Here is a 57,671-nt window from a genome sequence, read left to right as displayed (position 1 = left end):
AGTGAACAGGTGATTGTTAAGTCCCTGAGCTGGTCAGCCGCAGGTCATAAATTGCGTGAAGAGCACGGTAACGGCGTGGTTACGGAGTACAGTTATGAGCCGGAAACTCAACGTCTGATAGGTATCACCACCCAGCGTGCCGAAGGGAGTCAATCAGGAGCCAGAGTATTGCAGGATCTACGCTATAAGTATGATCCGGTGGGGAATGTTATCAGTATCCATAATGATGCCGAAGCTACCCGCTTTTGGCGTAATCAGAAAGTGGAGCCGGAGAATCGCTATGTTTATGATTCTCTGTATCAGCTTATTAGTGCGACAGGGCGTGAAATGGCCAATATCGGCCGACAAAGCAACCAACTTCCCTCACCCGTTATACCTGTTCCTGCCGATGACAGCACTTATACCAATTACCTTCGTACCTATACTTATGACCGTGGCGGTAATTTGGTTCAAATCCGACACAGTTCACCCGCGACTCAAAATAGTTACACCACAGATATCACCGTTTCAAGCCGCAGTAACCGGGCGGTATTGAGTACATTAACGACAGATTCAACCCAAGTGGATGCGCTATTTGATGCCGGCGGTCATCAGAAGATGTTAATGCCAGGGCAAAATCTGGATTGGAATATTCGGGGTGAATTGCAACGAGTCACACCGGTGAGCCGCGAAAATAGCAGTGACAGTGAATGGTATCGCTATAGCAGTGATGGCATGCGGCTGCTAAAAGTGAGTGAACAGCAGACGGGCAACAGTACTCAAGTACAACGGGTGACTTATCTGCCGGGATTAGAGCTACGGACAACTGGGGTTGCAGATAAAACAACCGAAGATTTGCAGGTGATTACGGTAGGTGAAGCGGGTCGCGCACAGGTAAGGGTATTGCACTGGGAAAGTGGTAAGCCGACAGATATTGACAACAATCAGGTGCGCTACAGCTACGATAATCTGCTTGGCTCCAGCCAGCTTGAACTGGATAGCGAAGGGCAGATTCTCAGTCAGGAAGAGTATTATCCGTATGGCGGCACGGCGATATGGGCGGCGAGAAATCAGACAGAAACCAGCTACAAATTTGTTCGTTACTCCGGTAAAGAGCGGGATGCCACTGGATTGTATTATTACGGCTACCGTTATTATCAACCTTGGGTGGGTCGATGGTTGAGTGCTGATCCGGCGGGAACCGTGGATGGGCTGAATTTGTACCGAATGGTGAGGAATAACCCCATCACATTGACTGACCATGACGGATTAGCACCGTCTCCGAACCGAAATCGAAATACATTTTGGTTTGCCTCGTTTCTGTTTCGTAAACCTGATGAGGGAATGTCTGCGTCAATGAGGCGGGGGCAAAAAATTGGCAGAGCCATTGCCGGCGGGATTGCGATTGGCGGTCTTGCGGCTGCCATTGCCGCTACGGCTGGCGCGGCCATTCCCGTCATTCTAGGGGTTGCGGCCGTAGGCGCAGGGATTGGCGCGTTGATGGGATATAACGTCGGTAGCTTGCTGGAAAAAGGCGGGGCATTACTTGCTCGACTCGTACAGGGGAAATCGACGTTAGTACAGTCGGCGGCTGGCGCGGCTGCCGGAGCGAGTTCAGCCGCGGCTTATGGCGCACGGGCACAAGGTGTCGGTGTTGCATCAGCCGCCGGGGCGGTAACAGGGGCGGTGGGATCATGGATAAATAATGCTGATCGGGGGATTGGCGGCGCTATTGGGGCCGGGAGTGCGGTAGGCACCATTGATACCATGTTGGGGACTTCCGCCACTCTTACCCATGAAATCGGGGCAGCGGCGGGTGGGGCGGCGGGTGGGATGATCACCGGTACGCAAGGGAGTACTCGGGCAGGTATCCATGCCGGTATTGGCACCTATTATGGCTCCTGGATTGGTTTTGGTTTAGATGTCGCCAGTAACCCCGCCGGACATTTAGCGAATTACGCAGTGGGTTATGCCGCTGGTTTGGGGGCTGAAATGGCTGTCAACAGAATAATGGGTGGTGGATTTTTGAGTAGGATCTTAGGCCGAGTTATCAGCCCGCATGTCGCCGGTTTAGCCAGACAATTAGTACATTTCAGTGTCGCCAGACCTGTCTTTGAACCGATATTTAGTGTTCTCGGCGGGCTTGTCGGTGGTATTGGAACTGGCCTGCACAGAGTGATGGGAAGAGAGAGTTGGATTTCCAGAGGGCTAAGTGCTGCCGGTAGTGGTATAGATCATGTCGCTGGCATGATTGGTAATCAGATCAGAGGCAGGGTCTTGACCACAACCGGGATCGCTAATGCGATAGACTATGGCACCAGTGCTGTGGGAGCCGCACGGCGAGTTTTTTCTTTGTAATTAATATTTTGCAATAAGCATTACCGGAAATCTTCGCCCAACATTGGGCGGAGATTTCCGGGTGGAATGCGGTTACTTTAATATCAAAAACAATTTAATTTTTTAATGTGTTTATGATACTCATAGCTTGCTCTTTATCTTTTACCCCCATTCTGAATGAAGGATTTAATGAAGTTTGAATAGTTGCCGTGACAAGATGAGTACCTTTGAATGATATTGCCATTTGGGTGCCGATGTTTTTATTGATTAAAGAATCAAAATGAGGAAAGCATTGTTTATCGTTTTTTATCGCTATTTCTATCTGGTCATTACCGCCTTCATCTGGCCCTAAATAATCGATTTTATCTGCACAAACGTGAGTTAAGATAAAGTTTCCACCGGATGAAAATGCAAATTTCAATCCCTCTTCTGCTTGTGTTTGTCTGTTTTGGGTATTTTTACCGGAGCACCCGATTATTACAGAGAGCAGTAACATAATAACAAACAAATTTTTCATGATTTCAACCTCAATTTAAGGTGGAATTTCTTTGTCCACGTAATGATCTCGATATACCCGTCATCTTTCAAGTTGCTTCTTTGTTGGCTGCACTCACTCACCCCGGTCACATAGTTCTCTATGCTCCCGGGGATTCGCTCCCTTGCCGCCGCGATGCATCTTGAAATCTATAGGGTATATGCGTTGGTTTTATTGACATATTTATATTTACTATAATCCAAAACCAGATTAGGAGTAATTATTGCAATAATACCGATAATAATGCGAATTAGATAATTTAAGTTTTTCTTCTATGTTAATGCAGGAAATCCGCTGAAATCTGTTCATTAGATGAGTTTGACAAAAATATCGTTGTTGAATAATTCCTGTCTGGTTAGGGTGCGTTACGTATTCAGTACAATAAAGCTTACCTAATTAGCTTACAACGCGGGTTTATGCAGGTATTTTGCGCCGATGTTTAATATTTACAAGCGGATCAGAAAATAGAACTTGTTTTAAACACGTCTTAGACGCCATATAATAACTCCTTATTTTCCATGCAAATTCAGTTAACAGGATTATTTTATGAGCACTAAAGTTATACCTATCCCATCATTTGGTCGTGATATGGCTCTCAACGAGTCAACTGTTCTGATTGATCAAGAGCACATCAACACGCTAATAGAAAAGATCGATATTTCGCAACCTGCGGCGGTGATCAGCTATGGTGCTCAGCCTATGGGAGGGATTGCCCGTTTTGCTGATACGTTATTGGAGAATGTAAAAACCAAAGAGGCTGATGAGGTAGGCCAGAAACTCTCGGATTTGGTCATGTTTATTCGTGAACATGATGCGCTGTCCCCAGAAGAGAAAAGTAGTCGCTTTCTGAGAAAATTACCGTTGTTCGGCGGGATTTTTAAGAAAGCTGAACGCACTATGATTGATCAAAAGACGCTAACACAACAGGTCGATACCATCGCCACTCATCTGGATAGCGCAATGCTTAACTTGCTGCGTGATATCACGGTGTTAGATCAACTCTACGATCGCAATCTGGGTTTCTATAAAGAGATATCGCTCTATGTTGAAGCGGGCAAACAGAAGTTACAACAGATTAAAACGGTGGAGTTGCCCTCATTACAGAGAAGGGCTGAAACGTCTCAAGATATGATGGATGCGCAGAGTGTTAAAGATCTGCTGGAAAATATTAATCGCTTTGAACGCCGTCTTCATGATCTGGAACTGTCAAAAACCATTGCTATACAGACAGCCCCGCAGATCCGGATTGTACAAAATAATAACCAGCAACTGGCGGAAAAGATCCAGAGCAGCATCCTTTCTACATTGCCAATCTGGAAAAGTCAGATGGTACTCAATCTGTCACTGAAAGCTCAGAGTAGAGCGGCTAAATTGCAAAAAGAGGTGGCTGATACGACCAACGAATTATTACGCAAAAATGCTGAAATCCTGCAACAGAGCAGCATTGCAACGGCTACTGAAGTGGAACGTTCTATCGTTGACATTGAAACCTTGCGTGATGTGCAGAGCCGTTTAGTCAATACGATTGAGGATACAATGCGCATTGCGTCAGAAGCGCGTATTAAGCGGACTGAGATTGAGAAAGAACTCTCCTCAATGGAAGATAATTTACGTCAGCGTTTAACTGCGGCGGCTAATGCACAATATTAGTCATCTTATCAGGTGCTTTCCTGACAGTAATAGATATTAAGAAGAGTAAAATACCCTATGCCTACACCTCAATCATCGTCTGACCGTGATGCGGCACAGCAGCAGGAACAGGAAGCCATGTCCCTGTTCGGTAGCATCAAGCGGTCTCTGTCACGTGTACTGTTTCATATCAAAGTCTTTATCCTCGCTTTTATACTGGCTTGTATTGTCCTGTATACTCCTTGGTCTTTTTTGGCCTTGCCTGCGGGTAATGGTCATATTTCCACCATAGTGGTGTTATCAGTCTATATCGGATTGTTGGCTCTCTATCCGTCACGTCCATATAGGCCGGCGACTTTGGCCGGTTGGTTGGTGGTGGTGTTGAGTCCGCTGGCGGGGCTGTGGGCTGTTGCCCTGTTGTTTGGCGGGTTAGCGGCTTTATTCATCACGATTATCAGACAACGTAAACTAGAGGTAAGCAAGTTCCCGTTATTACTGATAATAGCGAGTACTATTGCCGCATTGTTTAAAATTGATGCCCATGCGATTCCTGTTTGGTTTGGTGTCGCATTTTTTGTTGTCGTGCTGGTAACGGTGTTGATTGAGTCTTGGAATAATTTTCGACGGCAGAAAGCGCTGCGACAGCAACAACAGATGGTTGCTCGTCAACAGGCAGAGGAGCAGCGTCGGCAAGATGAGACACAGGCAGAGTTTGCTGAATACTATGAGCAATTGGCTCATATCAAGCGTTATAAGTCTGGTATGGCGTATGAGATGCAGGAACTGGTTAGTCTGATTGAGGAGAAAACGCAGGCGATTATTGGCTGTATGCAGGCTGATGCCAGGGATGTCACTCCCGGTAAGTTATTTCTCAACCGTTATTTACCAATGATTGTCAAGGCATTGGAACGTTGTGTTTTGTTAGAAGAGCAAAATGCTGATAGCGCACAATTCGAAGAGGTGAGATCTCTGACTTACCAAGGGATACAAGAAATGAGTGTGGTATTTAGCGAAATGCACCAGCATCTATTAGATAATGATATCGACGATCTATTAGTCGATCTAAAAGTAATGAATCAGTTGATCCGTTCCCAAGGGTTTGGCGCTAAGCATGATCAAAAAGGCTGAAAAAATTGATGGGAATTATTGCATGAGCTTGTAACTAACTTGAATTCTGGATAAAAAATTAAATTAAGCGCCTGTTCCAAGATCAGAACTTTCGACCAAGAAAAAAATGATCTAAATCAGGAACAGGCATGCACGAATTAGTCTAACTTTTCTGTGATATCAGACATTTGTTACATTCTCAGATGAATTGCTCTGCCAATAAGAGTACCGCGATGATAATCATTACAGCGCCGGATACCCGGCTGACAATATGCGCGGCCTGTGGGCGGGTTTTTAGGATTGCCCGGGAACCGTATCCGACTATCAGATAAATTACACCACAACTTAAAATGTGAAGCAGACCCAGTGCCATAATTTGTACCGGGATCGGCCAGCCGGCTGTCGGATCGGTGAACTGCGGCAACAGTGCCAGGAATAGCAGGGAGACTTTCGGGTTCAGGCCACTGACACAGAGTCCCTTTATCGCCCATTGGGACCTGGAACCTACCTCCCGCTCATCGCTTGTTGTAGGTGCGGAAGGATGACGGATCATGTTAATGCCGAGCCACAGCAGGTAACCCGCTCCGGCTACTGTTAACACTGTCAGAGCGACTGGCGTACCAGCAACTAGTGCTCCCACACCGGCTGCCACAACAATTGTCGCAATGAGGTGCCCGCATAGTAGTCCTGTGACCGCAGGAAGTACCACACGGCCGTGCATACCCGCAGAGATGGCGTAAGCCCAGTCTGCTCCTGGGGTGATGATAAGCAGAACGGAGACAACCCAGAATGCAGCAAACAGACTTAACTCCATAGTTTTATTCCCCGATCAGATTGCAGGGTTACAGCTTCTACAGTCACAAGTTGTAGTGTCTTCCAGTCTGAAAGATTCCTGCAACATGAGTAAATATGCATATTATTTCCACCTTATTATTCTCATTTCCGGATTACCATTTTGATGAAAAATATAAGTACATCCGGGCTGTTTACATCAGTGGAAAGAATATCCTTCTATCGTTAAAATGTGCTTCCAACTTTGGTTATTTTGATACGGATAAAAGAGAGATCCTTCCAAATGGACAAGATTGATCGCAAGATTCTTGCTGAACTACAGGCGGACGGTCGTCTTTCCGTGACCGACCTTGCTGAACGGGTAGGACTTAGCCTTTCACCATGTCATCGCCGGGTGCGGTCACTGGAACAATCAGGGATTATCAGAGGCTATCGTGCCCATCTTGATCCCAGCAGCCTTGGTTTTAACTTTTCTGCGATTGTGTTTGTAACCTTGCGTGAAGGGGACAGGTTGGCAATCAGGTCATTTGAAGACGCTGTTACAGAAATACCGCAAATTATCTTGGCGCAAAGACTTTTCGGTGATCCTGACTATCTCATGCACGTCGTTACTCATGATCTGCCCGCTTTTCAGAAGCTCTATGACGAACGGTTGTCTAGCATGCCCGGCGTTCAGCGCTTAATATCTACCCTCGTCATGAAAACCGTTATCCAAGATCGTCCTCTTCCGTTGACATAGGCATTTAAAGGTTATCAATGAAAGAAACGTGCCTGATTTGTTCGGACGATTAATTTGATAAACCTTCGTATAAATATTCGCTAACTGACAGGGAGGTCTATAATATTTTTAAAGCTTTTTTGTGACGAAATATTCTTTTTTTATATTTTGAGTGTTGATTAGGAGGAAATACGGAATTGCTTATCAGAGAGATATACCCAGCTCTCTTATACCCTATGGATTTCAAGTTGCATCGCGACGGCAAGGGAACGAATCCCCGGGAGCATAGAGAACTATGTGACCGGGGTGAGTGAGTGCAGCCAACAAAGAGGCAGCTTGAAAGATGACGGGTATATATTCTTTTTGCTGTGTTTAGACATGGGAATTATATCGCTGTTTTTCAGGAGGCATTCTAAATAACCGCACCAAAATAGTAGAGCATTTAAGAGAATTGCCTGCCGACTTAACTGTTTTGATCTACCGTAAAATGTAAAAACTTATCTAGAAAAACCTGATACCAATAATAGAGATATCAGGTAGAGCATTAGGGTTGGTATGAAAGTCGTGACTCGTACTTATTCAACGCGAAAACTCACTTGGGATTTTGACTCTAACGGTAAGAAAATAAAACGTATGACTGCAAAATTTGAACGATTACAACAGCTCGCCTGACACGTCGATTTTTCGGCTCTTATTCCCCCTTTGCTGGCGCTTCCTGCCGATAAGGCGCTTGCCATCACCGAGGTTTTTCCACATGCTGATGTTGCTTTGCTACGCACCATCTACAGCAAACATATTACGGAACATCACGATTGGATAAAACAAGTAGAGGAAGTCTGTGGCCCGCCTCCCTGGATTGTTCGTAGCGCAGGTTTGGAAGATGGTGCGGTTTTCGTTAATGCGGGTGGTTATGCGAGTGTGATTTGCCGTCGTACCGCAGATTTTGCCGACACTGTTGCTGAGGTTACTTTTAGTGGATTTGCATCTCAAGCTATCGCACAACAACGGCTAATCAATCCTGATTATCAACCACAGCCAATCACCTGTTTCGTTCAACGGTTGATTGAAGGTACTCTACCCAGAGTGGAACCTTTACAGGCTCCCTATCTGACAGCCGATGTATGTCATAGTTTGTACAAAATTATCAGGCAGTTGCATCAACATTTTTCTGAAAGTGCGTTGGATACTGAGTGGGTATTGGAAACAGATCATGGTCTGGTATCGGCCACCGGACTGACCTTGGCCGCTTCTGATGGCGTTCGGGGAGAACTGGCGTTTGGTTTTGGCTTTGCGGCGGCGCAATCGCCTGGTTCAAGGGTAAACTCAGTCGCCTATCATTGGCCGACATTAACCGCTCCCTTGTGGTATGGCACACAATTACGTCAGGTACATGTAGATAAACTTTGGTTAGTGCAGGTGCGCCCGGCACCCGGTTACACGCTTGAACGCCGTGTTCAACGGTTAACCGCCGAAGTACGAACCGAGCTGGCGCGTTGTATGCGAGCAGTACCGGTGACAGCACTACTGCCTCCTTCGGCTCCTTCTTTAGGCAGCTTCCTTTCTGCATCGACATTGGATGACGCCTGGTCTCGTTACCTGCGTTTCTCCCCATCTGTACAAGCGGCGCTTACCGCTGTCTTCGTTGAATCTGGGGTGGCTAGTGAACACGCTGGCATCATGTTCCGCCAACAAAATCTGCCGGTTTTCCTTGCACAACTAACGGATATACCCGCTGTTCCTTGGGTAGTCATTGATAGTATGGGGGAATTGGCCTACTTTAGTGCACAAAAGCCGTTTATCGAACTGAAAATGGAAACCGCCGAATCGGTTAATTTGCCTGCCTCAGTACAACGTGTGTTTGACGACAGTGAATCCCTGTCAATAACCGAGCTTACATCTCAACGTGTTACCGATGTTCTGCAAAGTGTGTTGATTGGCTTACCGGTGTTAGCGGAAAAAATCTACACCACACTTAAACAGCGCACGATTTTTCCAACCGACACCTGGCTGCAAAATGGTAATGCTGTTCGGAGCCCTAGTTTAACTGGTTGGCTCTTCGTACAAGCAGGAGAGAGAGCGACTGAGTTTTTACCCTCTGATTGGCCGACAACGGATGCAACGGCAGATTATCTCTGTGCTATCACCGTCAAAAATAATCCGCAATCTGCGTTACCGCGCTTATGCAAAGCTATTCCAACACTGGCAGGCAGGCTCATCCGGCTCAATGATCTGCGCTTAATTATGCAGGTCATTAAAACCGAGGCATGGATTGAAAAATTGCCGGCCATCCAACTGGCGTCATTAGTCGATGCTGCGATAGCTGCGGATGCTGGCTCGTTTCCGAACTGGAGTTGGTTCTGAACTACCTGCATCCTTACGCAAACTGATAAATATCGCGGATGGCTTTGGTGATGCACGCTCTTGTCTGTTGAGGTTAACAAGGAACATTCTGGAGATTTCACTACCGTTTGTGGTACACAAAGCCAGTTTCCTCTTCAATGAGAAAGAGTTGATCGTTGAATTTGCCGAACTACCAAATGCGTCAGAAGAGGATATTGGCCGTTTACATGTATTCGAAGCGTTGGCATTGCGTATCGTCGAATGGCAGCCTATATGGCGAGTATCACCTAATCGAGTCTGTCAGTTAGGCACTTGGACACTTTTCTTGCGTATACAGCGTACTGATGGCGCACGTTGGCAAGCTGAGGCTCTTCATCAATTGGTGCTCTGGTTACGGGCGCTGTTTGATACAGCTTATGACTTCTCGTATGTTCCTAACGATGAAGTTTCGCATGTGTATGAAATGATTGGTCATTCTCCTTGGCCTGAGCTGCTTCGCGCTTATGCCGCTTATCGTGCAGCGGTTGATTTCTCTATTCAACGTATCACCGTCTATTCATTGCCTTTTGCCACGATGCTAGCAGCGCTCTGCTTGAACCAGTCTGTGCGTGATGAGGTAATTGGAGCGTGCATTGCCGGTTTTGAAGGTGCCTGGAAAGCCTTTTATTGTATAGTTGAAAAGTTGGAGAGAGCAGATACTGACCAAAACCAGTGGGAGATCCTTCACACCACCGCAGGGCAACTGGGATTGCTGCTTTCAGCGATGTGGCCGGAACAGACACTAATGCGGATGGTACAAGTGCCGCTATCACCGGTTGCCGCTGAGCGAATAGGTGTAAGTCTGTTGCATCGTCGTGACTTGACTCTCACATTGCAACGGCTAATTGCAGAGCCAAAAAATGCAGTTTTGCGCGATTTAGTGTTACACCATGTTCCTGAAATTGCAGTGAATGCAAACTCTGCCGCTACAATCGCAGATAAAGTTGCGGTCTGGCAAAGTAAGTTTAAGCGTTGTAAGGAATACTTACTTGCCTATCATGCCAATTTACTCTCTGACAGCCAATGCCAACAATTTGTCAAACAGCTTGGGCTGGTGCCTTATGGCATAACTGAGGAAATTGAAACCTATATTCAACGTGCTCTGACTTACACCGCAGCAGAGGTGAAAGGTCGTTTTAAACTAGCGGAAGTTGATCCTGTTGCTATTATTCGTGCCATAAGTACGGAGGTTTGCGTATGACTGTTCAAGGAGAAATTATGTCAATATCAGAGAATTACATTCGGCGATTGATTATCAAAGTTGCTTGCGACACCACAGGTGATAGCGCGGAAGAGTTAATCGAGCGTGGACGACTAGAGATCCCTGCCCGTGATGCGATTGAATTTGTGGTACGACTAGAAGCGCTATTCGATTGTACCTTGGGGTGGTTGCGATATGAGCCTTTATCAATAGAGATCGATGAATTTTCGGCAATCGTGAGTGATGCGCTTAACGCGCGTACATCTACTGCATCAACCTTATCTCGTCCCCAAGAAGACCTTGTTTAAAATTTTGTACAGTTGTTATTTCACGGGCGGCGAATTTTCAGGCCGCCTGTTTAGCGCTTTGTGGATAAGCGCTGCTATCTTTGTTTGTTTTTTACACTCGTATATATCTTTACCCTCTGAATCATAAGTGATTTTATCGCCATCTCTCACTATGGATATGATGCCTTGGGCGTTATCTCATGTCTCTCCGAGGCGCTAGTCAAGCCTGTGCATATAACCCATAGACAGTTTTCGTAACGTTAGCGTCACGGCTTTCATGTCATCCCGTACACGGAAGTTTACTTTTTAGTAATATTATTAGAATGATTAATTATTTGAATGGTCAATATTTATTATGTATGATTATTATCAGTTTTTCTAAAGTGTTTTATTGAATTTATAAGGATTAGCTAATTTGAGATAAAGAGCTGAATAAATTGATAATGCGTTTTTATATATAAAAAATTTACTTTAGTGCGAAAGTTTGTTGTGCGTTATTGTTAATGTAAATTTATGTATAGGCGTTATTGCTCTGTCTTTCTGTAAAGCAGAAGCAAAGTACATCCCGTCAATGTCGCATGGCTGACTTCCTTCTCATGAGCTACTATTTAGGATAAATACTATGTTTGAAAGCTTTATGAACGAAGTGCCGAAAGTACACGTTAATATTAAACGGAGCTTCCATACTGGTAGTGCACAGAAAAAGGTTGAGTGGCCGCTAAGATTGCTATTCTTGAGTGATTCTAGTTATGGGCAGACAACTCATCTCCTGTCTGCTAATGGCAGCCAAGAAAATATCACTCTGACTTTCCACGATCTGACATCCAACCTGTTAGACAACGCCACGTTCTGTAAAGAACGAGAAACTATTCTAAAAGTGCCGACGCCGAGCAATGACCTGCATAAGGCGGTGAAGGCCAATCTGTTATATACAACATTAAAGACCCGACCAAAGATAAACATAACCACCTGAAACAGGTTGAGTTGCCCTACGAAAAAATTACTTAAATTGACTTCATTCCGATTTTTGGAACGTGTTGTGTTACGGCGCGATTCGGCAGAGGAAGAATTAACTGTCCGCTGCGTTTTGCCGAGCGTCTGCAAGGGCGGGTGCTCGGCAAAGCGTCCCATAAAATAGCAACCATACCTTATGCGCATCGGTCACGGCGAGGGGCGGTAGCGTACTAAACCTGCCATCAGCTATAAGAAAACAATAAGAAAATAAAACGTATGGAACACTCTCGCTGCTGGAGAGGGAAGACAACGATACGTTCATCAGTTTAAAAATTACATTGCCAAGATATTCAAGAGCTGAAAGGCAAATTGAAAATCCCTTCAATTATTAGATTAATTTCAACTATTCGCTCAGTTTCAATCATCAAAGTTGTACGTACTTCAAGATATGTCAGTTTCTAGTCTGTTGTTACAATTTTAAAAAGGAGATTTGCTTTGAAAATATCGGTTGTTGGCGCAGGTGTTATGGGGTTAGACACCGCGATGGTGTGCGCCGCTTTTGGTCACGATGTCGTCATTTTAGATATTGATCCAACAGTACTTGAGAATATTCCTTCCCGGATAAAAAAGGAGTTTAGGCTCTATCAAATGCTTGAACCTTCACTGAAATCCGTGAATAGCAATGAGCTGATTGAACGAGTAAAAGTGGTCAGTGATTATCAAGAAATTGAAGGGAGTGATTGGGTCATTGAAAATGTGAAAGAAGATCTGGCCGCGAAACAAAATGTATATGAACGGCTGTCTTCTATCATTAATGAGAAGACCTACATCGCTGCAAATACTAGCTGTATTTCAATTACTAAGATTGGCTCATGTTTACCTTACCCGGAGCAAGTTATCGGCCTGCATTTCATGAATCCCGTCGCGCTTAAGAAATGTGTAGAAGTTATTAAAGGTTTCCATACCAGCGACAAAACGCTAGAAGCTTCCCAAGCTTTGTTGCAAAGTATTAATAAGAGCGCGGTGGTAGTGGAAGACTACCCCGGGTTCGTTTCAAACCGATTATCTCACCTGTTTATGAATGAAGCTGCTTTTCTGGTGCAGGATGGCGTTGCAACGCCAAAGGATATAGACAAGATTTTTAAAGATGGATATGGCCATGCGATGGGGCCTTTGGAAACCGCTGATCTGATTGGGCTGGATACTGTGGTGAATTCATTACGTGTCCTTTATGACAGCTATCAGGATCCAAAATATCGATGCTGTCCACTGCTTAAGAAAATGGTCGATGCCGGGCATTTGGGCAAAAAAAGCGGTATGGGTTTCTTTAAATATAAATAATCAGGGAAGTGTGAAAATGAATATTGACACACAAGTTGAAGTAACAAATAAACCAGTTAAATGTGTGATTTGGGACTTGGATAATACGATTTGGGAAGGCGTTTTATCTGAGCAGGATGAGGTGAAACTCAAAGAAAATATTCCCCAGATTATTAAAAAATTGGATAGCATGGGCATTTTGCAGTCTATCGCTAGTAGAAATGATGCCAGTGATGCGATGGCTAAACTTCGAGAATTTGAACTGGATGAATATTTTATTTATCCGCAAATCAATTGGGGGCCGAAGTCTTTATCGATAGAAAAAATTCAAAAGAGTCTGAATATTTCAACAGATACTTTTATTTTTGTTGATGACCAAATAATGGAAAGGGATGAGGTTAATTCAAGACACCCCGAGGTTGTTGGTATTGACGCTTTAGAATATAAGACACTTTTAGATTTACCGCGAATTGCAAATATGGAAATATCCGATGATGCAAAACTGAGAAGGCGTCGTTATCAAGATGATATTCTCAGGAAGAATGAGGAGGAGCAATTTATCGGCACTCCTGACGATTTCCTCAGTCAATTAGAGATGAAATTCTATATTTCCAAAGCCGAAGAGGAAGATTTGCTGCGAGCGGAAGAGTTAACCCAACGCACTAATCAACTCAATTCTACCGGCATTACTTATAGTCGCGATGAATTATCAGAGCTTATGGCCTCTGATGATCATGACCTGTTTGTCTTTGAGTTGATCGATAAATATGGCTCTTACGGAAAAATAGGTCTTGCTTTGGTTCAATATAAAGGCGACACGGATTATATAAAGCTTTTGCTGATGTCATGTAGAACCCTGTCCAGAGGTGTCGGCAGTATCGCTCTGACTTATATTATGCAGCAAGCTAAAGAAAAATCGCATAATTTGCATGCTGAGTTTAAGCGGACACCGCGTAATAGGCAAATGTATGTCACCTATCAATTTGCTGGTTTTAAAAAATGTCAGGAACTTTCAGATGATACAATAATTTTCTCTCACGATCTGAGTCAAGTTCCTGATTTTCCGCGTTATGTCAAAATTGAAATTAATTAAAGGATAAGTGTGTGAAAGATTCATGTGTTGTATCAACAGAAATTCGTCATTTTATTGAAAATAATATTACCAATTTAGATGATGAAATAGAGTTAAAGGACGATACGAATATTTTTGAAAGCGGCTTGGTTAATTCTTTATTTTCTATGAGACTTCTATGCTTTATCGAAGATAAATTTTCGATCTCAATTCCAGATGAATATATTGAAAGAGAGAATTTTATTTCGATTGAAAAAATGCAACAACTTGTCCAAAAAATAAAAGGTTAGATTTTATTTATGAATAATAAAATGGACCGGCTGGTTAAATTAGCGAAAGAGTTTTCAAATGAAGTACTTCGGCCTAACGCCGGTGTGTTCGACCAACAAGGTGGAGTACCAAGAGAAGTTATTACTCAAATAGCCGATTTAGGATTTCTGGGATCTATTCTACCGCGAGAATATGGCGGTGGTGGCATTGATCCATTGTCATACGGTTATTTAACGGAAGAGATCGGTAAAGGCTGCAATTCTGCCAGGGCGTTGCTTACGGTTCACACCAGTTTGGTGGGTGAAACGTTAGTGAGACTTGCCAACGCGGAACAAAAAGAAAAATATCTGCCGGCAATGTGTAGAGGCGAGAAAATTGCCTGTTTTGCACTGTCTGAGCCTAACGCAGGGACAGATGCCGGCTCAATTCAAACAACCTATGAAGAGACAGATTCAGGTTATCGCATCAACGGTAGTAAAAAGTGGATCACCTACTCGGGAATCGCGGATTTGTTTCTGGTCTTTGCCAAGAATGGCGACAAAATCAGCGCCTTTATCGTGGAAAAAGAAGCGGCTGGATTGAGCCGGACACTCATGACAGGGCTGTTGGCTAGTCGTGGTGCTTATCTATCCGAGTTGAGCTTTGATAACGTAGAGATCCCTAAAGATAGCCTGATAGGACGAGAAGGCGCCGGGTTAAGTTTTGTGGCGAATACTGCGCTCTTTTATGGCCGATACAGTATCGCTTGGGCAGGGGTGGCAATTGCTCATGCGGCTCTGGAGGAAATGGTTACCTATTCCCGTAAAAGAGAACAGTTCGGTAAAAAAATTGCTCAACACCAATTAATTCAAGGCTTGATTACCGATTCAACAACGGTTTTTTATGCGGCAAAAGCCCTGTGCGAGAAGATTGGTGAATTAAGAAACCAAGGTAGCCATGATGCAATAATGGAAACCAATATTGCTAAATATCAGAGTTCCTTAGCTGCTATTCAGGTTGCAAACAATGCTGTACAGGTTTTAGGGGGTAATGGCCTGTGTAATCACTATCCTGTGGAGCGGTTATATCGAGAAGCTAAAGTGCTGGAAATTATCGAAGGCACCAGCCAAATCCAGCAAGTTTTGATTGCACAACATGCATTAAGACAATTTTATCGTAAACAGTCTGTTCTTTAGATCTCGACATATCAATTGCAAGAATAAACCATCATGCCAAATTTATTTGGCGATAATGTCTTGAGTATCTTGGCAGTTTATTTATTCGAAAAATAAATATTATTTCTGAGATGCTCAATCATGACTATTAGGATCTGCTCTATTGGCTCCAGCGTTGAAAAATAACGAAGCTCCGTATGAGCATTGATATCCTGCTATTACTCGCCTGTGTAACAACGAAAACAAAGGTTAATTATGGAAAATAGTTTTACTGGACTTGAGGTTGCTGTAGTCGGCATGGCCGGGCAATTTCCTGGCGCTGATAACGTAAGTGAATTCTGGGAAATGTTGCGAGGCGGTGTAGATGGTATCAGCTCATTTATTGAAGACGAACTTAAAGCCAATGGAATTTCAAAAGAAGAGTATTCGAGAGAAAACTATATTTCGGCAAAGGGAATAATTAATCATCCATTTAAATTTGCCGCAGATTACTTTGGTATTAACCATTCTGATGCCGTAAGGATGGACCCGCAGATCCGTTTAATGATAGAAAACTGCTGGCAAGCTTTAAATCATGCCAATATCGACTCTAAAACATACCAAGGAAAGGTGGGGGTTTTTGCCGGAGCAAGTAGCCAATGGTCCTGGTTTAAAGAGCTTAATACACAATTTAGTTCAGCGGCTGAGCAGTTCCATGTTGCTACTTTAAATGATCCTTCATTTTGTACGCGGATCTCCTATTTACTGAACTTAAGAGGGCCATCGGTCACCATTCAAACTGCATGCTCGACATCCTTGGTGGCGATACATATGGCATGTCAGGCGTTACAAGCCGGCGAGTGTGACGTTGCATTAGCTGGCGGGGTGAGTGTTACCCATCCTCATAAAAGTGGTTATCTATATCAAGAAGGGATGATTAACAGTCCTGATGGCAAAACTCGCGTATTCGATGAGAATGCATGCGGTACCGTATTCAGTAACGGGGTTGGCGTTGTTGCGTTAAAGCGCCTTGAGGATGCTATCCAGAGTGGCGATAGAGTCTTTGCCATCGTTAAAGGCAGTGCGGTAAACAATGATGGCAGTGACAAAATCAGCTTTACCGCGCCCAGCGAATTGGGACAAAAGAGTGTGATTCAGGACGCGCTTGAGTATTCGGAAGTAGACGCGGAACAAATTAGTTATATCGAAGCGCATGGAACCGGTACTTTACTTGGCGATCCTATTGAATTATCCGCGTTAAAAAGCATTTTTCAGGGGAATGGATCATGTGCGTTAGGCTCGGTAAAGTCTAATGTTGGTCACTGCGACGCAGCCGCCGGAGTTTTGGCTTTTATCAAGGTAGCGCTTTGCGCCTATTTCAGAACATTAGTGCCTACGTTGCACTTTAAAAAAGCTAATCCAAAACTGGATTTGGACAACACGCCTTTTTATATAAACACCGAAACCAAACCGTGGGACGTCAGTAATGGTGACGTGCGATTGGCAGGGGTGAGCGCATTTGGCGTGGGGGGAACCAATGCGCACATCATTTTGCAGGAATATGAAGACGGGGCGCAGCCTTCGTTGGCGGATCTACAATATCAATCATTGCCGAATCGCCTTGAGTTTAAACCCGTCGCGAATGTCCAAAAAGAAAAGGTTCAGCCTGCGAAGGTTGCAGACGTGCGTCAAGCGCGAGCGCATTCACTCGATGAGGCCGGTTTACAAACCGCGCTACTTGAGATGCTGAAAACGCATTTTGCAAAAGAGGCGATTACGCTTAAAGACAACTTTTTTGATGCTGGCGCGAGTTCACTCGATATTGCGCATTTACATGACAAGGTAAACACTGAGTATGGATTGAACCTAAAAATCAGTGATTACTACCGTTATAGCAACTGTGAAAAATTAGCTCAGCATATTTGCTCATTAGGTAATAGCCAAACGTTACCAAAGAGCCAACGCACACCTCAGAGTACATCGCCAATATCCGTTTCAAACGACGATACCAAGCACAATTACCCACAACACGCGGTTGCTGTTGTGGGAATGAGTGGACGTTTTCCGGGCAGTGAGAACATTCAAGAATATTGGCAAAATCTGCTAGAAGGTCATGAAGGTATCAGCTTTTTCTCAGATGAGGAGTTACTCGAAGCCGGTGTTCCTGCGGCTGTTTTGCAGTTGGATAATTACATCAAAGCAAAAGGCGTAATATCGAGCTCGTTTGATTTTGATCCAGAGGCATTTGCGTATACGGCTCGTGAATCTCAGTATATGGATCCACAATTCAGATTGTTACATGAAGCGACATGGCAGGTACTCGATGATGCCGGATATGGCAATCAAAAATACAGACCGATAACTGGGCTCTTTGCCTCCTGTGGCTCGAATCATGAGTGGTTAGAGCGATTAAAAAAAGAGGTGACGGATTCAACGGAACAGTTTGGCGTTGCGCTTTTGAATGACCGAGAGTTTTTGACGACTCGCGTCGCTTACAAACTGAATTTAACCGGACCGGCTGTAACGGTTCAAAGCGCCTGTTCCAGCTCCGCGTTGGCTATCACCTTAGCCTGTCAGAGCTTATATACTCATCAATGTGATCTGGCATTGGCTGGTGGTGTATCGATTACCACACCCGTTAAAAGCGGTTACGTCTATGCACGCGGTATGGTCAACAGTTCTGATGGTCACTGCCGCCCATTTACCAAAGAAGCGAGCGGCACGGTATTTAGTGATGGCTTGGGGATGGTGGCACTCAAAAGGCTAGAGGATGCACTGAGAGATAATGACAACATCTATGGTGTGATCGCGGGTTTTGGCGTCAACAATGATGGTCATGACAAAACGGGATACACCGCCCCTAATGCGAATGGACAAGCAAATTGTATTCGCCAGTCCTTAAATATGGCCGGTGTTAAACTGGATGATATTGAATTTCTGGAAGCGCATGGCACCGCAACTTTAGTTGGCGACGAAATCGAAATTGAGGGCATCAAAGAATCTCTTGGAGCAAGCGACAAAAATTGTGTACTGGGAAGTGTTAAATCCAACATCGGTCATACCAATACGGCGGCAGGCGTAGCAAGTTTTATTAAAACGATATTAGCGCTTAAACACCAAACATTGCCGATGTCATGCCATGTTACGGAAGCGATCCCTGATTCATTGTCTAACACTCGATTTACTTTGATCGATAAATCAAGGCATTGGAAGAGTGATAATGAGATTAGAACCGCGGGAGTCAGCTCCTTTGGTATTGGTGGAACCAATGTGCACTTGACGGTTAAATCGATAGCGCAGCCAGTAAAGAGGGATAATGAGCGTCCAGAACTCGTTGTGCTGTCAAGCAAGAGCCAGCAAGGTTTAGCTAAAATCGCGAGCAAACTGCATGACTCTATCCAGCATGCAGAGCAAGAACCCAATCTGACCGATTTAGCTTACACGTTGCAATTAGGGCGAGGCGAGTTTGATGTCCGTTCGTCAGCGGTTGTAGATAGCATTGAAGCACTGATCAGCACTTTGTCTCGTTTGGCAAATGGCAAGCCGGAGGGGCGTGAGATTTCAGACAATGCACCCGGTCTTGTCTTTATGTTCCCGGGGCAGGGGGCGCAATATGTCGAGATGGCGAAAGGTTTGTACCACGAGTTAGACACCTTCAAAAATATAGTGGATACATGCCATCAACTACTACATGAACAATTTGATATCGATCTGCTGTCGCTCCTGTACAGCGATGGAGAGGATGCAGAAGAGCGTAGTATTGAACTGCAAAATACCCGCATCACCCAACCGGTTATCTTTGTTGTCTCTTATGCACTGGCGAAGTGCTTGGAAAGTTTCGGTATCCGGGCCAATGCAATGATTGGTCACAGTGTGGGAGAGTATGTCGCCGCGACATTAGCCGAAGTGATGACCTTGGAAGAGGCACTTAAATTGGTTGCTTCACGTGGTCTCATTATGCAGGAGTGTGAACCGGGAGCCATGCTCAGTGTCGCTTCGAGTAGAGAAAAAGTTGAGCTATTTCTGACGGACTCCGTGACACTGGCGACGATTAACTCGCCTAATTCATGTGTTATCGCGGGCCCTTTGGAAGAGGTTAAAGCGGTACAAGAGCGATTGTCGCGAGAGAATTACCGTTGTCGATTATTGAAGACATCGCATGCATTTCATACGGCGATGATGTTGCCCGGCGTCGATAAGTTTCGCGCGGAACTGAATAAAGTGGATTTTAAAGCGCCAAAAGCGGCGTTCTTATCAAACGTTACAGGCCAGTGGGTGCTGCCCGAAGAGGCGTGTTCGGCCGATTATTGGATCAAGCATTTATGCCAAGCGGTTGAATTTCAACAAGGTATTGAAACTTGCCTGCAAAAGCCGGAGCTAAATGTATTTTTGGAAGTAGGGCCGGGACGCACGCTTTCAACTTTTGTGAAGCAGATAGCGGATAGTCACGCGAATATTTCAGTGTTTAATCTGTTACGTCATCCACTTGAGGAAGAGAGTGACCGAGCCTGTCTGCTCAAAGTATTGGGAGAGCTTTGGTCTTTGGGATGTTCTATCGATTGGACTGTCTTATACCAAAATGTATCTCCGGGACGTATTAGTCTTCCTGGCTATCAATTCATCAGAGAGCCAAGTTTAACTGAATATCATATTTCCTCTACCACGACCGGTCGGACGTCTGAAACCAAAGTAACTAAAAAAGAACTTACACAGTGGTTGTATACCGAACAGTGGCAACCCATCGAGTTACCGACCGAAAGTACCGAACAGGCAAATAATATCGTCTGTTTTGTGCCGAGTTTAGCGTGGTGTAATGTATTTACTAAGCGCTTTAATCAAGAGGGGCAAAAACTTAAATTTATTGTTCCGTCGCCGGAGTATTATGTCGACGGCCAAGTAATAGGCGTTACACCGGGAGATAAAAATAGTTTTAATAAATTAATGGCTGAGCTAGCCCATTCTTGTTTCTCGCCGGACTCAATTATTTTTGCCTGGCCGCTCTCCGGTACCAAGGACATAATGACATCTTGGTTTGCGGTCATCTTATTCCTGCAATCGTGGGGGAAATCGGGGCATTTATCTGAGTTTCGTTTATTATTGGCGACTACAGCACTATCGGAACACAGTCTGCTCAATGGCTTAATTAAGGTTATCGCTCAAGAAGTCACTAAATGTCATCCTCGAATTATTGAATTAGATACGGATGAATCTATTGAGGCGGCATGCGATATTCTTGCTCAAGAATTAACAGCAAGCGATATGCGTTTTATTGTCAAAAGATCTCAGCAAGCGCGATTTGAAAAGCGTTACCAACAGCTTGAGAATAATGAACAGATTGCCAACGTTATTGCCAAAAAACAGCCTTTCAAAAAACAAGGTGTTTATCTGATTACCGGTGGATTGGGTGATCTAGGCTTGTTATTCGCGGAACACTTAGTGACGCAATATGGCGCCAAGGTGATTTTATCGGGGCGTAGGGATTTACCTCGAAAAGCGCAGTGGGGTGATATTGAAGTAAAAGCTCATCCTCAGTCAAAACTTATTGATCGAATACATCAATTATCTCTGATGAGTGAGGGGGATATTGATTACTACGCGGCAGATGTGTGTGATCGACAGGAGATGGAAACGCTGATTGGACACATTGAAGCACAATATGGTCAGTTAAATGGGGTGATCTGTGCGGCAGGTGTTACGCGAGGAGACTCTTTCCAAGGCATTAACCATATTACTATGGAGAATTGTCAGCCCCAGTTTGACACAAAAGTTTATTCTTACCAATTGCTTGCAGAACTATTAGAACACAAACAAATTGATTTCTGTATTTTATGCTCTTCCATTGCGGCTATTTTGGGGGGCTTAAGCTTCTCGGCTTACAGTTCAGTGAGTTCTTTTGCTGATGCATTTGCGAAACAACAAAATCAGTTGGGTAAACCTTGGATTAGTATCAACTGGGATGGCTGGGTATTTGAGCGTAAAGATGCTAATGACGCCATAGGTTCTTCATTAGAACAGCTATTAATTGAGCCGGATGAAGGTCTTTATATTTTAGAGCGTGTTTTACAGTCACCTCTTGAGGCACAGTTAATTGTTTCTACCGGGGATCTGAATAAGCGATTTGAACAATGGGTCGGCACCCATATTAGACCTTTTACTAATCAATCCCATTCAGCACATTCAAGGCAGACATTCTCAAAGCAGATATTTTCAAAACAACAGATCGTCGACACTATTATGGATATTTGGCAAGACTTCTTAAAAATCCATTCGATTAATAGTGGTGATAACTTCTTTGAATTAGGAGCAAATTCACTGGATCTGGTTCAGGTCAATAAGCGTATTACTGAAGCGCTTTATATTGATTTGTCCGTGGTGGATATGTTCAGTTATCCGACATCGGAATTACTTGCGGGTTTTATTATTGAGCAAAACGCCATGATGGTGGGGGAAATATCATTAGATTCGGTTGAAAATAGTAAGGCAGCAGAATTTGATACTCCATTGAATAGTCAACCGAGCCAAGATCTCGATGCTGATATCAGTAAAAAAATCGCCATTGTTGGTATTGCCGCGACATTCCCGGAAGCCGAAAACATTTACGACTTTTGGCAGAACCTCACTTACGGCAAAGAATCCATATCGATATTCAGCAAAGAAGAGCTGATTGAAGAGGGGATAGATCAGGCGCTATTAGATAATCCCAATTACATCAGAGCAAAAGGGGTATTTCCTAACGCGGGTGAGTTTGATGCTAACTTTTTTGGCTATACACCTTACGAAGCAAGGCAAATGGACCCGCAAGTTCGAGCCTTTCATACGTGTTGCTGGCAGGCGCTGCAAGACGCAGGCGTTAAGCCCAAAGAAAGCAGATACAAAATTGGCCTTTATGCGGCAGCGTCAGGCAATTTGCAGTGGTTAGCTCAGGCGATGGCGACGGCCGAGGGAAGTGCGGGCCAATATAGTGCAATGACCGTGGCGGATAAGGATTATATGGCGACCATTGTCTCCTATAAATTGAATTTGACAGGTCCTAGTATGGTGTTGTCAACCGCCTGCTCGTCGTCTCTGGTTGCGGTCAATGAGGCAATCAAATCTCTGAGAGCTGGGGAATGTGATGTCGCGCTTGCTGGTGGCGTTTCCATTACTTTACCGACAAAAGCCGGCTATCTATCCGAAGAGGGGATGATCCATGCAAAAGATGGGAAGTGTCGTCCGTTTGATATCCAAGCCAGTGGTACGGTTTTTGGTGATGGCGTTGGCGTTGTGGTATTAAAGCCACTTCAACAAGCCCTGAAAGACAATGACAATATCTATGCGACCATCATAGGCACGGCTATTAATAATGATGGCGGCAGAAAGGTTGGATACACCGCGCCAAGTTATCAGGGGCAAATTGACGTGATTCAAGCCGCGCTTAAAGATGCGAATGTCTCGGCAGACACGTTAAGCTTTGTTGAAGCGCATGGTACGGGCACTCATCTGGGGGACCCCATTGAATTCAAAGCGCTTAAACAAGCCTTTGCTACTGATAAGAAAAACTTTTGCAAATTAGGCAGTGTAAAATCTAATATCGGACACTTGAACTCGGCAGCGGGTATTGCCGGACTGATAAAAGCAACAATGGCGCTTAAATATAAAGAGCTGCCGCCGACAATCAATTTTGCCAGAATCAACCCGGAAATTGATATTGTCAACAGCCCATTCATTATCAGCAATCAATACAGCCGACTTGATGATTCTCAGGGACTGCTAAGAGCGGGTGTTAGCTCGTTTGGTATCGGTGGTACGAACGCGCACGTGGTGCTTGAACAAGCGTCAAGTGTCAATCGACAAACACTGACCAAAGAGCAGCCAGTTGTTCTGCCCATCGTATTATCGGCCCCTGATGAAAAGTCGTTAGACAGCTATAAGAAGCAGTTGAAGCGAGCAATACAAAGCAACGTAGTTGATAGTCACATTAATGAGATGGCATTGAGTCTAATGCAAAGAGACGTTATGCCTTATCTGTTTGTTGCTTATAGCCGAGATCGTGAAGGTTTATTGCAGCGACTGTCGTCATCATCTTCTGATTATCTCTACAACGGCATGACGTCAGAGAGAAAAGTGGTCTATCTGTTCCCGGGACAAGGCATGCAATATGCAGCGATGGGACTCTCGCTCTATCACACCAATGATCTGTTCAAAACATGGTGTGATAGAGGATTTGAAATCGCCAGTGAGTATTGTGCAATTGATTTAAAACAGCTTTTCCTCTCAGGGGAAGATGATGAGAAATTGTATAATACCGAGTTTGCTCAGCCGTTAATGTTTATTATTGAGTATTCACTGGTGCAGGTTCTCGCATCTTATGGCGTTAAACCGGCTGCGATGTTGGGTCATAGCTTAGGTGAATATGTTGCGGCAGCGGTTGCTGAAATATTCTCGTTCGCAGATGCTATTAGGATGGTTTGTGCCAGAGGCCGTTTGATGCAGTCCACTGAAGCCGCCGCTATGCTATCTGTTATGTGTTCGGCAACAGAGGCTCAAACCATGTTGTTTGGCCGCTTGGAAATCGCGCTCGATAATAGCAGCGAACTTTGTGTGCTTTCCGGCTCAGATGAGGAAATCACCGCATTTGAGCAACTTTGCGAATCCAGATCAATCAAGACCAAGCGTCTTAAAGTTAGCCGTGCTTTCCATTCCCGTTATATGGAGCCAATTTTGGCTGATTATGAGCGAGTTATCGGTGACGTGAAACTCTCACAACCCAAGCTTCCTATCATCTCTAATGTGACCGGAGAATTGAGTACTGAAAATCTGATGGTGGAACCGCACTATTGGGTTCGTCAAATTCGTGAACCGGTACGCTTTACTCAAGGGTTAGAGGAATTATTGGCAAGCGGTGATGCTATTTTCGTTGAGGTGGGGCCTGGAAATGGTTTGTCGTCCCTGATTAAACATCACCAGAATTTCAATACAAAACATGTCTGTATTTCTCTTATGAGTCATGGCAAAGAAGAGGAAACTTGTCTTATGGAAAGTCTGGGCATGTTGTCGCTGTTGAACGTCAATGTCGATTGGCCGCATGAATTGAACAAGACGGTTATATCCCCGGTAAACCTTCCTCCCATGCCGATTCGAGGTAAAGAATATCCTAAAGATGTGAAAAGACTACAAGCCATTTTCTCAGGTAAAGTTGGCTCTGACATAACTCAAGTGTCTACACAAAGTGTGGGGAGAGACCAAGTTTCTGACGCGACAAAGACAAAGAGCGTAGAAGAAGAACTCAAGGTTATTTGGAAAAATGTACTGGGTGTCAGTGATGTAAACGGGGAAGATGATTTCATCACATTGGGTGGTACTTCACTATCCGCAGTACAAGTCATCGCGAAAGCGAAGTCGGCACAAATGCCCGTTGATATGAATATGCTGCTATCGCGAAAGAGCCTGAATGAGATTATCCGTTTGATCGATACGCCTAATTCATCTCATTCGAGTGGTTGGCAATACAATACACAGTTCAAGCCTGAGTTTTATGGCAGTGACGTGAGCTGTATGTATTCGGCAGTGAGAGAAAAATTAAAACATGATTATGGTTTGAATTGTCCAGACAGCTTAATGCGAGCATCAGATGGAAGCTTGCTGTTTGGTTTTGCCGTACAGCCCTCAGACTCGCAAGGCAATATCCTGAGTGACTATCAGAATTATGGCGCACTATTGGATTGGCCTCAGTTACAGGAAAGTTTCTCGTTTTCCTATCACAAACAGTTTTTCGACGATTTGGAATCTTACACCGCGTATTGCATAGCGGAACTGGAGAAAGGAAAACTGGTTATTGTCACCGGTTCAGATTACCACTTACCGTTTTCCCCTTCTTATGGGCTGAGTCATAGTGAATATTTACTCCGGCCTCTATTTGATAATTTGGAAATCGATGAGGAAGAGGTTATTCCACATGCATTTGTTTTGGTTGGGCGCACGTCAGAAGGTTATCAAATCTATGACGGGAGCTTTAATTACTTTGGTGAAATAAGTGATCATGAGTTCGCGCAAACTGTTATCGGTTTCAAAGGACTTGAGTTTATGAAATCCCATGAGGTGTATCACAAATCTCGTCCTTATCTTGCTATATCGGTTGTTCAAACGGGAGAGTTCTTACCTACTGACCATCTATTACGCAAGACGCTAGATAAAACCCTGTCGGGATTGCAGACTCACACGGCTATTACGAACGGAAACACCCAAACACACCATTATGTTGGTATCGGTGCTGTTAATAAATTGATGGAAAGCCCCGAGTTGTTATTGGCGATGACAGCCAGTGAATTGGAACAGTTTGTAAAACGCTGGTTATCACAGTTGGAGCTTCTCCATCGTTTCCTTGCTATGGCAATCCCTGATCATGGGCAAGTGTGGGCGACCGATGTGGTGGGTATGACCGAAACTCTTCGGAAACTCATTGCCGTTGATAATCAAAATCTCAGTGTCAACGACGTCACCAGCACAATGACGTTATTTAAACAGTTGCTTGAGGGCGTGATTGGCAAACTAATGTAATACTTGCTGTCAGAGCTCTTGTAATAAGAGCTCTGACGCGATATTAATTTAAGTTGGAAAATTTCACTTGCACTCTTATATAGTAATATTAAATTTAAAAATATTAATTTCTTATTGGAGATATTATTGAAAAATACCGATTTCATGGCAAATGATTCTGTTCCCCTTGCATATTTAAAATTATCAATTCCAGTTTTTTTTGGCATGTCAATCCAAGGGCTTTATGGAATAATTGACGCTATCTTTATTACTAAATATATTGGCAAAGATGCTATGGCCGGCTTTTCAATATTTTTCCCGGTCCTTTTATTAGTCGGTGCGGTCGGGGTTATGTTAGGAGCTGGGGCTGCCGTTTTAGTCGCGAGATTTCTGGGAGCGAATAAGCCTGATTTGGCGAATCGAGTTGCGACACAAGCTATATTCATGGCTGGAGTATGTGCTATCTGTTTTGGCATATTATTTCTAACATGGGCACGAGAGGTTTTATTATTTCTTGGCGCTACGGAAAGCATAATTAATTATGCTTTGGATTATGCAATGCCATTGGCTTTATGTGCGCCTATTATCATGATAGCGACTATTTTGGGTGATCTATTACGAGCAGAAGGTAAAACCAATGCCATGTTCTCAATAATGCTCTGTGCATCCATTCTTAATATTGCGTTTGATTTTATTTTTATTGTTGTATGCGACATGGGAATGTTTGGCGCTGCGATTGCGACGGTACTGGCAAATACTATAGCGCTAATATGTGCAGCAGTGCTCTTTTATAGTAATCATACTCGCCTTACTCTCTCACCGACTTACTTCGGTATAGACGTGAAAGAGTGCCAGGATATAGTGTTTATCGGATTGCCAACACTGATTGGAAATTTGTCATATGGGATACTTATTTTCACTATCAATTATCTTATTAAAGCGAGTGAAGTTGAAAACGCGGGAGATATGATTAGTGCTTTTGGTTTGGTTTTCAGGGTATTAAGTTTTATTGTCTTGCCGTTGATTGCGATGATGTCAGCGCTGCAAACTTTATCAAGTTATAACTTTGGTGCGGAAAAATATAATCGGTGTATAAAGTCATTAAAGGTGGCGTTGTTATATACTTCATTTTATTCAATATCAATGACCTTGCTGGTTATTACATTGCCGGAACATCTATATGGCTTATTCACTAATGATAAAAGTTTGTTATTAGCGGTTTTGAATATCTCCTTTTTTATTTTTTTAGGCTTGTTTTTCCTTGGTGGGTTGCTGGTGTTTATCGGTTTTCTGCAAAGCGTAAAAAAAGAGAAATATTCGATGTTATTGGTCTTTCTGAAACTTTTCTTGCAGGTTGCTTTAACTTTTTCGTTATCTTTTTTGTTTGGTGTTGGATGTTTTCCTCTTATTCTATTTTCAATCGACTTACTGGTATTTATTTTGGCGGTTGTGCTTTCGCTAATCGCACTAGGCAATTTAGTGTCTAAACCAGATAGTGTTCAAGTTTGCCAGGTTATTTAATAGATTGTGAAAATTTTATTAATTTCTTGGTTAGCAATGTCCGGTGCGAAGTGAAATGGAACCTTAAATGTGAACGGGGCGGTTATGAAGTGTTTTATTATGGTTTTCCTTCTTCTATTTTCCTGTATTAGTTCGGCAGATGAGAATTTGAAAAGTCAAATTTTGCAATATATGGAGTTTGGCAAGATACCGAGCTTAGTTATAGTGACGGTCGACAAGAATAAAAAATCAAACGTAATATTGCTAACAAATGAAAATAAAAATAGTACTCAAAATCTGGATAAAGAGACTATTTTCGAGCTGGCATCAGTCAGTAAATCTTTTACCGGTTTAATTGCGGCCAAAATGATAGAAGAAGGCAAAATCTTGCCCCAAACCAAAGTTTCATCAATATTGCCATCGATAAAAACGAATTACGACGGTGAAAACGTTGATGTGACATTTTTACAATTACTCAACCATACATCGGGCCTGCCTTTTAAAACCATTGATATGCTCTACTCCCGGCCTCAAAAAGGGCTTTCGCAAGTTATCGATGATATTAAGTTAATTAATCTCCAAACCATGCCGGGGCAGCAATATGCATATGCCACACTCAATTATGATATTGCAGCCAGAATGATGGAGAAAGTTTCGGGGCAGTCTTATCAACAGCTACTGCAAACCTATATTTTGGCGCCGCTACAGATGAATGCGACTTCCACTCTTCCAGATGTGGCGAAAAAAGCAATAGGCCATCAAATCAGTTTCTTGCAAGCCAGGCCATACGATGCACCGTTTGTCTTAGCCAATGTACCGGCGGGATATATACAAACTAATGCTTCCGACATGCTTAACTGGTTGAGATTTTTAGCAAGCAATACGGATTCAACTCTCTTTAGTGCCAAAAAACTTGTATTTTCAGGGAAGTTTGGTGTTGATACCAACGAAAGTGAAAAAGCGATATATACCTTAGGATGGTATAAACAGGGGAATCGGGTATTTCATACAGGAATGAACCCAACGTTCTCTAGTTACGTTGCCGTTGATCTGGATTCTGGCACTGCGGTTGCTGTGATGGCAAATGTTAACAGCAACATTACTTTTGAACTTGGCAAGCAAATCATGCAACAGCTTGCTCAAGGAGGCGACTTTACCGGGTTAAATACCGTTAAAGATCTTGAGTTATTTGATACTTTTGATAGCACTTTTCTCGTTGTCAGTGTATTTGTGATTTTGGCTTGCCTCTTTTTAATATATTTAAACTTAAAAGGAAAAAATATAAGTTGGCTTGCAAACTTTGGCGTTGTGAAAACGACAATTTTATCTGCTTTATTCATTATTGCTCTCTTGGTCGTGTTGACCTTCCCAAATTTGTTGCTTGGATTGTCTTGGGCGACATTTATGATTTGGATGCCTAATAGCTTTTGGGTTTTGTATTGTTCTCTTGTGCTTCTTTTGCTCCTTTGTCTCTCTTTGTTCTCTCAGGTTTTATATCGTCGTCGCTCAGCGCATTGAGTTTGATAGAGGTTTGATTTTTTTAAAATGTTCAGAATTTAAATTTATACGGATTTAATTATGTCTATTAGTAGCAAATCATATGAAATGACAGGGATTCAAAAAGGCGTTTGGGTAACTGAGTTGAAACACCAAGGGACCAGCATGTTTAATATTGGTGGTACCTGTAGTGTTGAAACGGTGTTGGATTTCACAAGGTTAACTAATGCGATACAGAGAGTTATTAAAGAAACCCAAAGTCTAAATTTCACTTTAAATGATGAGATTCCACCGAAACTGGTTTTAGATAGCCGAACGGAAAATAATATCGATTTTATTGATTTTCGTAATAGAGAAAATCCACAAAGAGAATTTGAACAATGGCGCGAAGCGTCTATGTCTCGGAAAATGGATTTAGGGACATGCTTATATTATTTTTGTTTGTATAAAGTGTCTGATTCAAAATGTGGATTTTTAATCAAAATACATCACTTAGTTTGTGATGGCGTGACGATGCAAAATATTATCGCCAGGGTTTGTGAGTGTTATAATAATCCATTGAATGATGTTGTGTATTGTGAACTTAGCGATGATCAAAGTTACTTTTTAGCATTAGAAGAAAAATATTCATCTAGTCGTCAATATGATAAGGATAAGTTATTTTGGCGTAATTTCCTGGCTGGCAAGGGAGAAAACAGCAACTTTATTTTGGGCAATAGAACTCTTTCAACCAAAGCCATACGAAAAATTTATGATATTCCTCATCAGGTATCAAAGAAAATAAAGCATGTCTGCACAACATTAGGATGTACGGAAAACGTATTTTACTATGCTGTTATTGCTCTTTTGCTATCCCGGCTTTCAGGGAGTAAACAAGTCTCTTTTGGTGTACCACTTCATGGTAGGAAAAAGACCAACCTTGTGCGGAATTCAATGACGGTATCTACTGTTCCGACACAAATAGCAGTGGATGAATACACCGATTTCTCCAGTTTAATTAAATTAGCTTTAGAGAATAATAATCGGATATACCGACACCAAAAATATGATTACACCGAGTTGGTTAAAGAGACGAGAGCCGGGGCATCGGTTAATGATTTATTTGATGTTAGCTACAACTATGCTAACACTAAATATGAATTGGTTCTCGGTGAATACCCATTGATTGTCGAGGATATATTCCCCGGTGAACAGCAATATTCAATTCAATTCCTTTTTAAAGAGTTATTGAATGAGGGGACGACAAAAATATATTGTGACTACAAGGTAGAAGAATATACGCAGCAGCAGATTGACTCAGTAATCAATTTATTAATTGAGATTCTAGATCAAGTCAGTATCGATCCGCATTGTCAATTGCTGGTGGTTGCGCCATTAAGAAAGAATAATTTGCAACTGATTGAAACCGGGCCCAACAATGCCGCACCAACCGCCGAAACAGTTATATCGTTATTTGAACAGAGTGTGGAGAGCAATAAAGATCGGCTGGCAATCATTGAAGAAAATAGATCATTGACTTTCCGGGAGCTTCGGATCTTAGTTAGCACAATCAGTGCCAATCTCTTAAGTCACGGAGTCTCTGGAGGATTTAGAGTTGCTATTTTACTGCCTAAAAGTGCAGAGCAGATAGCAACTTTACTGGCTATTATGGCCGTCGGTGCGACATATATTCCGCTTGAAAAAGATTTGCCGAAGGAAAGAATAAAATATATTTTGACCGATAGTGAATGTGCATTAGTTATCACAAATCATGATTGGGCATCGTTACTGCCGGCAGGCGTGGCTTATTGTGATAGTGCGGCTTTATCTGCAACTTTACTACAAGATGATTCGTCGCAATTACAAGTAAGGTGTGAACCGACTAGTGAGGCATATTTAATATATACTTCTGGTTCCACCGGCCTGCCGAAAGGGACAATTATTCGTCAATCAGAGCTTGTGAATTATTGCCGGTGGGCGGCACAAGTTTATTACCCCGAAAAATCTGATGTCGCGGCATATTATACACCGCTGACTTTTGACTTAACGGTGACTTCACTGTTCCCGGCGCTGATTTCCGGCTCGGCTATTAAGGTATATACAGAAACATCAAACTTTATCCTGAGCGATATTATTCACGATGGCGTGGCGACCGTCGTGAAATGTACACCGTCACATTTACGCGCTATCCAACATGAAATTATCGGCCCTCATTGTGCGATTAAACGTTTTATCGTTGGCGGCGAAAATTTAAAAGTCAGTGTTGCAAATCACACATACCTTCAATTTGGTGGTAAAGCCGATATTTTCAATGAATATGGACCAACAGAAACCGTGGTTGGTTGTATGATTCACCAGTTTGATCCCGCCAAAGATAGAGACGTTTCCGTGCCGATTGGTGAACCTATCGACAATACGCAGATATATATTGTGGATGGCTATGGACGCCACTGTATTCCGTACATGAAAGGTGAAATGGTCATTGCTGGCAATGGCGTGTCTGCCGGTTATTGGAATCGCTCGGAGTTGACTCAGAACAGATTTATTACTGATCGATTTTATCCAAGACAACGAGCCTATTTATCCGGTGATCTCGCCTATCGCAACGAATATGGGCAAGTCACTTATTTAGGCCGTATCGACAAACAGGTCAAGATCAGAGGACACCGAATTGAGATCGAAGAGATCGAGACAAAGCTACTTGAATACAAGGACGTTCAGGATGTCGCCATAGTGATCGACGAAGCTAATTCTGATGCCTCAATCTTAAAAGCGTTTGTTGTTTTGTCGGAGGGATCGGCTGTTAGTGGAGAAGAATTAAAACAGTATTTATCGAGTCATTTACTCCACTATATGGTTCCACAATTGATTAAATGTATTCGTGAAATTCCTTTAACCTTTAACGGTAAAGTTGATAGCGCCAAATTGCTTGAGCTTGAAGATGATAAAATAGGTACTAATGACAATCAGAAAATGAGTGCCTTAGAAATATCGGTGCTCGAAGAGTTTAGACGGGTATTGGGTTGTACAGAGCTATCTATACACAGTGACTTTTATCAATCTGGCGGTGATTCGATAAAAGCTATCCAGTTGGTTACATTGCTCCAGAAAAAAGGCATTAGCGTAGTCGCGAAGGAAGTGCTCCAGTTACCGACGCCAAAATTATTGTGTCGCCATATTGACAGTCGGGCGATATTTATGGAGCAAGAAGAAGCCGTCAAGATATCGACTTTCTCGCCCACGCCAATTATGAAATGGTTTAGCGGCCTGTTGTTAGGAAAGAAAGAGATATACCACCAAATGCTCTCCTTATCTTTCCCATCATGTTTAACTCAAACCGAGTTGGATAAGATCTTGGATGCGTTGGTATCATTCCATCCAATCCTGAATAGCTATGTAAAAGATAAACACTTTACTTTACAAGTACGGGAGGAGATGAGGCATGTTAAAACACGCAGAGTGAACGTGACGGGGTTTGAGCAACGGGAATATGTGGCGAGAACGCATCTGGAGGCGTCAAGCTGGCCTGAATCTGAGTTATTTCAGGCAATTATCCTTGATGATGGTAACGAGACCGAATTACTGCTTATTGCCCATCATTTGATTATTGATGGTGTGTCCTGGCATATTTTGATAACAGACTTGAATACACTGGTTGAGCAGCATTTAAATCATCAGCCGCTTAAATTACGCCAACAAAATAATAATTACGCCAGATGGATTGATTTTACTGAACATTATGCAAAAACAGTCAGCGAGAATGAGATCGATTTTTGGCAACAACAAATAAGTGGCTCTTCTTTATTCACTTATCAAGACTTATATAATCGTAAATTAACGCTTAGTTTGTTAACCAGTGAAATAGAGGGTGTTAGTTTTGAAAGTTTTACCAAATTATGTGGAATGTTGAAAATCAAACCTAATGAGTTATTTTTCTCGTTATTTACCTACTCATTATTTAAGACTTTCAATAAAAATAATTTTACCGTTGAGCTTGAAGGTATCGGAAGAAGTTCACAGCAGAGTGAGGTGGATTTAAGCCATAATATCGGCTGGTTCACATCAATCTATCCACTACTATGCCACTGTGAAGATAATATATCTTCACATATAAAAAAGACCAAAATAGCCATGCGTCGGGTTAATGATAATGGTATGGTCTATCAATCCATTCGCCATTGCTCGACAGAAAAACATTTAAGTCGTATTCACAACGTACCGAAGTTCAATTATTTAGGTGATTTTTCCGGATCGGTTCATCAGGGCGCTGTGAACATCAAGTCAATTTACCCTCATGCGATTTCCAGTGTGGATAATATCTATACGGAAGCTTTTGATTTCAATATTTATTGGGAGCAAGGGTGTAAAGTGAGTGTGAGTTACATTGAGCAGTTGATAGATATTCCTAAAATTGAAAGTATCATTAATGTCATGGAGAGTAAGCTCAAGGAACTTATCGATTTAAATAATTATGATTTCAAGGACTTTTATATACCCAGTGATTTTCCTACTATTTCATTATCAAGTATTGAACTTGAACAATTAATCTCTGAATTATCTATGCTTTCAATTTAAATTTGGGTTATTAACTTATGACAGATTCATTTGATATTGCCATCGTTGGCATGGCATGCCAATTTCCAGATGCTAAAAACCCAGAGGAGTTTTGGCAAAATTTAATATCAGGAAAAGAAAGCATTAAAAGATTCACGCAAGATGAACTCCTTGCTAATGGTTATAAAGCAGAAGATATCAATAATCCCAACTTTGTCGCAGCTAAAGCGACGCTTGAAGATTATAAATCCTTTGATAATCATCTTTTCGGATATTTAAAAGACGAAGTTGATAAAATGGACCCGCAGTGTCGATTGTTACACGAATGCTGTTGGCATGCATTGGAGGACGCTGCTTATATAGGCCAAAATAGCGATGAAAGAATAGGTTTATTTGCCGGGGCGGCTTCAAATATTCCTTGGATATCAAGTTTATTAAAGAGCAAGCTCACTCCCTCTGAAACATTCGATGTAGTGAATTGGAATTTACCTGAGTCCATCATCACAAGAACCGGATATCGGCTAGGGTTGAATGGACCCGTAATGGCTATCCATACCGCTTGTTCAACGTCGCTGGTTGCTATTCATACCGCGTGTCAGTCAATTTTAAGCGGAGATTGTGACTTAGCCTTGGCTGGCGGGGTTTCTTTAACGTTACCTCAAGAGTCTGGCTACCTGTATCAGCAAGGCATGGTACGTTCTGCTGATGGTCACTGCCGGCCTTTCGACATCAACTCCAATGGTACTGTGGGCGGTAGTGGGGGCGGCATTTTGTTGCTTAAACCTTTGGATAGAGCCATTGAAGATAATGACCATGTTCATGCGGTGATTAAAGGCTCCGCGATAAACAATGATGGTCAGCGCAAAGTTGGATTTACCGCTCCGAGTGTTCAAGGACAGGCGGAAGTGATAGCCAGCGCTCAAATGTTGGCTGGCGTTGAACCGGAAGATATTAGCTATATCGAGTGTCATGGCACTGCTACTGAGATAGGTGATCCGATTGAGGTATCAGCGCTATCTAAAGTGTTCGGCGACTCGAATCATCTATGCATGCTTGGTGCGGTGAAAAGTAATATCGGGCATCTGGATGAAGCGGCTGGTGTTGCCGGTGTCATAAAGACGGTGATGTCTTTAAAAAATAAGAAACTCGCACCAACCCTTCACTATAAGGCGCCTAACGACAAACTACATATTGAAGAAACGCCGTTCAAAGTCGTAGATAGACCAATGGAGTGGGCAGTTTCAGGAAATAAGAAACGTATTGCCGGCGTCAGTTCATTTGGTATTGGCGGGACAAATGCCCATATCATTTTAGCGGAAGCAGATGAACCGACCGTTCTGAGAACAGAAGCCGAGATATTACCGAATGTGTTCTTGCTCTCGGGCGAAACGCCTGAGTCACTCACCAATAATCAACATAATTTAGCTGACTTGCTCCAGACTAAGCAGGACATCAGGTTATCTGACGTTGCATACGTATTGCAGGAGGGCCGAGTACATCATAAATATCGAAAATCAATTGTTGCTTCCTCATGCGGCGACTTAATTAAAGCCCTGCGAAAACCAAGTTCCCAACCGACAAAAGTTTCTGGGACAGAGCATAAGATAATATTTTTGCTGCCCGGTCAGGGAGCGCAATATACCAATATGGCGCGTGCCTTGTATGACACTCATACTGAATTCCGGGATATTGTTGACCATTGTCTTGCGATAGCGTCTCACCATCTAGGTGAATCTCTGAAAGAAAAGTGGTTTACCGATGGTGTTTCAAATGAATTACAGCAAACGAAGTATGCTCAACCTGCTATTTTTATTGTTGAATATGCGCTCGCGCATTGCCTGATGGAACTTGGCGTTCAACCCTCAAGCTTGCTCGGTTACAGCTTTGGTGAATTGGTCGCTGCGACGATTGCAGAAGTGTTTTCCTTGGAAGATGCCATTAGCTTTGTGATTGCGCGTGGCAAACTGATGCAAGATTTGCCGGTGGGGGCTATGCTGAGTATCCCGCTGCCCGTTGCAGAGGTTAACGCCATATGCCCGGCAGGGATAGCTGTGGCAATCGATAATAAAGATTCGTGTGTTGTATCGGGATTGGCAGCAAATATCGAAGAATTCGCAGCGATCCTCAAGAAAAAGCGTATCCTGACCACGCCAATCAAATCTAAACATGCGGCACACTCGCCAGCGATGAAACAAATTAATGGCGCACTCCAGGCTGTGATAGCTCAGTTTAATCTCAGTGCGCCAAAGATCCCGCTCATTTCTTCCGTGACGGGACTGCCGTTAACTGCCTCGCAGGCAATGTCAGCGGAATATTGGGCAGCACAGGCTGAACGTACAGTCTGCTTTGTCAAGGGATTTGAGCACCTGATTGAAAAACACAAAGCCTCTATTTTTATTGAAGTGGGTGTTGGCCGTGATCTGATCAATCTCACACGGCGATATCTCTCTCAAGATGATTCTAAGGAGGAACGTTCTAATGTGCTTATCCAGTTACTGCCAGAAGAGATCAAAGCGCCAGATCTTCCTTATTCATATTGGGGGGCGTTGGGTAAACTGTGGCAACAAGGCGTTCAGATTGACTGGCATAAGGTGCGATTTACCGATAATTGCAGGCGTATCCCATTGCCCGGATATGCCTTCGATAGAAGCGTTTTTTGGCCCAAGGAAGCAAATTTCCTGAATATTTTCTCTAACGCATCAAGCGCAATAGAAGCAGAGAAAAAAGTTGAAAGGAAAGGGCGGATGTCTGACTGGTTTTATCAACATGGCTGGAAACAACAGCCGTTGAGCACATCAAATGTGCAATCAAGTGATGAAACAACGCTCTTGCTACGACTCGGACAGCCATCGGCGCCAACATGCTGTATGGAGAGTAGCTTACAACGTTACTACAAGAAATTAATAAAGATTCATGTGGGCAACGAGAAGGTGTTTGATCTGGATGGCGAAAACCAAATTAGACTCGATAACCAAGAAGACTTTAATCAATTCTTTAAGTTGCTCGAACAGAGTCATGTTTCTGTATCGAACATTGTTATTGATTGCATTGACTCAGCGCTGGCTGTCGATGAATTGCTGTCACAGATTCTTCATCTCTTAAAGTCATATCGTGCGCAAACAGCCGACAGTACTCTTAAAAATATCACTTTGCTGGTGAAATATGCCGTCGTGGTATGCAATGAAAAGAGCATTGATCCATCATCAGCGGCGGTTATGGCAATCAGCACCGTGATCCGGCAAGAGTTTCCAGATTTATCTTGTCGTGCGATAGATGTTGGCGATATGGCAACAGATTGCGGGGCGACCAAGTTACTTGCTGAAATTGCCTATGGTGGAAGCGAGACTGTCGCATATCGCAATAACAGAAGGTGGTGTGAGGATTTCGTTCCTTACGTGTCTTTAGCCGATCGAAATCACGTCAGTCTGAAAAAGGAAGGGACTTATTTATTGATTGGTGGCGCGGGCTTTATTGGTAAAACGTTTTCAAATTACCTCGCTAAAGAATATCAAGCTAATTTAATTATTACGTCGCGCTCTAGTGCTTATTTGGATAATTCTTGGCAACAAATAGATAAACAGGCTTCTTCGTTGCAGTTGATCCAAGCTGATGCGAAAGAGTTAGATGCCATGTCTGAACTTGTTCAAAACGTTATTAAATATCATGGCAAGATAGATGGCGTATTCTACCTGGCGGGAATTACAGGAGAGGCGTCACTAAGGTCTATTATTGAAACTGATAAGGCTTATATTCAGGCACACCTTGAAGCTAAGCAAAAAGGAATTGAAGTCTTAGAGCAAGCATTAGCGGAAGTTGATTATGATTTCTGTGTTGTTATTTCATCACTTGCTCCAATCTTAGGAGGACTTGGTTTCTATGCTTACGCTGCCGCTAGTGCTTATTTAGATGCGTTTGTCATTCAGCACAACCAATATAACCAGAATAATTGGACATTGATCAATTGGGATGGTTGGGAAGTCGCGGTAAAGAGTGACATTAATGAAAAAATTGGCACCAGTTTGTCGCACTTATTGGTAACGAAAGAAGAAGGTATCTTATTACTGGCTGATGTACTCAATTATCAAGAAAAAGACGCTTTAATTATCTCTACCGCTGATATCAATGCCCGCATTGCGCAATGGTCTAAACCAAATCAGCTTGAAGAGCAAGGGCATGATAATAGCAATAAAGAGTATTCAGGCAGGCCAGATCTTGAATGTGATTTTATTACCGCTGGTAACGAAATTGAAACTCAGTTGATTGGAATATGGGAAGCGTTTTTACGTATCAAGCCGTTAGGCATAGAGGATGATTTCTTCGATTTAGGCGGCAACTCTCTTAAAGCGATCACTTTACTATCGCAGATACACAAGAGCTGTAATATTGATGTGCCATTGACCTATTTCTTCAAACATCCAACGGTCAAAGAAATTGCCGAATTTGCCGGAAGTCAATCCGAAACATCGGGATATCAGGCGATTCAACCTGTTGCTGAACAGGATTCATATCCATTATCTCCCGGTCAGAGACGTATCTATTTGCAACAAATGTTCGATAAAGGATCTGTTGCTTATAATGAAACTGCGGTTTTTAATATTGTCGGCCACTTGGATATAGCAAAATTCAGTGAAACGCTACAGAAGTTAATCCAACGACATGAATCTCTTAGAACTTCGATAATATTAGTTAATGGCGAGCCGAGACAAAAATGTCACAAAGAACCCACTGTTGAACTCAAGCATATTAAATTCAATACAGCAGGATTAAATCCGCTGCAAGTTAAAGAGCAGATAAAGCAGTTAATAAAACCATTCAACTTACATAAAGACGCGTTAATTAGGCTAATTCTTATTGAATTAAAAGAATATGAATATCTATTCTTCTTGGATATTCACCACATTATATCTGACGGTTTATCTCAGGATATTTTTGTGAGAGATTTTCTGGATATCTATCAGGGGGTAGAATTAGCTCCTCTTAATATACAGTACAAAGATTACACTATTTGGCAAAGTGAAATAGCAAATAGTTGTAGGGTATTAGCACAAAAGGATTTTTGGTTAGAAAAGCTGAAAAACATACCAGAAATTAAACTCCCATGTGATTTTGATCGGGAACATATCACAGATGATTGTGGGGAGAGACTTTACTTTTATTTAGAAAATGAAACTACAGAACGATTGGTTAATATGTTCAGTAGAGATGGTGCGACCAATTTCATGATCTTCATATCTACCTACTACTTGCTATTAGCTGATTTAACAAAGCAGACGAAATTTTGTATTGGGACGCCCATATTGGGTAGGCCGCAAAGTGAGTTGCAAGATGTCATAGGTATGTTTGTCAACCTTCTTCCAATTCCATTTGATTTTGATGAAACGACAACTTTTAGAGATTTAGTTAACTCTGTTGCTGATGTTGTTGTCTCATCATTTGATAATGCTAATATTCAATTTGAAGAAATCGTTAAAGCAATAAATGTAAAACCAAAGAAAAATAGGATGCCGATATTCGATACTGTATTTTCATATATGAATATTGGCATGGCTGATTTTGAAATGCCTAATTTGAAGTTAAGCCGATATGAAATAGAACAAGAGAGTTCCAGATTTGACCTGGCGTTCTTTGTTAAAGAGATCGGCGGTGGATATGAATTTAGCTTTGAATATAAGAGTGCGTTATTTACAAGTGAAAAGATTAAGTTTTTCATAGAGAGATATATTAACTTGATAGATGATATCTTAAGTCACCCTGATGTTGCTATTTCTGAATACTTTAAACATGCAAAAGTGAATTTGGATATTCCTAAAGATGAAAGTCTTTTAGAATTTAACTTTTAGTGGATTGATAAATGGAGTGAAACCGAAACCCGCTCCATTTTATTGACATTTTTAAAAATATGAAAAATTTTATAGATATTAACGATAGCAAAAATGCAGATGTTCGGCTCTATTCGATTCATCATGCTGGTGGTTCGCATATGCTTTATCGACCTTGGGCGCATTTATTGCCGGGCTGGATAAAGTGTATCGCTCTTGAACTACCGGGAAGAGGCATGGGTTTTGGTGAGCCATTCTTAAAATCTATGGAGCAGGTTATCGAGTTATTTTTGAATCAAATTCAAACGGATAAGCCATTTGCCATTTTCGGCCATAGTATGGGGGGCCTTATAGCGTATGAATTAACGCTAAGGTTACAGAATTTAGGTACGCCCCCTGTTTGGTTAGGTATTTCAGCTTTCAAACCGCCACACTTAAAGAATAAAGAGAATTTATCTCGTGCGTCATTAAGTGATAGTGAGTTAATCGAATATCTTGAGAAATTAGGCGGCTCGAAGGATTTTTGTGAAGATCATGCTGTTATGAAAATGATGTTAGATATTGTGAGGAGTGATTTTAGAATAATAGAATCCTGGCGTATGAGCGATGCGAAAATTAGTGACAAAACTACAGTGCATGGTTTTTCTGGTCTATATGATGCGGTAGCAACGCCTCAAATGATCTCTTCCTGGGAAGATTACATTAATGGTAAATTTCTTCATAGTACTTTTGATGGCGATCATTTTTACCTTAATAGTTTCCCAAGTAGCTTGATAAATAAAATAGCAAGCGATCTGAGTTTCAATCGGTGATTTATATGAAATATGTGATTATTTGGACATTGGTTTTTAGTGATAAATGGAATGCTTTAAATCGTTCTCAAAGAGAGCAATTGCAGAATGAATCGCTGCCTGAAATTCTGCTGAAGTACCATGATTTTATTAGTCTTAGAACCGTAGACTCGGAAGGGTTTTCTGCTGATTTTCAAGATATTGTCATTATTGAGACAGAAAGCTTGGAACATTATTACTGTATGCTCCAGGATATGCGAAATACAACCGTAATATCAGATGGGTATTTGAAAATTTCCAATATATTAATGGGCATAGAAAATGCCCATGAAGTATATAAGTCACATAAAATATAATGGAATGGACGGATTAGAAAATGCCTGTGAATTATAACATTGTCGCTTTAAGTCCAATGCAAGAAGGGATGCTTTATCATTCCATTGAAGAGGGCAGTAAAGATATTTATGTGACAAACTTTACCTTAACCATTGCGGGTCTGATTGATGAAAAGAAATTAGAAATTGCGTGGAACAGAGTGGTATCGGAACATCAAGCATTACGAACGGTTTACCGCTGGAAAGGATTAAGCCATCCAGTTCAGATTATTTTTGACAATAAACCGCTTCACATAGATTTCAGAACATTTGAAAATAATAGTTATAGGGCAGATCAAGAAAATATTAATGAGATAGTTTCTCAAAAAACTGAAATTGACTTAGAACGTTGCCCAATCAAAATTAACTTATATAAAGTAAGCGAAGATAATTATATTCTCCATGTTCAATATCATCACATTTGCATGGATGGTTGGAGTCTGGGTCTATTAATAACCCAACTTTGGGATTATTATGATCATCCTCAATTAAAATGTGTTGGTAACATTTTTGATTATCAAGATTATATTGTTCATTTAAATAAAGTGAAGCAATGTAATGAAGCAAGAGAGTTCTGGCAGGGTGCCATATCTCAGGACGCGGCAATGAGTTTACCAAGTAAACAAAACTTGCTCTCAAAAGGCGTCGGTAAAATTGAATGCACATTAGATAAAAATCTAATAAACGCAGTCGAGTTATATTGTAAAAATAATGGATTTACGCTGGCTATTGCAATATACGCAGCTTGGTCAATTGTTTTAGCTAAGTGTAATGATTCTGAATCCATTTGCTTTGGTACCACAGTATCCGGTAGAGATAATTTAATTGCTGGCATTGAAAATAGCATTGGTTTATATATTCAAACACCGCCTTTGTTAATTGATAATTTATCCAGTCAAATGACGCTTTTAAGCATCATGAAGAGCGTACAAACCACGATATTGGAGCGGGATGCTTATAAAGAGTATCCAATATCTGAAATACAAAGCGTTAATAAAATAAAACATAATCTTTTTGATAGTATTGTGGTGATAGAGAATTACCCAATTTCAAAAAGGTTACAACAGATGTCAACCAGTGTGGATATTCTTTCATATACAACGTCTGAAACTACAAATTTCAATCTGAGCTTAGAAGTCAATTTACTTGATTCAGCGATTTTAAAGTTAAGTTATAATTCCGAAAAATACGAACAATATTTTATTAATGGCATCCTGAAACAGTTCACAAAAGTATTAAAAGCGATAGCGTATAATGCAGAAAAGACATTATCTGAACTCTGTTTCTTAGATGAGAAAGAGTATAATCAGTTAATTATTGATTTTAATAATAATGATGTTCCATTACCTGGACCTGCTCACTTAACTTTCGCATGGCAGGCGGCGGTAGAAAAATATCAAGATGATATCGCCATTAGACAACAAGGTATTAGCGTCACTTACGCGGAACTTGATGAGCTATCTAACCAAATTGCAAACAATCTCTATTCAAAAGGTGTTAAGCATCAGGAGCTTGTTGCAGTTAAATGTCGTGCTAGCATTCATACGATAGCGCTGTTAATTGCGATAAATAAATTAGGTGCGGCCTATGTTCCAATCGATATATCTACCCCGGAAGTGCGGGTAAACAAGATTTTATCTAATGGGATTAAACATATTATTTATCATGATGATTTGCTTAGTTTGTCGGAGATAAACGAAGGTGGCGATCAAAGACCAAATTTGGCATACTCTGAAAATGACCTTGTATATACTATATTTACCTCAGGATCTACCGGAGAACCGAAGGGAGTGATGCTAGAACACCACACGGTTATGAACTATATCTACTGGGCTATTAGCGCTTACCATTCAGATAGTTATCGTTCGGTTTATCCTTTGTTTACCAGTCTTGCGTTTGACTTAACCGTAACTTCTATTTGGTGCCCGCTAATTTCTGGCGGAGAAATAGAAATTATCGATAAAGAGTCATTTGAAGCGTTGCAAGATGTGGCTAAAAACCAAAATCTAAGTCATGTCAAGATCACACCTTCGCAATTAAATCTACTCAATCAAATCTGCGATAATAAAAGTTCATTACAGACGTTTATTCTCGGTGGCGAACAATTAGAAAGTAAATTGTGTAAAGAAATCACGGATAAACTGAAACCTGGCGTAACTATTTGTAACGAATATGGCCCGACAGAAGCCACGGTTGGTTGTATGATCTATCGATATCAACAAGATCAACAAGAAAACCCAGTTGTTCCCATAGGTAGACCGATAAATAACGCGAAAATATATATCTTAGATAAAAATTTACACCCGCAACCAATAGGTGTTCCCGGTGAGATCTATATCGGGGGAAGAGTCCTTGCCAGAGGATATTTGAATCGGCCAGATTTAACTGCTGAAAAATTTATTGATAGTCCTTTTGATCATAAATCAAAACTATATAAAACCGGTGATTTAGCTTTCTTTAACGGTGAGGGTGACATTGAATATATCGGTAGAGTAGACAATCAAATAAAATTGAGAGGCTATAGAATTGAGCTAGATGAAATAGCGACAAAAATAAAGTCATATGACGCATGCCGTAATGCCGTTGTGGTGATTAAGAAGATTCATGGAGAAGATCAGCTAGTTGCTTATTATGTTTCTAGTCAGAATATTGAAGAGAATAACCTGAGGCGTTATTTATCTGAATCTCTTCCTAATTACATGGTGCCTGGCATATTTAAAGCGGTGGATGAAATTAAATTAACTACAAATGGGAAAGTCGATTTAGCAAGCCTGCCTGATCTTGATTTAACGAGCCAAAATATTGCTGATTTAGAGGTTTCAAGCTATAAAGATAAAGTGCTTGAGGTATTCTCCTCAATTTTAGAGGTAGATCAAATAGACCTTAAAACCAGTTTCTTTGATTTGGGGGCTAACTCAATAAAACTGCTTAGAATCACAAATGTTTTGAATGAGTTCCTGCCTTTCCCGTTAAAAGTTGTCGATTTCTTCACATACACGAATATGGCGACTCTTATTTCCTATATTGAGTCCGGTGAAAAACAGGAAATAAACTTAGTCAATAAAGAAGAGGCTATGTCGAGACGAGACCGACTAGCGGAACGTCGTGGAAAAATGAAGAAAAGAGTCAGTTTTACTCATTAATAAATATGGAGATAAATGATAATGACTTTACAATCTATTAAAAACGTGGTCTTAACAGAGTTGAATGGCGATGTGGAGGAGATAAGAAGAGTTGTAGATATTTGGTATCTTGCTTCAATTAAGTGTCATCATTTTGTTAGCGAGAGCTTTTGGCACTCATGTAAGGAGGATATGATGAATATCTATATTCCTGGCGCTGAAACTGTAGTTGCCAAATATAATGATGAAATTGTTGGGTTTATCAGTTTGGTTGATAATATTCTGGCATCTATATTTGTTCATCCTGATTTTCAAGGTAAAGGAATTGGAAAGAAATTACTATTCGATGCCTTCGGTAAAAGAAGTGATTTAGTTCTTAATGTTTATTCAAAAAATAAACTGGCGAGAGATTTCTATAAAATGAATGGCTTTGTCGAGGAAAAAGAAGGTGTGGATGAACATACTGGTGAGTTAGAAATTACGATGAAGTGGAATGGCTAATTAACTTTAAAGATGAGATATTAAAATGGTTGATAATAGTAATGTAATTAGTGAAGCTACGGTAAGTTATTGGAAGGGATTTTTATCTGAATATCGTAGCCCAGAGTACGAGATTTCTTATTGTAAAGATATCTCATCTGAGCCAACAAAGTTTAGCTTTTCTGAAGAAATTTCAAAGACCTTACTTTCAATTGCAAATGGTTCAAATAAACGGTTGAGCATATTGCTCATGTCTTTGGCCGCTTATGCGCAGGCCATTATGTTGAAGAGTTCTGAGATAACGGTTCTTACTGGAAATTATCTCGAAGATTCAACTGAAGCAAAGGTATTATGTTTACCGTTTAACTTCGATAGTGAGTGTACCTTAAAAGAGGTGATCGTAGCTGCTTCAACAAATATTCAGCAAAAGCTGGCGTATTCCGTAGCATCTTTTCAAAACATTTTTGATAGTACAGTCACCTTCCCTTTAGCTGTGATATTGAAAAATTGTCAAAAGGAGTCTGATGAATTTTTTGAGCGCTCCTTATCGCAATTATGCTTTGAACATGATAATGCGCTAATATCATGTGAAGTGACTTCCATATACGATTCAGAATACATCATCACTATAATGAATATGGTGGAATCTTGGGTAAGTAAAATACGTTCTGATGGTAAAATTTCTGAGTTGTTAATACCTGAGCCCTTTTATTTAAATGTTGTTGAAGCAGAAAATGGTATTAATACCGAACAGTCGATATTGGCTGTATTTAAACAACAGGTAGGTACTCATCCAGCAAAAACGGCTATCGCAGATGGTATGGGAGAGTTGAGTTATGCTGAACTGGATAAATTGAGCGATGCCTGCGCCATCAAGTTAATAGAGTTAGGTATCGAAAGAGGCGATACGATTGGTATACATATGCCGCGCTCTTGCTCAGCAATAATAGCAATGTTCGCGGTGCTTAAAGCAGGCGGAAAATACTGTCCTTTCGATATAAATTGGCCTGTTGGCAGAAAGAAATATGTATTAGATATTGCAGACATGCGATTAGTTATATCGTCAATTGATACCCAGTTGGCGTTGGAAGAGTACAGCCAGATTACCTATGATAATTTGCAACACAATGGATTTGATATAAAACAAAACCTTCAATTGCCTGAAATTAATGGTCAAGATTCCGCTTACATTATTTTTACCTCTGGCTCGACGGGTAATCCAAAAGGGGTTGAAATTCCTCATAGTGCCGTTGTCAATTTGGTCAAAGGGCTATATCAAAAGGTTTATCGCAATTACCCGTGGGATTTGAACGTCTCAATGATATCAGCACTCAGTTTTGATGCGTCGGTACAGCAGCTATATCCGGCTCTGTTACTGGGTCATACGCTGCATATCGTGCCTGATGAAATCAGGAAAGACGGCAAGAGAATCAGCCAATTTTGGCGTGACAGAAAGATCCATATTGCCGATTGTACTCCAACCCATTTAAGAATGATTAGGTCACAAATGAATGGTCAGCGCATTGATTGTCAGGTAAAGCATCTGATGATTGGCGGCGAAAAATTAGATCAGCAAAATTGGTTGAATTTCGCTGATTGCTGGGAGTCGGTTCCGAATGCATCTAACGCATATGGGCCTACAGAATGTTGTGTGCAATCACTCTCTTTTGAATTTAACGCTTCAAGCCAGATTAGTACAGAGACTATTCCTATTGGTCTGCCAATGTCTGGTGAGGAAATTGTACTGATTGATGAATTTATGCGAATTCTTCCCAAAGGGGCAGTGGGGGAAATTGCTATATCTGGGAAAGGATTGGCAAAAGGCTATATTAATAATGCCCAATTATCTCAAGAATCTTTTATCTTCATCAATGGTAAGCGTTATTATCGAACCGGTGATTTGGCAAGATATATCGGTGAGGAAGGTATGATTTATTTAGGGCGGATAGATAGTCAAGTAAAAATGAACGGATATCGAATAGAACTTGGAGAAATAGAGAAAGTTATTCAACAAGCGATATTAAAACTGAATTCCGGGGATGATATTAAGCCAGTCGTTGATGTTCATGTGATAGTCAATAATAAAGAGTCTGATAATCAATTATTAATCGCTTACATCTGTTCCAATCAGGAAATTGATTTCGATACATTGCGTAAGGAAGTCGCATCTCATCTTCCTGATTATATGGTGCCGGCATATTTCATTGCAGTTGATACATTCCCACAAAATAGCAGTGGTAAAATTGATAACGCTAAATTACCTGATCCTCGTTGTGACGTGGTGCAAAAGAAAATTGTGGCATGTAATAGTGAGACGGAACAGCAAATATTGGATATCTGGGCAGATTTACTGACTACTCGGAAAGAGAATATCAGCTTGACAGATAACTTCTTTGATTTAGGTGGTTCATCATTTAAGTTAGCGCAGCTTAGTTTCAAGTTGAGTGAAGTATTTGCGCGGGAAATAGAAATTGTCGATTTATTTCAACACACTACGATTCAGTCACAAGCACAATATATAGATGGCAATCAACAACCATTAGACAGTTCCGATAATGGCGCTAATTCAACAGAACAGTTTGATGAAGCATTAAAGATATTCGGTCTTTAAGCTTAATTTCGTTAATTTATCCATTTTAAAAATATCAATTGAAAAATATCAATTGCAATATATTGATATTTTAATTAAACGTCTCTCAATAATTTAATGGCTAATTTAGCACTTGCTAATATTGAAAATTATGAAAAAAGATAATCATACACACGAATTTACCAGGCAAAAATTAACGGGATTAGAAATCGCTATCGTCGGTGTTTCTTGTCGCTTCCCTAATAGTGAAACAGTAGAGAGCTTCTGGGAAAATTGTTTAGAGGGCAAGGATTGTATCTCTCGTTTTTCTGATGAAACATTGGCGAAAAATGGCGTATCTAAACAGCATTATGAGAACCAAAATTACATCAATGCTAAGGGTGTTATTGATAACCCTTTAACGTTTGATGCTGATTTTTTTGATTATAACAAGCGTGAAGCTGAGTTTTTGGAACCACAAATTCGTAAATTACATGAATGTGGTTTTGAAGCGTTAGGTTCTGCCGGTATTGTTCCGTCTGAATACAAAGGGGCGGTTGGTTGTTATTTAGCGTCAAGCGCTCAACTCGGTTGGCAAATGGCCGCTTATGACGAGTGTGAACAAGATGGCGCCAGTCTTTTTTCTGCATTTAACTTAGTAGAGAAAGACTTCGCGGCAACTCGACTGGCCTACAAATTAGGTCTGACAGGACCTGCAATTACCGTCCAGACAGCGTGCTCTTCGTCTCTCACCGCAATACACCTGGCATCAAGAGCCTTGTTATTAGGTGAGTGCCAGACAGCGCTCGTTGCCGCTGCGACCTTAGTGACACCCAATCAGCAAGGCTACCTATATCAAGATGGCATGATCACTTCTCCAGATGGAACTTGCCGACCATTTGATGAAATGGCGAATGGTACTGTCGGTGGTGAAGGCGTTGGTGCGATAGTGTTGCAGCCGCTCAAAATTGCATTGGAGCAGGGACGGCCTATTTTGGCCTTGATTAAGGGATCAGCGCTTAACAACGACGGTTCAAGAAAGGTAGGTTACACCGCGCCGAGCATTGACGGACAATTCGAAGCGATTAGAGGTGCTTTGGCTATGTCTAAGGTTGAAGCTGAATCCATCTCTTATATTGAAGCCCACGGCACGGCGACCAAGCTTGGTGATCCAATAGAAATCACGGCTCTGAATAAAGTTTTCTCCAACGTCCCACAGCAGAGTATTGCTATTGGGTCGGTAAAGTCGATTATTGGTCATCTTGATAGTGCGGCTGGAATGGCCGGGTTAATAAAAACGGCGCTGATGCTAAAACACAAAAAGCTGTGCGCTAATCGGTACTTTACGAATCCTAATCCTAAAACAAAACTCTCTTCTTCACCTTTTTATGTTAATACCGACAGTAAAGATTGGGATAGCGCGACGGTGAGGCGAGCGGGGGTGAGTTCATTTGGTATTGGGGGAACCAATGCTCATGTGATACTAGAAGAATATGTCTGTGAGCCTGACGATGAGCAAGCTTCTGATGCAGTAAAACTACTCCCGCTGTCTGCTAAATCTGAGTGGAGTTTGGGTGAAATGGAGAACCGGTTAATCGCGTGGTTAGCCTCTAATCCTAATAAATTAGCCGACGTTGCGCATACCTTACAAAATGGTCGCGAGCATTTTGGTTATCGATCTGTATTGGTTTGTTCAAACGACAGGGGGACATACTCTACAGCCGACTTCGTTCGTGGTAGATGTGAACATGCAAACAGACGTATTGTTTTTCTCTATCCTGGTCAAGGCTCGCAATATCAGACTATGGGGCTAGGTTTATATCTCCGTGAGTCGGTTTTTAAAGAGCAAGTAGAACACTGTTTATCGCTGTTGGACGATGAAAAAAGAGAACAGATAAGAAACTACTTAATGGAACCGGAAAGTTCTAATGCGTTTCCTGCCGAAATCATACAGCTTGCTATATTCATCATTGAATACGCGACAACGCGATTAATGGAATCAAAGGGTATTCAGCCTGATATATTACTAGGTCACAGTCTGGGTGAGTATGCGGCGGCGACTATTGCAGGGGTTTTTACGCTAAAAGATGCTCTATTTTTGGTTGGTAGGCGAGCACAATTGATGGCGAAAATGTCTCCAGGCGCTATGTTAAGCGTACCTTTATCAAACGAGCAAGCGGCAGAGCTATTGGAGCGAAGTTTAGAAATTGCGGCGGTTAATGGTAAAGAGTCGACAGTATTGTCTGGCTCTATCGAAGATATTGAGAACCTGAAATCCTGCTTGCAACTCCAGGGCATTCATTCGCGTCAACTAAAAACTACCCATGCGTTCCATTCTAAAACGATCGATGAAATACAGGATGAATATGAACAGGTATTGCAAACCGTCGCGTTTAATTCTGTAGGTATCCCAATTTTGTCAAACCTATCTGGTGATTGGCATGACAACAATGAAATTAGAAAACCGGCATATTGGTTGTCTCATCAAAGAGATAAAGTCGACTTTTTAGGGTGTTTAGAGACGCTTTCTTCGCAGCAGGATCTTATTTTCATCGAAGTAGGGCCAGGCAACACGCTCGCCAGTTGTGTGCAAAAATTCTTTAAACAAAAATCGGATCAACAAATACATATTGCTAATATGTTAAGGCATCCGAATTTACCTGAGGGGGATATCACCTATTTCTACAGCCAAATTGCTAAATTGTGGTGTACTGTCGGATTAGGCGACTGGCAAGTGCCGAGCAGCCAATCTGGTCGTCTTATTCACTTACCTGTGTACGCATTTGCTGAGAAAGAGTTCACAAAGCTCAGAGATAGACTGGTAAAAGGTCGAACACCACAGATTAAATCACCGGATATAAAACAAAATATTTTGTATCAACCCGTGTGGTATAGAAGCTCGTGTAATGATATTGAGAAAATGACACATGAAGGGCAGATATATGTTCTCACCACACGTCGTGGAGCTGATAATAATAGAACGCTAGTCGATAATGTTTTACCAATGCAAAATGTTATCTTTGTCGATGAGGCTGACAAGCTGTCTGCGTTAAATCTAACAGGCTGTTGTTCGTTTGTATTAATCCCTAATGCAGAAGACTTTGTTGCTGATCCAATAGCACATTATCTTGAATGGCTTCCATGTATTAAAGAGATATTGTCCATTAAATCACTTGCAGCTTCTCGGTTTATTTTGTTAACGCCTCAAATTGAGAATGTGCTCGGATATGAAGTCACTGATGCAGCTATTTCATTACTGAAAGGCTTAATACAGTCAATCAACCACGAGCATCAAGAACACTATGGCTATCAAATTGACATCTCTTTCGACGAATTAGCAAAGGATAATTCAACCCAATCTTTACTTCGTCGTTTAGTTAGCTCTGATATTAATTATCGAGTGGCAATAAGACATAACCAAATTTGGTTGCCTGAGTTCAAAGCACTGCCGAGTAAAAGCGTTGAAACTCGTCAACAATGTAATGGATTGCATGAGAGATGTTTAGTCTTAATCAGTGGTGGATTGGGGGGAATTGCTTTGCAGCTCTCGCAAAGCCTGGCACAACATTATAAGGCCCGTATTGTGCTTGCATCTCGAACAGCGATTCCTGAACGTTCACAATGGGCAAGTATCAAGGAAAACAAGAAGCAATCGGCATTAATTGAACAAATTGAGTGTTTGGAGAAGGTTGAACAACTCGGTGGCGAAGTGATACTGCGACAATTGGATGTTACAGATAAAACCCAACTTTTCGACACGTTACAATGTCTGGAAAGTGATTACGGGGCCATCAATATGGTGATCCATAGCGCGGGCTCGGATGCCGGGGCGTTGATTATGCAACCAGATATATCATCCCATCGCAAGATCATGACGGCTAAAGTAGAAGGAACGATGAACCTGATATCGTACTTTGAAGAGAAACCGCTAAATTCAATGGTTTTATGTTCTTCATTACTCTCTTACTGTGGCGCCCCTGGGCAATCTGCTTATGTTGCTGCAAATGCATTTCTCGACGCGATTGCTGATAGACGAGATCTAAAATTCAAGGTCTATTCTCTCGCTTGGGATCGCTGGCTGGAAGTGGGCATGGCGTCGAGAAATATGAAAATTGACGCATCCACAGCAGGGTTAACCAATCAGCAAGGTGAAGCCGTATTTTTACAAGCACTTTCACAGGAGACGCAACAACGATTATTAGTTTCTGTCATACCCATTGAGGAAAGATTAAATACTTCGGAAAAAGAGAAAGCCAGTACTTTGGCAGAGACTAAAAATGGGATCGTAGATAAAAGCATTTCAATTAAACAGATAATTTCAGAAGAAGTACAACACCAGCTCGGGCTTTCTGAAATTGATGAACATTGCAGCTTCTTTGCACTTGGGGCCACATCATTGGATATCGTTCAAATCAATGAAAGGCTTAAGCAACGTATCTATCACGATATTCCTATATCAATGATGTTTACCTACAGCACCGTGTCGAAACTAGAAAATGCGGTGGCATCTAAATTGAATCACACTCAAGAAAATGAAGTAGCATCATCACAACATCGAACTCCAGCTAGCCAACTTGCAAAGCAAAGAATGAAGAATAAGAGGGTAAAAAAATCAGCTAATTACGCAATATAACATGTTAGATCTCAGACCTTCCCTGACAGAGCATTTTTAAGCTCTCATTTTTTCAATAAAAGTCCCAGAAGGCGTTTTACTTTTCATGCCATACATGTGGTTTGTGATAGTGGTAAAATGCCTTCCCCTCCTATTTCAGCCAATTTGGTTTTTAAATTTACGTCTCCTTATATCGTTCAGTCATTAGTAAAATTTTTGATCCTAAAAGGGAATTTCTCAACGATATAATTGATGCCTCGATATTTTCTTTTCAAATCGTTTAATCAATTTGACTTAGCGTTTTCTGAGATTCTGAGGAAGCAGGTTAAGGCTGTGACGGTATAGAACACTGTAGCTTTCAGGTATAGAGATTTTCAAATTTCTACAAAGTATAAAATTTTCTCTTCAATAATAGGTGCAACTCGAACAGTTGGGTTTTCGGGGCACGATTTGCTATTAATTAACCCTTTTTCTCCCCTTGCTTCAAAATCTTTTTTCCAAGGTAAAAAGTATCTTGAGATATTTCCTGGTAGTGGTAAGCCTTACTGACATTATTGCCCACTTTGGCATGAGCCGATATTTTGAGCTTTCTTATAGCCCCCTGCTTTTAATGAATGATTATTATATAATATATGTTTAATTTCACTAATAAATTGATTTTTTGTTATATTTGTGGTGAAATAAACTAAAAATATTACTTTGTGATTGAATTTTAATTTATTGGGTTAAGAGTTAAACAATGTTAACCATAATAGCCTTCCTCAAATTTTTCTTATAATTATTCAGTAAAGATTAAGAATCTTATTGGTTCAATTAATGGCAATGGTAATTCCCAGCAGAATAATAATAGGTCTGGTCGGATGGGCTGTATTTTCCATACAATCCGTACAGGCAGATGAGCTACACTTTATTCATCAAAAACAGCAACAGCAGGCGCAGTATCTGGAAAATTCTTCCGCGGTACTGGACAGCCAGCGTCAGCAACAAAAAACACTACTTGAAGATGCTCAGCAACAACGTGAGGATCTACAGAAATCCCTGTCATTATCTGAGCAGGAGGCCGATGGTACCTCAACTGTTGATACCCGGTGTGTCATCATTAATGAAATTACGTTGCAAGGTGCTCAATCTTTACCTGCTTCTGCACAGAGCACGCTAATTCAGCCTTATTTGCATCGTTGTGTCACGCTTGCTGCACTCAAGCAACTGGTGAGGGCGGTGACTAATACTTATATCACTTATGGTTATATCACTTCGCAAGCGCAACTGCCCAAGCAAAACTTGGCGGATGGTAAGCTCCATATTGCGATGATAGAAGGTAGGGTTGAATCTGTCGAAATTGATGGCGAACTACCGCGTATGGCAAAGATGCTATTTCCGGGAATGGCGGGTAAGGTTTTGAACTTACGAGATGTTGAACAAGGGTTGGAACAGCTCAATCGCTTGACTTCTTCCCAATTTACCATTGATATCCAACCCGGCATACAGCCTGGTTATTCCATAGTGCACATTAGGCAACAGGTCAGCCATTTTCCCGGAAAAGTACAGTTAAGCATAGAGAACAGTGGTCAAAAAGGTACTGGTGAATATCAGGCTAGCACTGGATTAGTGTTGGATGCCCCTTTAAGTCTTGGGGAACAGTGGTCTCTTTCTTGGGCACAGGATACGGATTTTAGGTCAGCACACCACAGTCGCAATCTGGTCTTATCGGTAAGTGTTCCTTATGGCTATTGGACCGCGCGTTATCACTATTTTCGTAATACTTCACGGCAAGCGTTGACGTCCATGTATAACACTTACCCCTATGATAGTGAAAACCAAACTCACCAGGTTGATACCAGTCGTACCCTTTACCGGGATGGAAAACAGAAGCTAAGTTTGCAGTTAGGCGGCCGCCATAAGGTAGTGAAAAATGCTATTGCTGGTGAAAAACTCGCAGTGAGTAGTCCAGTGGTAAAAACTGCCTATGTTAGTTCCCGGTACAGTGCCGTACTTGGGAGAGGTTATTTCACGTTTAACCCCACATTTGAGTATGGGCAGGTTGTGACATTGCCTCCCTTTGCAACGCGAAACTCGTCTCGTAAATTCAATTTAAGTAGCAGTTATTATTATCCAATTGTCTCTAATACCGCCTATTTGACCTCATTTTATGGTCAATTGAGTCCTGACAATCTGCTATCTCCTGAACGATTGTCACTCGGAGGATTATACTCGGTACGCGGATATAAAGCACAGTCCTTGAGTGGTAATCAGGGGCTTTATTGGCGTCAGGAAGTCACTCATCAACTTAACATGGGTAAGGTAGGGGCGCTGACACTCACTGGTGCATTGGATTATGGTTATCTGGTTGGACAATCCTGTTATGGAATAGAAGAAGCCCACTTACTGGGTAGCGCTTTTGGCGTCACGCTGACACGGCGTGAGTTGTCATCCCAGTTGATGATCGGTAAGCCGCTGTACTATCCACATATTCTTAAGCCTGATGCGTGGGCGGTTTATGCCGCCGTTTCATTTGAATTTTAAGTTAATTCTTATAAGAAAAGATATCCTATTATGTCCGAACAACACCCCCCTAAAATGAAATATCTGAGTTATCTGCTGACTTACCTGATGGCGGTGTATCCAATGCACCCGGCAATTGGTGCGGGCATTGCAGCTGCCAATGGTCAAACACATGTCGTCCAGCAAGGAGAAATTCCTGTTGTGAATATCGCAACACCTAATGGAGCGGGGATTTCCCATAATATCTATCAGGACTTTAATGTGGGACCCGCCGGGGGGGTGTTAAATAATGCTACTAGTGATGCGAAATCCATACTGACAGGGACAATGGAGGCGAACCCTAATCTTAAGGATAAGTCGGCAGACCTGATCATTAATGAGGTGATTGGTACCAATGATTCACAACTGCAAGGCCAGTTGGAAGTGGCGGGGCAAAAAGCCAATGTTCTCATTGCCAACCCGAATGGCATTACCTGCAACGGCTGTAGCTTTGTTAATACTCTGGTTGTCACATTATCTACCGGTAAACCGGTGTTTGATAAAGACGGGGCGTTAGAGGCTTTAGAAGTGAAAAAAGGCACCATAACCCTTGGTGAAAAAGGGCTGGATGCGACGGCACAGGATTATGTCGATATTATCAGTCGTGCCACGATACTTAACGGTAAAGTACAGGCGAAAAACCTGACACTAACACAAGGGGCGAACCAGGTTGATTTCAAGAGCGGGGCCGCAACACCTATAGCGGGAGAAGGAGAAACGCCGCAACTGGCTGTTGATACTCGGGCTATCGGTGGAATGTATGCTAATAAAATCCGCCTGGTGGGAACGGAGGCTGGTGTTGGCATTAATCTTACCAATCTGACCACAACTCAAGACGATATCAGTTTAACCGCCGATGGTAATATTACCTTGGGGGAGGTCCAGGCCAAGACGGACATCAATATCAACAGCAAAGCCATTGAAACGGCGGCAAAAAGCAAGGTGCAAGCGGGTCAACATCTGATATTGACCACCGAAACACTGCGGAATCAAGGGCAAATTCGTGCTGGTGGTGATGTCACCATTAAAGCGACTAAACTTGATAACGTAAACCCTGCCAAGCAAAGTAACCCCATTATTACCGCGAGTAAAAACAACACCATTACAGCTAACGAGATAAATAATGTTGGCGAGTTAAGCGCGGTGCAAAATCTCAGCCTGACAGGTAAAAAGTTTTCAGCGAAAGCAATAAAAGACAGTCAGGGAAATATCATTGGTAAGTTGAGTGCTGGTGGAGATCTGACGGCGACATTTAAAGATACATTTCGTTTTGATTTGGATAAGGAACATTTTAAAGAAGGAAGGAAACCCACTGATTTAGCTTTAATCGCAGGGAAAAACATCACCCTAACCGCCGAAGGTTTAGTCAATAATGCATCAATGATGGCAGAACAAAATCTAACCATTGGTGCCGGAGGATTATATTTAGGCCGAGGAAATTTAAAAGCAGGGAACCATGTCGTGCTGGATAGCAAATCACATCTTAATGTGGATGGTTATGATATCTCAGGTCGAGATGTGACCTTGCTTTCTGAGGGGTTTCTTTCTATTGAATCTGGAGACGACTATACCCCGGAAGGAATACGTGCATTAACAACTATTTCTGCTGATAACATATTACGCATTATCGCCGATGGCCATATTAATATTTCAAGTATTCTGATTAACAGAGCGAGAGATATATTTTTGGCTGCCAATGAGAAGATTGAAATTTCTTCCTATGCTGATTTAACTGATTTTGATGATGAGCAGAGTAGCACTGAAGGTATTCAATTAGATGATGAGACTAAACAAGAGATAATTAATGATCGTCTGCACAAGCTCAGTCGTCTAGAAGCGGATGAGAATATTGAAGTTCATGCTGGAAAGGTTGCTGATCTACGAACCATTTCTTTGACTGCTGGGAAAGATATTATTCTGACAAGTGGTGGTACTATTGATATTAGTACGGAAGATTCCTATGAGTATCAAAATGAACATGGAAATGGCTATGAGAAGCATTATGATGTAGATGAATATGAGGATACCGATGACGATGAACAATCCTACTCACAATTTCAATTCCCGATAATAAAAAGTACCATCACTGCCGGCAACAATTTAACCGTTAATGCTGGCGGTGACATTATTGATACTGAGGCGACTTTATTAGCAAAAGGGACGATTGCACTCACCAAAAACAACACCGAGTTGCACTCACCTGAAGGAAAGTATAACTCAGTTGAAGGGAAGTATACGCCAGTCACTTCTGCGCTGATTGCACGTGCGCTAAGCCGCGCTCCTCAATTGACAATAAACTTCTCAGAAGTAGAAGGTGAAGTACCAGGGATTAAACTCGCGGATAAGCAAACACGAATCACCTCTAAAAACAATCGCCCTATTATTCATATTGCGGCACCTAATGCTTATGGCCTCTCTCATAACTATTATCAGGAGTTTAATGTTGGGACTTCAGGATTGGTATTCAATAATTCTACCAATGATATGCAGTCTTTGCTGGCGGGGCAAATTGGAGCGAATCTTAACTTCAACGGTAAGTCGGCGGAGCTGATTATTAATGAAGTGGTGGGGACTTTAGCCTCGAATTTGCAAGGGTTATTGGAAGTAGTAGGGCAAAAAGCCAATGTCTTCATCGCCAATCCGAACGGTATTACCTGTAATGGCTGTAGCTTTGTTAATACCCCGGCTGTCACCTTATCGACCGGTAAACCGGTGTTTGATAAAGATGGAGCGTTAGATGCTTTAGCAGTGAAAAAAGGCACCATAACCTTTGGTGAAAAGGGGTTGGATGCAACGGCACAGGATTATGTCGATATTATCAGCCGGATCACTAAGCTTAACGGTAAACTACAGGCGAAAAACCTGACGTTGACACAAGGTCCTAACCAGATTGATTTCAAACGCGGGACCATTGTCCCCATAACAGGGGAAGATTATAACCCTTGGGAAGCGATTGATAGCCGGCCATTGGGGGGGATATATGCCAATAAAATCCGTCTGGTGAGCACCGAATCAGGTAAGGAAATTAACCTTGCCAATTTGACCGCAACGCAAGGCGATATCAGCTTGATCGCTGATGGAAGAATTTCTCTTGAAAATGTGCTGACTAACGGAGTGAAAAATATCTTTTTGGCTAGCAATGAGGGGATTAGGATTTTTCTCTCCCCTAGTTTAGCTAAATTTAGTGATAATCAGAACAGTACGAATAGTGATGCACAGAATGATGACGCTAGACGGGAACTCATTAACCAGCGCTTGCGTCAGTTCAGTCAATTGGAAGCGGATGAAAATATTGAGATCCATGCTGGCACGGGGGTAAATCTAGAAGGCATTTCCTTGACCGCAGGGAAAGATATTACCCTGACAAGCGGTAACTCGCTTGATGTCGGCAAGGTCGATGCCGGCAACAATTTAACTGTGATTGCTGATAGGAATATCACTCATACTGAGGCCATCTTGTCAGCCGAAGGGGCAGTTGCAATCGCCGAAAACAGCTCCGTGTTGTACTCAGCTAAAGAGAAGTATACCCCGGTGACTTCTGTGCTGATTGACCTCGGGTTAGGCAGTGTACCCCGGCTGACAATCAATATCCCCGAAATAGCAGG

The 57,671-nt window shown here is 41.9% G+C and carries 27 protein-coding genes (1 of these 27 running past the window's edge); 25 read left to right on the top strand and 2 right to left on the bottom strand.

The genetic code is table 11. The features are described 5' to 3' along the window. On the top strand, nucleotides 1-2,337 hold the 3' portion of the coding sequence (tccC, locus tag BA1DRAFT_RS09265) for an insecticidal toxin complex protein TccC (protein ID WP_036778193.1). 795 nt of this gene lie to the left of the window's left edge; the window shows 2,337 of its 3,132 coding nt (coding positions 796-3,132); its start codon lies beyond the left edge, outside the window; the stop codon is at nucleotides 2,335-2,337. 94 nt (nucleotides 2,338-2,431) lie between these two features. Here the strand turns inward: tccC and BA1DRAFT_RS09260 are convergent, their stop codons facing one another. After that, the gene (locus tag BA1DRAFT_RS09260) at nucleotides 2,432-2,833 is read right to left on the bottom strand and encodes a hypothetical protein (RefSeq protein ID WP_036778192.1); all 402 of its coding nucleotides are present in this window, start codon (nucleotides 2,831-2,833) and stop codon (nucleotides 2,432-2,434) included. Between the two features lie 564 nt (nucleotides 2,834-3,397). On the opposite strand from BA1DRAFT_RS09260, the gene BA1DRAFT_RS09255 reads away from it, so the two are divergent. Both BA1DRAFT_RS09255 and BA1DRAFT_RS09250 read left to right on the top strand, forming a co-directional pair. Next, nucleotides 3,398-4,501, top strand: a complete 1,104-nt coding sequence (locus tag BA1DRAFT_RS09255) for a toxic anion resistance protein (protein ID WP_036778191.1) — start codon at nucleotides 3,398-3,400, stop codon at nucleotides 4,499-4,501. A gap of 57 nt (nucleotides 4,502-4,558) precedes the next feature. Beyond that, the gene (locus tag BA1DRAFT_RS09250) at nucleotides 4,559-5,608 is read left to right on the top strand and encodes a 5-bromo-4-chloroindolyl phosphate hydrolysis family protein (RefSeq protein WP_036778189.1); all 1,050 of its coding nucleotides are present in this window, start codon (nucleotides 4,559-4,561) and stop codon (nucleotides 5,606-5,608) included. Between the two features lie 178 nt (nucleotides 5,609-5,786). On the opposite strand, the gene BA1DRAFT_RS09245 is transcribed toward BA1DRAFT_RS09250, so the two are convergent. Continuing rightward, nucleotides 5,787-6,401 carry a LysE family translocator gene (locus tag BA1DRAFT_RS09245; protein ID WP_036778188.1) on the bottom strand — a complete coding sequence of 205 codons (615 nt, stop codon included), beginning with the start codon at nucleotides 6,399-6,401 and terminating at the stop codon, nucleotides 5,787-5,789. A gap of 261 nt (nucleotides 6,402-6,662) precedes the next feature. On the opposite strand from BA1DRAFT_RS09245, the gene BA1DRAFT_RS09235 reads away from it, so the two are divergent. The 22 genes from BA1DRAFT_RS09235 to BA1DRAFT_RS09130 form a co-directional block, all read left to right on the top strand. Then, complete coding sequence (locus BA1DRAFT_RS09235) at nucleotides 6,663-7,118, top strand: Lrp/AsnC family transcriptional regulator (RefSeq protein ID WP_036778185.1); 456 nt, start codon at nucleotides 6,663-6,665, stop codon at nucleotides 7,116-7,118. A gap of 681 nt (nucleotides 7,119-7,799) precedes the next feature. Further along, nucleotides 7,800-9,458, top strand: a complete 1,659-nt coding sequence (locus BA1DRAFT_RS09230; RefSeq protein WP_036778184.1) for a hypothetical protein — start codon at nucleotides 7,800-7,802, stop codon at nucleotides 9,456-9,458. Further along, entirely contained in the window at nucleotides 9,424-10,677 is a 1,254-nt protein-coding gene (locus tag BA1DRAFT_RS09225; RefSeq protein ID WP_036778183.1) for a hypothetical protein, read from the top strand. The genes BA1DRAFT_RS09230 and BA1DRAFT_RS09225 overlap by 35 nt, the downstream gene beginning before the upstream one ends. A 17-nt stretch (nucleotides 10,678-10,694) precedes the next feature. After that, a complete protein-coding gene (locus BA1DRAFT_RS09220) occupies nucleotides 10,695-10,985 on the top strand; it encodes a DUF6137 domain-containing protein (RefSeq protein WP_152544297.1) in 291 nt (96 codons plus the stop codon). 601 nt (nucleotides 10,986-11,586) lie between these two features. After that, nucleotides 11,587-11,937: a type VI secretion system contractile sheath small subunit gene (locus BA1DRAFT_RS09215; protein ID WP_036778179.1), complete on the top strand. Its 351-nt coding sequence runs from the start codon at nucleotides 11,587-11,589 to the stop codon at nucleotides 11,935-11,937. A gap of 476 nt (nucleotides 11,938-12,413) precedes the next feature. After that, on the top strand, nucleotides 12,414-13,259 hold the full coding sequence (locus BA1DRAFT_RS09210; RefSeq protein WP_036778178.1) for a 3-hydroxyacyl-CoA dehydrogenase family protein: 846 nt from the start codon (nucleotides 12,414-12,416) through the stop codon (nucleotides 13,257-13,259). Then, nucleotides 13,207-14,331: an HAD-IIIC family phosphatase gene (locus BA1DRAFT_RS09205; protein WP_235201006.1), complete on the top strand. Its 1,125-nt coding sequence runs from the start codon at nucleotides 13,207-13,209 to the stop codon at nucleotides 14,329-14,331. The genes BA1DRAFT_RS09210 and BA1DRAFT_RS09205 overlap by 53 nt, the downstream gene beginning before the upstream one ends. An 11-nt stretch (nucleotides 14,332-14,342) precedes the next feature. Then, complete coding sequence (locus tag BA1DRAFT_RS09200; protein WP_036778177.1) at nucleotides 14,343-14,600, top strand: acyl carrier protein; 258 nt, start codon at nucleotides 14,343-14,345, stop codon at nucleotides 14,598-14,600. 9 nt (nucleotides 14,601-14,609) lie between these two features. After that, nucleotides 14,610-15,755, top strand: a complete 1,146-nt coding sequence (locus tag BA1DRAFT_RS09195) for an acyl-CoA dehydrogenase family protein (protein WP_235201005.1) — start codon at nucleotides 14,610-14,612, stop codon at nucleotides 15,753-15,755. Between the two features lie 234 nt (nucleotides 15,756-15,989). Next, entirely contained in the window at nucleotides 15,990-26,249 is a 10,260-nt protein-coding gene (locus BA1DRAFT_RS09190; RefSeq protein ID WP_051560731.1) for a type I polyketide synthase, read from the top strand. A gap of 126 nt (nucleotides 26,250-26,375) precedes the next feature. Beyond that, nucleotides 26,376-27,749 carry an MATE family efflux transporter gene (locus tag BA1DRAFT_RS09185; RefSeq protein WP_036778176.1) on the top strand — a complete coding sequence of 458 codons (1,374 nt, stop codon included), beginning with the start codon at nucleotides 26,376-26,378 and terminating at the stop codon, nucleotides 27,747-27,749. 84 nt (nucleotides 27,750-27,833) lie between these two features. Continuing rightward, nucleotides 27,834-29,246, top strand: a complete 1,413-nt coding sequence (locus tag BA1DRAFT_RS09180; RefSeq protein ID WP_152544296.1) for a serine hydrolase domain-containing protein — start codon at nucleotides 27,834-27,836, stop codon at nucleotides 29,244-29,246. A 60-nt stretch (nucleotides 29,247-29,306) separates the two neighbouring features. After that, nucleotides 29,307-33,779, top strand: coding sequence for a non-ribosomal peptide synthetase (locus tag BA1DRAFT_RS09175; protein ID WP_036778175.1), 4,473 nt, complete (start codon nucleotides 29,307-29,309; stop codon nucleotides 33,777-33,779). A gap of 17 nt (nucleotides 33,780-33,796) precedes the next feature. Then, the gene (locus BA1DRAFT_RS09170) at nucleotides 33,797-39,598 is read left to right on the top strand and encodes a type I polyketide synthase (RefSeq protein ID WP_051560729.1); all 5,802 of its coding nucleotides are present in this window, start codon (nucleotides 33,797-33,799) and stop codon (nucleotides 39,596-39,598) included. A 59-nt stretch (nucleotides 39,599-39,657) separates the two neighbouring features. Then, the gene (locus BA1DRAFT_RS09165) at nucleotides 39,658-40,389 is read left to right on the top strand and encodes a thioesterase II family protein (protein WP_036778174.1); all 732 of its coding nucleotides are present in this window, start codon (nucleotides 39,658-39,660) and stop codon (nucleotides 40,387-40,389) included. Between the two features lie 5 nt (nucleotides 40,390-40,394). Beyond that, the gene (locus BA1DRAFT_RS09160) at nucleotides 40,395-40,724 is read left to right on the top strand and encodes a darcynin family protein (RefSeq protein ID WP_036778172.1); all 330 of its coding nucleotides are present in this window, start codon (nucleotides 40,395-40,397) and stop codon (nucleotides 40,722-40,724) included. Nucleotides 40,725-40,744: 20 nt separating this feature from the next. Further along, entirely contained in the window at nucleotides 40,745-43,885 is a 3,141-nt protein-coding gene (locus BA1DRAFT_RS09155; RefSeq protein ID WP_036778170.1) for a non-ribosomal peptide synthetase, read from the top strand. A 21-nt stretch (nucleotides 43,886-43,906) separates the two neighbouring features. Then, on the top strand, nucleotides 43,907-44,365 hold the full coding sequence (locus BA1DRAFT_RS09150; RefSeq protein ID WP_044467012.1) for a GNAT family N-acetyltransferase: 459 nt from the start codon (nucleotides 43,907-43,909) through the stop codon (nucleotides 44,363-44,365). A 229-nt stretch (nucleotides 44,366-44,594) separates the two neighbouring features. Continuing rightward, the gene (locus BA1DRAFT_RS09145) at nucleotides 44,595-46,955 is read left to right on the top strand and encodes a non-ribosomal peptide synthetase (RefSeq protein ID WP_235201004.1); all 2,361 of its coding nucleotides are present in this window, start codon (nucleotides 44,595-44,597) and stop codon (nucleotides 46,953-46,955) included. Nucleotides 46,956-47,085: 130 nt separating this feature from the next. Next, complete coding sequence (locus tag BA1DRAFT_RS09140; RefSeq protein WP_051560726.1) at nucleotides 47,086-51,546, top strand: type I polyketide synthase; 4,461 nt, start codon at nucleotides 47,086-47,088, stop codon at nucleotides 51,544-51,546. 795 nt (nucleotides 51,547-52,341) lie between these two features. Beyond that, on the top strand, nucleotides 52,342-54,048 hold the full coding sequence (locus tag BA1DRAFT_RS09135; protein WP_051560725.1) for a ShlB/FhaC/HecB family hemolysin secretion/activation protein: 1,707 nt from the start codon (nucleotides 52,342-52,344) through the stop codon (nucleotides 54,046-54,048). 30 nt (nucleotides 54,049-54,078) lie between these two features. After that, the coding region (locus BA1DRAFT_RS09130) for a filamentous hemagglutinin N-terminal domain-containing protein (protein ID WP_036778167.1) at nucleotides 54,079-57,671 on the top strand (3,593 nt) is incomplete at its 3' end.

The sequence above is a fragment of the Photorhabdus aegyptia genome (assembly GCF_000612035.1).
GTDB lineage: Bacteria > Pseudomonadota > Gammaproteobacteria > Enterobacterales > Enterobacteriaceae > Photorhabdus > Photorhabdus akhurstii.
The sequence above is the reverse complement of the archived record's forward strand: the minus strand, read 5'-3'. Positions and strand labels throughout refer to the sequence as shown.

Coding starts and splice junctions, on each gene's coding strand:
- BA1DRAFT_RS09260 (WP_036778192.1), bottom strand. CDS start 2,833: ATGAAAAATTTGTTTGTTATTATGTTACTGCTCTCTGTAATAATCGGG.
- BA1DRAFT_RS09255 (WP_036778191.1), top strand. CDS start 3,398: ATGAGCACTAAAGTTATACCTATCCCATCATTTGGTCGTGATATGGCT.
- BA1DRAFT_RS09250 (WP_036778189.1), top strand. CDS start 4,559: ATGCCTACACCTCAATCATCGTCTGACCGTGATGCGGCACAGCAGCAG.
- BA1DRAFT_RS09245 (WP_036778188.1), bottom strand. CDS start 6,401: ATGGAGTTAAGTCTGTTTGCTGCATTCTGGGTTGTCTCCGTTCTGCTT.
- BA1DRAFT_RS09235 (WP_036778185.1), top strand. CDS start 6,663: ATGGACAAGATTGATCGCAAGATTCTTGCTGAACTACAGGCGGACGGT.
- BA1DRAFT_RS09225 (WP_036778183.1), top strand. CDS start 9,424: ATGCTGGCTCGTTTCCGAACTGGAGTTGGTTCTGAACTACCTGCATCC.
- BA1DRAFT_RS09220 (WP_152544297.1), top strand. CDS start 10,695: ATGTCAATATCAGAGAATTACATTCGGCGATTGATTATCAAAGTTGCT.
- BA1DRAFT_RS09215 (WP_036778179.1), top strand. CDS start 11,587: ATGTTTGAAAGCTTTATGAACGAAGTGCCGAAAGTACACGTTAATATT.
- BA1DRAFT_RS09205 (WP_235201006.1), top strand. CDS start 13,207: ATGCCGGGCATTTGGGCAAAAAAAGCGGTATGGGTTTCTTTAAATATA.
- BA1DRAFT_RS09195 (WP_235201005.1), top strand. CDS start 14,610: ATGAATAATAAAATGGACCGGCTGGTTAAATTAGCGAAAGAGTTTTCA.
- BA1DRAFT_RS09190 (WP_051560731.1), top strand. CDS start 15,990: ATGGAAAATAGTTTTACTGGACTTGAGGTTGCTGTAGTCGGCATGGCC.
- BA1DRAFT_RS09180 (WP_152544296.1), top strand. CDS start 27,834: ATGAAGTGTTTTATTATGGTTTTCCTTCTTCTATTTTCCTGTATTAGT.
- BA1DRAFT_RS09175 (WP_036778175.1), top strand. CDS start 29,307: ATGTCTATTAGTAGCAAATCATATGAAATGACAGGGATTCAAAAAGGC.
- BA1DRAFT_RS09170 (WP_051560729.1), top strand. CDS start 33,797: ATGACAGATTCATTTGATATTGCCATCGTTGGCATGGCATGCCAATTT.
- BA1DRAFT_RS09165 (WP_036778174.1), top strand. CDS start 39,658: ATGAAAAATTTTATAGATATTAACGATAGCAAAAATGCAGATGTTCGG.
- BA1DRAFT_RS09160 (WP_036778172.1), top strand. CDS start 40,395: ATGAAATATGTGATTATTTGGACATTGGTTTTTAGTGATAAATGGAAT.
- BA1DRAFT_RS09155 (WP_036778170.1), top strand. CDS start 40,745: ATGCCTGTGAATTATAACATTGTCGCTTTAAGTCCAATGCAAGAAGGG.
- BA1DRAFT_RS09150 (WP_044467012.1), top strand. CDS start 43,907: ATGACTTTACAATCTATTAAAAACGTGGTCTTAACAGAGTTGAATGGC.
- BA1DRAFT_RS09145 (WP_235201004.1), top strand. CDS start 44,595: ATGTCTTTGGCCGCTTATGCGCAGGCCATTATGTTGAAGAGTTCTGAG.
- BA1DRAFT_RS09140 (WP_051560726.1), top strand. CDS start 47,086: ATGAAAAAAGATAATCATACACACGAATTTACCAGGCAAAAATTAACG.
- BA1DRAFT_RS09135 (WP_051560725.1), top strand. CDS start 52,342: ATGGCAATGGTAATTCCCAGCAGAATAATAATAGGTCTGGTCGGATGG.